The organism is Paenibacillus sp. FSL R7-0273 (assembly GCF_000758625.1).
Classification (GTDB): domain Bacteria; phylum Bacillota; class Bacilli; order Paenibacillales; family Paenibacillaceae; genus Paenibacillus_AQ.
Genome location: NZ_CP009283.1, coordinates 6,260,172 through 6,312,500, shown reverse-complemented (window position 1 = coordinate 6,312,500; position 52,329 = coordinate 6,260,172). Strand labels below are relative to the sequence as shown.

45 protein-coding genes, 16 tRNA genes, 1 rRNA gene and 1 riboswitch (2 of these 63 running past the window's edge) are annotated in these 52,329 nt (G+C 53.3%); of the genes, 42 read left to right on the top strand and 20 right to left on the bottom strand.

Annotated elements, in window-relative coordinates; all coding sequences use genetic code 11:
* The 17 genes from R70723_RS27230 to R70723_RS27150 all read left to right on the top strand — a co-directional run.
* A 23S ribosomal RNA gene (locus R70723_RS27230) occupies nt 1-178 on the top strand; it begins 2,749 nt to the left of the window's first position.
* A 61-nt stretch (nt 179-239) separates the two neighbouring features.
* Nucleotides 240-315 (top strand) — tRNA-Asn (locus tag R70723_RS27225).
* 3 nt (nt 316-318) lie between these two features.
* Nucleotides 319-408, top strand: a tRNA-Ser gene (locus R70723_RS27220).
* A gap of 25 nt (nt 409-433) precedes the next feature.
* A tRNA-Glu gene (locus R70723_RS27215) sits at nt 434-508 on the top strand.
* Nucleotides 509-575: 67 nt separating this feature from the next.
* A tRNA-Val gene (locus R70723_RS27210) sits at nt 576-651 on the top strand.
* A gap of 17 nt (nt 652-668) precedes the next feature.
* Nucleotides 669-742, top strand: a tRNA-Met gene (locus tag R70723_RS27205).
* 7 nt (nt 743-749) lie between these two features.
* A tRNA-Asp gene (locus tag R70723_RS27200) sits at nt 750-827 on the top strand.
* Between the two features lie 20 nt (nt 828-847).
* A tRNA-Phe gene (locus R70723_RS27195) sits at nt 848-923 on the top strand.
* A gap of 20 nt (nt 924-943) precedes the next feature.
* Nucleotides 944-1,019, top strand: a tRNA-Thr gene (locus R70723_RS27190).
* Between the two features lie 5 nt (nt 1,020-1,024).
* Nucleotides 1,025-1,110 (top strand) — tRNA-Tyr (locus tag R70723_RS27185).
* A 5-nt stretch (nt 1,111-1,115) separates the two neighbouring features.
* Nucleotides 1,116-1,189: transfer RNA gene (locus R70723_RS27180), tRNA-Trp, on the top strand.
* A gap of 25 nt (nt 1,190-1,214) precedes the next feature.
* Nucleotides 1,215-1,290 (top strand) — tRNA-His (locus tag R70723_RS27175).
* A 47-nt stretch (nt 1,291-1,337) separates the two neighbouring features.
* A tRNA-His gene (locus R70723_RS27170) sits at nt 1,338-1,410 on the top strand.
* Between the two features lie 34 nt (nt 1,411-1,444).
* Nucleotides 1,445-1,519, top strand: a tRNA-Gln gene (locus R70723_RS27165).
* Between the two features lie 5 nt (nt 1,520-1,524).
* A tRNA-Gly gene (locus R70723_RS27160) sits at nt 1,525-1,599 on the top strand.
* Nucleotides 1,600-1,605: 6 nt separating this feature from the next.
* Nucleotides 1,606-1,679: transfer RNA gene (locus R70723_RS27155), tRNA-Cys, on the top strand.
* A 27-nt stretch (nt 1,680-1,706) separates the two neighbouring features.
* A tRNA-Leu gene (locus R70723_RS27150) sits at nt 1,707-1,785 on the top strand.
* 62 nt (nt 1,786-1,847) lie between these two features.
* On the opposite strand, the gene R70723_RS27145 is transcribed toward R70723_RS27150, so the two are convergent.
* Nucleotides 1,848-2,477 carry a TetR/AcrR family transcriptional regulator gene (locus R70723_RS27145; RefSeq protein ID WP_081957505.1) on the bottom strand — a complete coding sequence of 210 codons (630 nt, stop codon included), beginning with the start codon at nt 2,475-2,477 and terminating at the stop codon, nt 1,848-1,850.
* Between the two features lie 62 nt (nt 2,478-2,539).
* Here R70723_RS27145 and R70723_RS27140 point away from each other — a divergent pair, with 62 nt between their 5' ends.
* On the top strand, nt 2,540-3,169 hold the full coding sequence (locus R70723_RS27140; protein ID WP_039877175.1) for a GNAT family N-acetyltransferase: 630 nt from the start codon (nt 2,540-2,542) through the stop codon (nt 3,167-3,169).
* 19 nt (nt 3,170-3,188) lie between these two features.
* Here the strand turns inward: R70723_RS27140 and R70723_RS27135 are convergent, their stop codons facing one another.
* Nucleotides 3,189-3,647 carry a hypothetical protein gene (locus R70723_RS27135; RefSeq protein WP_039877172.1) on the bottom strand — a complete coding sequence of 153 codons (459 nt, stop codon included), beginning with the start codon at nt 3,645-3,647 and terminating at the stop codon, nt 3,189-3,191.
* Nucleotides 3,648-3,828: 181 nt separating this feature from the next.
* Nucleotides 3,829-4,767, bottom strand: a complete 939-nt coding sequence (locus R70723_RS27130; protein WP_039877170.1) for an aldo/keto reductase — start codon at nt 4,765-4,767, stop codon at nt 3,829-3,831.
* Between the two features lie 135 nt (nt 4,768-4,902).
* Here R70723_RS27130 and R70723_RS27125 point away from each other — a divergent pair, with 135 nt between their 5' ends.
* From R70723_RS27125 to R70723_RS27115, 3 genes are all read left to right on the top strand, one after another.
* A complete protein-coding gene (locus tag R70723_RS27125) occupies nt 4,903-5,283 on the top strand; it encodes a MerR family transcriptional regulator (RefSeq protein WP_039877168.1) in 381 nt (126 codons plus the stop codon).
* A 216-nt stretch (nt 5,284-5,499) separates the two neighbouring features.
* Nucleotides 5,500-5,603, top strand: a riboswitch (purine riboswitch).
* Between the two features lie 125 nt (nt 5,604-5,728).
* Nucleotides 5,729-7,144 (top strand): allantoinase AllB, encoded by a 1,416-nt coding sequence (allB, locus tag R70723_RS27120; protein WP_039877164.1) that lies wholly within the window; start codon nt 5,729-5,731, stop codon nt 7,142-7,144.
* A 21-nt stretch (nt 7,145-7,165) separates the two neighbouring features.
* Nucleotides 7,166-7,726, top strand: coding sequence for a cysteine hydrolase family protein (locus R70723_RS27115; RefSeq protein ID WP_039877161.1), 561 nt, complete (start codon nt 7,166-7,168; stop codon nt 7,724-7,726).
* Nucleotides 7,727-8,086: 360 nt separating this feature from the next.
* Here the strand turns inward: R70723_RS27115 and R70723_RS27110 are convergent, their stop codons facing one another.
* Entirely contained in the window at nt 8,087-8,968 is an 882-nt protein-coding gene (locus R70723_RS27110) for an AraC family transcriptional regulator (RefSeq protein WP_039877158.1), read from the bottom strand.
* Nucleotides 8,969-9,131: 163 nt separating this feature from the next.
* Here R70723_RS27110 and R70723_RS27105 point away from each other — a divergent pair, with 163 nt between their 5' ends.
* The 4 genes from R70723_RS27105 (at nt 9,132) to R70723_RS27090 (ending at nt 14,401) form a co-directional block, all read left to right on the top strand.
* A complete protein-coding gene (locus tag R70723_RS27105) occupies nt 9,132-10,529 on the top strand; it encodes an MATE family efflux transporter (RefSeq protein ID WP_231574787.1) in 1,398 nt (465 codons plus the stop codon).
* Between the two features lie 224 nt (nt 10,530-10,753).
* Nucleotides 10,754-11,776: an ABC transporter permease gene (locus R70723_RS27100; protein WP_039877157.1), complete on the top strand. Its 1,023-nt coding sequence runs from the start codon at nt 10,754-10,756 to the stop codon at nt 11,774-11,776.
* A 15-nt stretch (nt 11,777-11,791) separates the two neighbouring features.
* Nucleotides 11,792-12,685 carry a carbohydrate ABC transporter permease gene (locus R70723_RS27095; protein ID WP_039877154.1) on the top strand — a complete coding sequence of 298 codons (894 nt, stop codon included), beginning with the start codon at nt 11,792-11,794 and terminating at the stop codon, nt 12,683-12,685.
* A gap of 102 nt (nt 12,686-12,787) precedes the next feature.
* A complete protein-coding gene (locus tag R70723_RS27090; RefSeq protein ID WP_039877152.1) occupies nt 12,788-14,401 on the top strand; it encodes an extracellular solute-binding protein in 1,614 nt (537 codons plus the stop codon).
* Nucleotides 14,402-14,888: 487 nt separating this feature from the next.
* Here R70723_RS27090 and R70723_RS27080 read toward each other — a convergent pair whose 3' ends face one another.
* The 15 genes from R70723_RS27080 to R70723_RS27010 form a co-directional block, all read right to left on the bottom strand.
* Nucleotides 14,889-15,494, bottom strand: a complete 606-nt coding sequence (locus tag R70723_RS27080; protein WP_039877147.1) for a class I SAM-dependent methyltransferase — start codon at nt 15,492-15,494, stop codon at nt 14,889-14,891.
* Between the two features lie 185 nt (nt 15,495-15,679).
* On the bottom strand, nt 15,680-17,911 hold the full coding sequence (locus R70723_RS27075; RefSeq protein ID WP_039877145.1) for an AraC family transcriptional regulator: 2,232 nt from the start codon (nt 17,909-17,911) through the stop codon (nt 15,680-15,682).
* A gap of 173 nt (nt 17,912-18,084) precedes the next feature.
* Nucleotides 18,085-18,690, bottom strand: a complete 606-nt coding sequence (locus R70723_RS27070; RefSeq protein WP_231574786.1) for a DUF1989 domain-containing protein — start codon at nt 18,688-18,690, stop codon at nt 18,085-18,087.
* Nucleotides 18,691-18,711: 21 nt separating this feature from the next.
* Nucleotides 18,712-19,395, bottom strand: coding sequence for a cyclase family protein (locus tag R70723_RS27065; protein WP_039877142.1), 684 nt, complete (start codon nt 19,393-19,395; stop codon nt 18,712-18,714).
* 127 nt (nt 19,396-19,522) lie between these two features.
* Complete coding sequence (locus R70723_RS27060; protein WP_039877140.1) at nt 19,523-21,337, bottom strand: adenine deaminase; 1,815 nt, start codon at nt 21,335-21,337, stop codon at nt 19,523-19,525.
* A 3-nt stretch (nt 21,338-21,340) separates the two neighbouring features.
* Nucleotides 21,341-21,622: a EutN/CcmL family microcompartment protein gene (locus tag R70723_RS27055; protein WP_039877138.1), complete on the bottom strand. Its 282-nt coding sequence runs from the start codon at nt 21,620-21,622 to the stop codon at nt 21,341-21,343.
* Nucleotides 21,623-21,655: 33 nt separating this feature from the next.
* Nucleotides 21,656-22,396 carry a hypothetical protein gene (locus R70723_RS27050; RefSeq protein ID WP_039877137.1) on the bottom strand — a complete coding sequence of 247 codons (741 nt, stop codon included), beginning with the start codon at nt 22,394-22,396 and terminating at the stop codon, nt 21,656-21,658.
* A gap of 8 nt (nt 22,397-22,404) precedes the next feature.
* Entirely contained in the window at nt 22,405-22,686 is a 282-nt protein-coding gene (locus tag R70723_RS27045; RefSeq protein ID WP_019908484.1) for a BMC domain-containing protein, read from the bottom strand.
* 88 nt (nt 22,687-22,774) lie between these two features.
* On the bottom strand, nt 22,775-23,263 hold the full coding sequence (locus R70723_RS34335; protein ID WP_063837775.1) for a BMC domain-containing protein: 489 nt from the start codon (nt 23,261-23,263) through the stop codon (nt 22,775-22,777).
* A 48-nt stretch (nt 23,264-23,311) separates the two neighbouring features.
* A complete protein-coding gene (locus R70723_RS27035) occupies nt 23,312-24,397 on the bottom strand; it encodes a hypothetical protein (protein ID WP_039877131.1) in 1,086 nt (361 codons plus the stop codon).
* A 40-nt stretch (nt 24,398-24,437) separates the two neighbouring features.
* Entirely contained in the window at nt 24,438-24,707 is a 270-nt protein-coding gene (locus R70723_RS27030) for a BMC domain-containing protein (RefSeq protein WP_197071816.1), read from the bottom strand.
* A 1,098-nt stretch (nt 24,708-25,805) separates the two neighbouring features.
* Nucleotides 25,806-27,149, bottom strand: coding sequence for a UbiD family decarboxylase (locus tag R70723_RS27025; protein WP_039877125.1), 1,344 nt, complete (start codon nt 27,147-27,149; stop codon nt 25,806-25,808).
* A complete protein-coding gene (locus R70723_RS27020; RefSeq protein ID WP_039877123.1) occupies nt 27,149-27,703 on the bottom strand; it encodes a UbiX family flavin prenyltransferase in 555 nt (184 codons plus the stop codon). The genes R70723_RS27025 and R70723_RS27020 overlap by 1 nt, the downstream gene beginning before the upstream one ends.
* Nucleotides 27,704-27,961: 258 nt before the next feature.
* Nucleotides 27,962-28,327 (bottom strand): Na-translocating system protein MpsC family protein, encoded by a 366-nt coding sequence (locus R70723_RS27015; RefSeq protein WP_052421491.1) that lies wholly within the window; start codon nt 28,325-28,327, stop codon nt 27,962-27,964.
* 126 nt (nt 28,328-28,453) lie between these two features.
* Nucleotides 28,454-29,209, bottom strand: a complete 756-nt coding sequence (locus R70723_RS27010) for an AraC family transcriptional regulator (RefSeq protein ID WP_039877120.1) — start codon at nt 29,207-29,209, stop codon at nt 28,454-28,456.
* 327 nt (nt 29,210-29,536) lie between these two features.
* Between R70723_RS27010 and R70723_RS27005 the strand changes: the two genes are divergently transcribed.
* The 17 genes from R70723_RS27005 to R70723_RS26925 all read left to right on the top strand — a co-directional run bounded on the left by R70723_RS27005 (nt 29,537) and on the right by R70723_RS26925 (nt 52,019).
* Nucleotides 29,537-30,676, top strand: coding sequence for a BMP family ABC transporter substrate-binding protein (locus tag R70723_RS27005; RefSeq protein WP_039877119.1), 1,140 nt, complete (start codon nt 29,537-29,539; stop codon nt 30,674-30,676).
* Nucleotides 30,677-30,795: 119 nt separating this feature from the next.
* Entirely contained in the window at nt 30,796-32,358 is a 1,563-nt protein-coding gene (locus tag R70723_RS27000) for an ABC transporter ATP-binding protein (RefSeq protein WP_144027159.1), read from the top strand.
* The gene (locus tag R70723_RS26995; protein ID WP_039877117.1) at nt 32,351-33,400 is read left to right on the top strand and encodes an ABC transporter permease; all 1,050 of its coding nucleotides are present in this window, start codon (nt 32,351-32,353) and stop codon (nt 33,398-33,400) included. The genes R70723_RS27000 and R70723_RS26995 overlap by 8 nt, the downstream gene beginning before the upstream one ends.
* Nucleotides 33,397-34,335: an ABC transporter permease gene (locus R70723_RS26990; protein ID WP_039877116.1), complete on the top strand. Its 939-nt coding sequence runs from the start codon at nt 33,397-33,399 to the stop codon at nt 34,333-34,335. The genes R70723_RS26995 and R70723_RS26990 overlap by 4 nt, the downstream gene beginning before the upstream one ends.
* Nucleotides 34,336-34,394: 59 nt before the next feature.
* Entirely contained in the window at nt 34,395-35,354 is a 960-nt protein-coding gene (locus tag R70723_RS26985) for a nucleoside hydrolase (RefSeq protein ID WP_039877114.1), read from the top strand.
* A complete protein-coding gene (locus R70723_RS26980; protein WP_039877112.1) occupies nt 35,354-36,748 on the top strand; it encodes an ADP-ribosylglycohydrolase family protein in 1,395 nt (464 codons plus the stop codon). Before R70723_RS26985 ends, R70723_RS26980 begins: the two co-directional genes overlap by 1 nt.
* Nucleotides 36,749-36,981: 233 nt before the next feature.
* The gene (locus R70723_RS26975) at nt 36,982-38,523 is read left to right on the top strand and encodes a response regulator transcription factor (RefSeq protein ID WP_039877110.1); all 1,542 of its coding nucleotides are present in this window, start codon (nt 36,982-36,984) and stop codon (nt 38,521-38,523) included.
* Between the two features lie 20 nt (nt 38,524-38,543).
* On the top strand, nt 38,544-40,349 hold the full coding sequence (locus R70723_RS26970) for a sensor histidine kinase (protein WP_039877108.1): 1,806 nt from the start codon (nt 38,544-38,546) through the stop codon (nt 40,347-40,349).
* Nucleotides 40,350-40,360: 11 nt separating this feature from the next.
* Complete coding sequence (locus R70723_RS26965; protein ID WP_039879346.1) at nt 40,361-41,896, top strand: response regulator transcription factor; 1,536 nt, start codon at nt 40,361-40,363, stop codon at nt 41,894-41,896.
* 114 nt (nt 41,897-42,010) lie between these two features.
* Nucleotides 42,011-43,714, top strand: coding sequence for a type 2 periplasmic-binding domain-containing protein (locus tag R70723_RS26960; protein ID WP_039877105.1), 1,704 nt, complete (start codon nt 42,011-42,013; stop codon nt 43,712-43,714).
* Nucleotides 43,715-43,798: 84 nt separating this feature from the next.
* On the top strand, nt 43,799-44,773 hold the full coding sequence (locus R70723_RS26955) for an ABC transporter permease (protein ID WP_039877104.1): 975 nt from the start codon (nt 43,799-43,801) through the stop codon (nt 44,771-44,773).
* Nucleotides 44,774-45,733, top strand: coding sequence for a carbohydrate ABC transporter permease (locus tag R70723_RS26950; RefSeq protein WP_047171246.1), 960 nt, complete (start codon nt 44,774-44,776; stop codon nt 45,731-45,733).
* Nucleotides 45,734-45,896: 163 nt separating this feature from the next.
* Complete coding sequence (locus R70723_RS26945; RefSeq protein ID WP_039877101.1) at nt 45,897-47,459, top strand: glycoside hydrolase family 43 protein; 1,563 nt, start codon at nt 45,897-45,899, stop codon at nt 47,457-47,459.
* A 43-nt stretch (nt 47,460-47,502) separates the two neighbouring features.
* A complete protein-coding gene (locus R70723_RS26940) occupies nt 47,503-48,513 on the top strand; it encodes an endo-1,4-beta-xylanase (protein WP_039877099.1) in 1,011 nt (336 codons plus the stop codon).
* A gap of 1,151 nt (nt 48,514-49,664) precedes the next feature.
* Complete coding sequence (locus tag R70723_RS26935) at nt 49,665-50,420, top strand: methionine ABC transporter ATP-binding protein (protein WP_076418500.1); 756 nt, start codon at nt 49,665-49,667, stop codon at nt 50,418-50,420.
* The gene (locus tag R70723_RS26930) at nt 50,420-51,082 is read left to right on the top strand and encodes a methionine ABC transporter permease (protein WP_039877096.1); all 663 of its coding nucleotides are present in this window, start codon (nt 50,420-50,422) and stop codon (nt 51,080-51,082) included. Before R70723_RS26935 ends, R70723_RS26930 begins: the two co-directional genes overlap by 1 nt.
* An 82-nt stretch (nt 51,083-51,164) precedes the next feature.
* Nucleotides 51,165-52,019: a MetQ/NlpA family ABC transporter substrate-binding protein gene (locus tag R70723_RS26925; protein WP_039877094.1), complete on the top strand. Its 855-nt coding sequence runs from the start codon at nt 51,165-51,167 to the stop codon at nt 52,017-52,019.
* 51 nt (nt 52,020-52,070) lie between these two features.
* Here R70723_RS26925 and R70723_RS26920 read toward each other — a convergent pair whose 3' ends face one another.
* Nucleotides 52,071-52,329 carry the end of a TetR/AcrR family transcriptional regulator gene (locus R70723_RS26920; protein WP_047171245.1) on the bottom strand. 335 nt of this gene lie beyond the right edge of the window, so 259 of the gene's 594 nt are visible here — the last part of the coding sequence; its start codon lies beyond the right edge, outside the window — the gene reads right to left on this strand; the stop codon is at nt 52,071-52,073.

Sequence of the window (52,329 nt, the reverse complement as noted above, 5' to 3'; positions counted from 1 at the left end):
GCTGGGTAGCTACGTACGGACGGGATAAGCGCTGAAAGCATCTAAGCGTGAAGCCCCCCTCAAGATGAGATTTCCCAATTAGTAAGACCCCTTGAAGACGACGAGGTAGATAGGTTGGAGGTGGAAGTGCAGCAATGCATGGAGCTGACCAATACTAATCGGTCGAGGGCTTATCCAATATTTAAGACGCAGATTCGTTTCGGATTCAGTTTTCAGGCGATCAAGCCTGGTATGTATATTCCCTGATAGCTCAGTTGGTAGAGCACTCGACTGTTAATCGAGTTGTCACAGGTTCGAGTCCTGTTCGGGGAGCCATCTGGAGAGGTGTCCGAGTTTGGCCGAAGGAGCACGATTGGAAATCGTGTAGGCGCCACAAGCGTCTCGAGGGTTCGAATCCCTCTCTCTCCGTTCCTTATGGATTTATCAATAGCATGGCCCGTTGGTCAAGGGGTTAAGACACCTCCCTTTCACGGAGGTAACAGGGGTTCGAATCCCCTACGGGTCACCATTATCCTTTAAATAAAGCTTGACTTTATTGAGAGGAAATGATAAGATATAAAAGTTCTGGTTTTGATGGAGGCTTAGCTCAGCTGGGAGAGCATCTGCCTTACAAGCAGAGGGTCGGGGGTTCGATCCCCTCAGCCTCCACCATATAGATTTTTTACTGACGCGGGGTGGAGCAGCCCGGTAGCTCGTCGGGCTCATAACCCGAAGGCCGCAGGTTCAAATCCTGCCCCCGCAATTTATTTGGAACCGTGGTGTAGTTGGCCTAACATGCCTGCCTGTCACGCAGGAGATCGCGGGTTCGAATCCCGTCGGTTCCGCCATTAGTATCACAAATTTTCTTGGCTCGGTAGCTCAGTCGGTAGAGCAAAGGACTGAAAATCCTTGTGTCGGGGGTTCGATTCCCTCCCGCGCCACCATGATTATTACAATAGAATATGCCGGTGTAGCTCAATTGGTAGAGCAACTGACTTGTAATCAGTAGGTTGGGGGTTCAAGTCCTCTCGCCGGCACCATCTGTGGAGGCTTAGCGAAGTGGCCAAACGCATCAGACTGTAAATCTGCTCACGTACGTGTTCGGTGGTTCGAATCCATCAGCCTCCACCATCTTTAGGGGCATAGTTTAAAGGTAGAACAACGGTCTCCAAAACCGTTGGTGTGGGTTCAATTCCTGCTGCCCCTGCCAATGAAATACTTTAAAGCTTAATATGGCGGCCGTGGCGAAGGGGTTAACGCACCGGATTGTGGTTCCGGCATTCGTGGGTTCGAGACCCATCGGCCGCCCCATTTCTTTAAAAGTATGGATTGTAAGAATCTAATAATAGTTTAATATGGCGACTGTGGCGAAGGGGTTAACGCACCGGATTGTGGTTCCGGCATTCGTGGGTTCGAGACCCATCAGTCGCCCTTTATTATTAAATTGATGAAATGAAATGAATATTGGGGATTAGCCAAGCGGTAAGGCAACGGACTTTGACTCCGTCATGCATAGGTTCAAATCCTATATCCCCAGCCATTTATGCGGACGTGGCTCAGCGGTAGAGCATCGCCTTGCCAAGGCGAGGGTCGCGGGTTCGATTCCCGTCGTCCGCTCCATTTTATGGCGCCATAGCCAAGTGGTAAGGCAAAGCTCTGCAAAAGCTTTATCCCCAGTTCAAATCTGGGTGGCGCCTCCATTGATTTTGGAGTTATCAGTTCAATACGCCGGCGTGGCGGAATGGCAGACGCGCTCGACTCAAAATCGAGTGGGAAACCGTGGAGGTTCGAGTCCTCTCGCCGGTATAGCTAAAGAGTGCATTAGAGAATATCTCTAATGCACTCTTTTATTTTTATTGACTAAGTGCCTAGCCCTCTAACTTCAGCAGCAGCTGTTGTATACGTAGGGACATGCCCGTGGGCTCTTCTTCCATGCCGCGTACGACCCAGTCTTCGATCACCCCGACCACCCCAGAGGCAATAAACAGACTTTCTGTTTCTACATTCACCGTTGATGTATCCCTATTTTTGTTGTCCATAAGCATTTCCTGCAAAATCTTCATTTTGAAAAACTGCTTAAATTTATCGGAGGTTAATAATTTGTCTTCCGGATTGGTAAGCATGTTAAACAACGTTTTGTTTTGATAAATATAATTCGTAAGTTTATTTATAAAATGCATAATATCATGATGTTCCTTGATGGGAAAGGAATCATCATAAAACTGATTTAACTGATCAAACATCTCTGCTTCAATTTCATTATATAAATCGTAGATATCCTTATAATGTAAATAAAAAGTGCCTCTGCCGATATCGGCAAGCTCCGAGATTTCCAGAATGGTTATTTTAGAAATGACCTTAGTATTCAATAATGACAAAAAGGCCTGTTTAATGGATGCTTTAGTTCTAATCGATCGTCTGTCGCCCACAATTAACCCCATTTCTGTACAATTAGGTTCTACCTGTTCATTAATAAACAAATCAAATGAATTGACCATACTTTTTTATGCCTCTGCTTATTACAATAAGGAAATCAAAGAAAGTAAAAAGGAGGGCTCACATGAAGTCTTTTCGGCTGGCTGAGAAAGAGGAGTTGCACGAAGTCGCTACCTTATTTACCGAGTCATTTTCAGAATATCCGTTGTTTCCGCTTATCTTACCTGAGGGCAGGGACTATAAGGAGCACTTGTTTAGACTTAATTATACTAATACAAAATCTTATTATCAGCAAAAGGCGTGCTTTGTAGGAATTATGGATGGAAAAATTGTTTCTGCTGTTTTGTTGAAAAAAAGCGGGGCAAAGGGCCCGGGCTTCTTACAATATCTGTTTAATGGCGGCTTAGCACTGGCTGCTCAGATTGGCATGAAACGAATTTTTCATATTCTGAAGACACTGGATACAATGAAAGAGGCTTGTGACCGATACGGGCAGGAGAGCTGGTATATCGATTCCCTTGCGGTTGCGAGGGGCTTTCAAGGGAAAAACCTGGGGAGTACATTGTTTAATGCCTTTTTATTCCCTTATGTTAGTAAGCACGGTGGCGGCCGGATCACATTAGTTACCCATACGGAACTAAACAAAAAGTTCTATTGTAAAAATGGCTTTAAGGTTTTTAACGAATTTGGCATTGGGCCAAAGGGGAAATCCATACCTAATTATAGCTTCGAGCTGAATATAAACCCTGTGTAACGCTTATGAAGTCATTATTTTATCTGATTTGTTTATAGGTGTTCCAGCTTACAGTGAGATGCCCGATGGCGAAGACTGCGGCAGCGGCAGCAAAGAGAAGAGAGTCTATTCCTAGTGCAAGCAGGCTGAAATAAAGAACCGGGAATATGGCCATAGGTAAAGGAAGCGGGCCTAGCGGTTTAAATAACATGCTGAACGCTCTGCCGGACCGGTAGTAGCGCAGCCAGCACATATAGTAAAAGATTAAACAGATTAACATTAACCAGCTTAAGGAGGTTACGGGCTGAACAGCAATTTTGTGTCCATACAGGATGGGTAAAGTGAAGCATGTAATCTGACCGGCCCTCTCCAATATAGTGAAGATCACAGGCGGAGCAGTGATTGATGAGGGGACATAACGCGGAGCAAAAAAGATGAACAGCAGATTCGGCAGCAAAACTAAAAGTGGCAGGATAAACCCTATATAGTGTAATCCCATTATCAGGCTCCGTTCTCCTATTGAATAATGAGTTAAAAATAGCGCAAGGAGCCGCAGGCTGTCAAAGCATTCTGTCACTGCTGTTCAAAGGCGCAAAGCAAAGAGTACTCCACCTGCCATGTGGCTGGGAAGAGTACTCTTATTTTTATTTATGGTGGTGCTAAAGAGGCTTGTCCGCTGCTTAAGGCAGCTTGTTGCCGGCGGCACGGTAAATTTCATACCATTCCTGACGGGTCAGGGTAATATCAGAGGCTTTAGCAATATCCAGCAGGCGCTGTGTGTTCGTTGTTCCGACAATCGGCTGCATGCCTGCAGGGTGTCTGAGCAGCCAGGCGATCGCGATAGCAGTGTCAGCGACCTCTTTTTCAGCTGCAAGGCGGTTAATCACTTCATTCAGCACAGGGAACTTGTCGTTGCCCAGGAATACCCCTTCAAAGAAACCGTACTGGAACGGGGACCAAGGCTGGATGGTCATATCATGCAGGCGGCTGTACTCCAAAATTCCTCCGTCATGCACTACGGATGCAGAGTTAGTCATATTGACATTGAAGCCGGCATCAATCATTCCGGAGACCATGATGCTAAGCTGCAGCTGGTTGAAGAGCAGGGGCTGCTGTACATTCTTTTTGAGCAGCTCAATCTGCAGCGGGTTCAGGTTGCTGACGCCGAAGTGTTTGACCATACCCTTTTGCTCAAGATAATCAAAGGCTTCAGCGACCTCCTCAGGCTCCATCAGAGTGTCCGGGCGGTGCAGCAGCAGTACATCAACATAATCCGTCTTCAGGCGCTTCAGGCTGTTCTCAACCGACGTTACAATATGATCCCTGGAAAAGTCGAAGAACCCGTCACGGATTCCGCATTTGGTCTGAATCAGCATTTTATCGCGCATGCCCGGAGTAGCTGCTACTACATCTCCGAATACTTCCTCCGCCTTACCGCCTGCGTATATATCTGCATGGTCAAAAAAGTCGATTCCCGCCTCTAATGCACTGTGAATATGTACATCGGCCTCTTTCGGGGAAAGCTCGGCAATCCGCATACATCCTAAAGAGATCTCTGCTACCTCAAGCTGGCTGCTGCCTGCTTTAATTTTTTTTACCACTTTGTGTTCACTCCTCATTTGTAAGGTTTCTGGTTTAGTGTAGACCTTAGAGTTAAGTGTAAGTCAACAGGTTTTTGAAGCGCTTTTAATTGCATGGAAATGGTGTTACTTTAGAGATGGGCCGTAGCTTTACGGCAGAAGGGAGCTGCAATCATGGGATACAGCATCAAAACCATATCACAAAAAAGCGGACTGAGCCAATATACACTGCGTTATTACGAAAGAGAGGGTGTTCTGCCTGAGGTAGCCAGGGATGAGCACGGAAACCGTTGCTTCCATGATGAGGATCTGGAGCTGATTTCGTTAATCTGCTGCCTGAAGGATACCGGTATGCCGATTGCCGACATTAAACAGTTTATCTCGCTCTCCAAGGAAGGGCATAGCTCACTCCCTGAGCAGCGCAAACTGCTGCAGGAGCATAAGGTGCATATTGATGAGAAGATCAAATTTTTTCAGGCGTTTGCGGAGAAGGTTGAGCATAAGATTGCTTATTTTGCTTCGCTGGAGGAACGGGCAGAGGCTGAAAATAATTGAGCCGGAAAAGTGATGAATGTCGCTGATAGGCTTACAATTATACCGGAAAAAGCCTTGGTTGTTAGGTAATATAACATATAAATTGGCTTTTTGTTGACGAACTGCTTAAGTATCTTGACGATAATTCCTCTGGTGATATGATTAGGGTAATTAAGAAAGCAAATTCAATACTATCACGTTACTAAACATTACATTATATCGAATGACTTTCTTGGATGGACTAACAGAATAAGCTCTTGTATAAGCTCATTAATCCGGTTTGAGCGTTTCGACCAGGCGACCGTAAATTGCCCCAGGCTACAAGAGGTGCAGAAAAGAATTACTGTTCTATGTGCGGCTATTTATGGCTGTGTGAGAATGGTGTCTGCCCTGTACCTTTTGTAACCTGGGGTTTATTTGTCGTGCGCGGAAATGAATCTAAATTCAAAAGAAGAGGTGTGTATTCATGAGCTATGATCTGATTATTAAAAATGCCAGCATTCCGCAGGGTGACCGACAGGTGCTGACAGACATTCTGGTGAACAAAGGAGTAATCGTCGGCTTTGCCAAGGACATTGAGGCTGATGCAGCAGAGATTATTGATGCTGGCGGAAAGCTGGTGCTGCCGGGCGTTATTGATTCGCATACGCATTTTAATGATCCGGGGTTTACGCATCGTGAGGACTTCGTGACTGGAACAAGCAGCGCTGCAGCCGGCGGCGTAACGATGATTGTAGATATGCCTTGCTGCAGCGTGCCGTCAGTCCGTTCTGCCGATAACCTGTTCAATAAGCTGAATGCATTGGAAGGCAAAGGGATTGTTGACTATGCGATGTGGGGCGGTATTACCGGCGAGGATGTACGCAATAATGTGCTGCCGGAGATTATCAGTGAGCAGATTGCCAATGGGGTAGTTGCTTTTAAAGTATATATGACGCCGTCGGTGCCGAGCTACCCGCGTGTAACCGATCCGGAGATGCTGGAGGCTTTTGCCGCTGTATCACCTACGGGGCTGCCGATTGGTATTCACGCCGAGAACTTTGCCATCTGCGATTACTTCACTAACAAGCTGAAGGGTGAGGGCCGCCTTGATTACCCTGCATGGGCTGAAGCGCGTATGGCGCTTGCTGAAAAAGCTGCAATCCAGCTGGGCATCAGCTTTGCTGAGGAGACAGGTGCCAGGCTGCATATCGTGCATATGAGCACCGGGGCAGGCAACGAGCTGATCCGTGAAGCCAAGCTGAAGGGAACCAAGGTGACTGCGGAATCCTGTCCGCACTACCTGACGCTTAATGCGGTAGATGCGATGACCGAGTTCGGTACGTTCGCCAAGATCGCGCCGCCGCTGCGCACAGCAAAGGATAATGAAGTACTGTGGCAGGGACTGGCGGACGGAACGATCGATTTTATGGCCACCGACCATGCCCCTTATGAAATTGCCACTGAGAAGGATGCGCCGGGGATGGATGTCTGGACTTCTTTTCCGGGAATCCCGGGGGTAGAGACACTGGTGCCGATTATGATCAGCGAAGGCTACAACAAAGGCAGACTGAGTCTCTCCCGGCTGGTAGAGCTGCTCTGCACAAATCCGGCAATCCACTACGGCCTGTATCCGAAAAAAGGGGCGCTGGAGATCGGTACTGACGCGGACTTCACCATTGTGGATCTGGAGAAGGAGTGGACGCTGGATAAGGATCAGATGCACTGTAAGCCTAAATATACGCCGTTCCATGGTATGAAGCTAAAAGGCAAGGTGGATAAAACGATCGTCCGCGGTACGCTGGTCTACGATGATGCACTGGGTGTGGTCGGCAAGCCGGGACATGGTGAATATGTAAAGCGCCAGACGATCAGCGAGCTTCCGCGCCTGCTGAAATACTAAACCGAAGGGAACGTGAGTAATATGGGAAAACACGCAATAGTAGTCATAGATATGCTAAATGATTTTATTCATCCGGACGGGGCACTGACTTGTCCAAACGGAGCGGGAATCGTACCGGCGCTCCAGGACCTGATTGCGTTCAGCCACGAAAATGAGATCCAGGTGATCTTCGTACAGGAAGCGCACCGCAAAAACGATGCCGACTTCCGGGTCCGGCCGGTTCATGCTATCAAGGGCAGCTGGGGATCGGATTTCATTGCCGAGCTTACACCGGATGAGTCAAAGGGAGACTATGTGGTGCAAAAGAGACGCCACAGCGCGTTCAGCTATACGGATATGGACCTGTTCCTGCGGGAAGAGGGGATCGACACGGTAGCGGTTACCGGTGTATGGACCAATGTCTGTGTCCGCTCAACGGCATCGGATGCGATGTACCATACGTACAAGGTTGTCTGCATCAGCGACTGCTGCGCTTCCAAGGATGAGGAGATGCACCGGTCGGGGCTGCGCGATATCGGGATCTTTGGCGAGGTGGTAACGCTGGAGCAGTATAAAGAGAAGTACGCGGTGGTGAAAGGCTAAGAAGGTTAGCTGGTAAGCTGGGTAGCGGCTAGCTGATGTTCTGTGCGATTGGTAATACGTAAGGGATTTGATCGGGTCTGAGCCAACTGGATGTACTGCAAAGAATTGCCCTTTATATTACACAAAAAATAAACAGCCCCTGTATTGCCGGGAATGCTACCGGTTATACAGGGGCTGTTGTCTGCGCTATTGTCAGGATCGGAGCAGAACGAACTGTGAGCTGCTTTTAGTAAATTAGGTGGACTTTCGCTACTTAATTCTTCGTGAAACAACGGTTTTAGAATAATAGTGGGAAAAAGTTCACTTAAATGTCCCTGATTTGGCCCAAAGGGACCTATGCACCGAATTAGGTAATGTTGCTCAAGAGAACCGCTGCCGGTACTGGCGCGGCGAAATCCCCTCCAGCTTCATGAAGCTGGAGCTGAAGTAGGGCGCCTGGTTGAAGCCGACCTCCTCGGCAATACGGGCAATCGGGAAGCTGGTCTGCATCAGCAGCAGCTTGCTCTGCTCGATCCGGTAGCGGAGCAGGTATTCCATCGGAGGACAGCCGTACTCCTGATTCATGCAGCGGGCGATATAGACCGGATGAAAGTTGAGGCAGTCGCCCAGCATGCCGGTCGTAATCTCCTCGCGGTAATGGGCGCGGAGGAAGGAGGCCGCCTGCTCGGCGCAGGCGGTCGATTGAGACGCGGACCGTTCGCGGTGCACGGAGGCGGAGAGCTGCTGCAGCAGCTCCTGGAACAGCATCTGCTGCTTGAAGCGGACGGCATCCAGGTGGGCGTTGACCTTAAGGAGCTCGAGCTGGGCGAGCAGCTCCTCCATTCTGGCCGGCTGCAGCAGCGTCATATACTGCGACAGCCGGAGGCTGAAGGTACGTGCGTTATACAAGTTGAAATGATCAGACTCCTCCGTGGTATCCCGTTCACGGGGAGCTTCAGCATGACAGCTTATGGAACACCACGGACCCGGGGTCTGAAAATGGAGCCAGTAGTAGGAGCCGTCCTCACGGCAAGCTTCGGTCCCGTAATGATGGCAGTCCGGACGGAGAATCAGTGCTTCTCCTGCCCGGACTTCATAGGTTCTGTCCTCTTCGCCAAGATAGAGGCAGCCCTCCCGGACGACCAGCAGGTCGAACACTTTGATGTTATGGCGGTTCACATGGCGGAAGCCCTGCGGATAATTCGTAAGTCCGCTGATAATGTAATGCGGCAGCGGCGGGCTGGAGAATTGGAGCAGACTCATATCGTCCTCCTGCAGATCAGGTTTAGAAATTGAAAGTTTAGGTTGGGAATTTGCTACATTTCCCGTAGTATATCACCTATAATTTACTCCTAGCAAGGTAATTTGCAGGCAGGTTACAAGGATACTATCTAAGAGTGCAGCAGGATGAGGGGGAGTTCATTTAGTGAAACCCAACGTGAAACTGAAGACAGGAAACGTCGGACTTTGGGTGCTGGCCTGGCCGATTTTTATTGAGATTTTTCTGCAGACGCTGCTGGGAACCGTGGATACCATTATGGTCAGCCGTATTTCGGACGATGCGGTGGCGGTCGTCGGCATATCGAACCAGCTGTTTGGGGCGCTGACAACATTGTTCACCACCTTTGCCGGCGGCGCAGGCATTCTGATTGCCCAGCGGCTCGGTTCGGGACGGCAGGAGGATGCACGTGTAATTGCGATAATGGGGGTTACAGCAAGTACGGTGCTGGGGCTTATCGTCAGCGTGGTTATGTTTTTGTTCGCCGATCCGATCGGGGGAGCGCTGAATATATCCGGAGAGCTGATTCCGCTGGCTCATGTCTATCTGACTTATGTGGGCGGCGGATTATTCCTGGTAGGACTGACCGCTTCCCTGGGCTCGGCTATCCGCAATACAGGCAATACCCGGGGGCCGATGTATACGGGGGTTGCAGTTAATGTAATCCATATTATTCTGAATTATATTTTTATCTTCGGCATGTTCGGACTGCCGCAAATGGGACTTGGCGGAATCGCCATCTCTAATGTGATCAGCAGAGGGCTCGGCACAATTGTTCTGCTGGTGATGTTCTGCGGCGCCTTTGAACGCAGAATCCGGCTGCGGGATTTCGCTGTCTTCAAGCGGAAGCTGTTCGGGGAGATTGTGAAGATCAGCTGGCCGCTGGGGCTGAATTCCTCAGCCTGGGTAGTCTCACAGCTGGCGATTTACTCTTTTCTGGCTATGCTCGGGGCCAAAGAGCTGGCGGCACGCACCTATCTGAATACACTGGAGTCGTTCTGCTTTACCCTGGGCTACGCGGTAGCGATGGCAGGCCAGATCCGGATTGCTACTTTATTCGGCGCACGTCAGCTGTCTGAGGTCTACCGCAGCGCATTCCGGACGCTGTATATCGGGCTGGCAATTGTCAGTGCGAATGTCGTGCTGCTGTTCGCTTTTGGAAAGTCACTGCTTGGTATGTTCACGGTAGACGGGGAGATTATCTCAATTGGTGTGACGCTGCTGGTGCTGAACCTGCTGCTGCAGCCGTGCAAAATGCTCAACATGGCCATGGGCAATGCGCTTAACGCCATCGGGGATACCCGCTATACGATGACGATTTCCCTGATCTGCATGACCACTATTGGAATCGGAGGTTCCTATCTCCTCGGCATCAGCTGGGGCTGGGGTCTGGTCGGTATTTACTGCTGCATGATCGCCGATGAAGCGGCGAGAGGGCTCTTGGTGCTGCGGCGCTGGCGCGGGCGGAAGGTGCTGTATGCATCAGAATCGCAGAATGGAGGTCAGCGGACTGTCCAGGGCAAAGCGGCAGAGGCTTCTTTTTAAAATGTAAATTCGGATATTTCACCCCGGTGCTTTCTTCTGCGGAAGAAGCGCAGGGGCTTTTTGGCGTGCGTATATAGGCCGTTATCCTGTGATCCTGCACAAAAGTTGCAAAAGTTCACCCGCATAACCGCAACATAATACAGGAATACCCTGAACGGCTACTGTCCTGGCGGACGGGGCTTTTCTATACTTGGGGCATATACAGGCATAGGAGAGTGAGGGCTTTGAGACAGCGCACACGCAAATCCGGAACACCGCTGGCGATAGAGCTTCCTTTAAAGGGAGGCACTCCGGCAGCTTCACCACTGGGGGCTGGCACCATAAAGAAGAAAAAGAAGGGCTTTCTGCACGAGCTGATCCATAACCGGGTTCTGTTTCTGATGCTGCTCCCGGCACTGCTGTTTTTCCTGATCAATTCGTATTTTCCGATGGTAGGCGTCTATTACGCGTTCACCCAGTTTGACTTCAATTCAGGTCTGTTCGATGCACCGTTCGTCGGGTTCAAGAACTTTGAATTCCTATGGAAGTCCGGCACGCTGGTAAAGCTTACCCTGAATACGATCGGCTACAATCTGGCTTTTATCCTGCTTGGCAACGTTCTGGCAATTGTCTGTGCAATCCTGCTCAGCGAGCTGCGCGTCAAATGGTTCAAAAAGCTGACCCAGTCGATTATGTTCCTGCCGTACTTTGTATCCTTCGTTATCCTGAGTGTTATCGTCTACAACGTATTCAATTATGATAGCGGTTTCCTGAATACGCTGCTGGCCAGATTCGGTGCGGGTCCGGTCGATGTGTACAATAAGCCGCTGGTGTGGATCTTCCTGATCATTCTTTTTTACCTGTGGAAAAATCTCGGCTACAGCATGGTGATCTACCTCGCGGCCATTACCGGAATCAGTGACGAATATTATGAGGCGGCCAAAATCGACGGTGCACATATTTTCCAGCGGATCTGGTATATCACAGTACCGATGCTGAAGTCGACCTTCGTTGTGCTGCTGCTGTTCTCGCTCGGCAGTATTATGAAGGGACAGTTTGACCTCTTTTACCAGCTAATAGGTAATAACGGGGTGCTCTACAATACAACGGATATTCTGGACACGTATGTATTCCGTTCACTAAAGGTGACGTTTGACATCGGGATGGCGACGGCGGCGGGGCTCTACCAATCCCTGTTCGGCTTCATTCTCATCATGACCGTCAACTACATTATCCGCAAAATAAACGATGACTACGCGCTGTTCTAGGAGGGGAGAAGGAGTATGCATATTAAAGACGATCCTTATACAAGGCTGCTGCAGGGATTGGCGTACGCGGTCATTATTCTCGGCTCGCTGGCCTGCCTGATACCGTTTCTGCTGATTATATCCGCCTCCCTGACAGCCAATGAGTCGATCATCAAGGATGGCTATCATCTGATCCCGGCGGAGTTTTCGCTGGAGGGCTACAAAACGGTGTTCACCTTCCCGGATGAGGTGCTGCGGGCCTACGGGGTTACGCTGTTTACGACGGTGACGGGTACGCTGACAGGGCTGTTTTTTATGACAATGGCCGGGTATGTGCTGGCCCGCAAGGATTTTAAATACCGTAATACGTTCTCCTTCTATATCTACTTTACGACGCTGTTCGGCGGGGGGCTGGTGCCCTGGTACATCATGATTACTAAATATCTGCATCTGACGGATTCGTATGGTGCGCTGATTTTTCCGGGGCTGATGACTCCGTTCCTGATTATCCTGATGAAAAACTTTATCCGTTCGGCGGTTCCCGAGGAGCTGTTCGAATCGGCCAAAATCGACGGGGCCGGCGATTTCCGGATCTACTGGCGCATTGTGCTCCAGCTGTCGATGCCCGGCATTGCCACGGTGGGCCTGTTCCTCGCACTGGCCTACTGGAATGACTGGTTCTCCTCCTCACTGTTCATCAATGATCCGCATAAATATCAGCTGCAGTTCCATCTGTACAATGTCATCAACTCGGCGGCGTTTATCGCCAACATGGGCGCGGGCACCGGGGTCAGCCTGGGCAGTGACCTGCCGACGGAATCCACCAAGATGGCCATGGCCATTGTGGTTACCGGACCGATTCTGTTCCTGTACCCGTTCATCCAGCGCTATTTCGTAAAAGGCTTGACGATCGGGGCTGTAAAAGGTTAGAACCGAATAGTGGAGCACGCTCTTCAAGGGTGTGCCTGTTGTCCGGCTGACATAAAGGGAAGTTTGTAAATCAGGAGAACAAAACTTTTAGGAGGGTTCATGATGACAAAGAAAGCAGGCCGAAGATCTCTGGTTACGCTTACAACGGCGGCGCTGGCCTTATCGCTCCTTGCAGGCTGCGGAGGCAACAGCAATGGCGGCAACAGTGCAAACGGGGCAAACAGCAGCGGAGAGGGCGGCAATGCGGGTACCCCTGCGGCAACAGAAAGCGCCAGTACAGCAGCCCCGGCAGAGACCGGTATCGACACGTCCAAGAAGGTGGAGCTTCAGTTCTATATGCTCGGGGATGCGCCGAAGGATCTGCCGGTCATCCAGGACGAAATCAACAAAATGGCGCAGGAAGAGCTGAACGCCACCGTCAAGTTCAACTATACCAGCTGGACGGACTGGGATCAGAAATACAAGCTGCTGCTGTCCTCCGGGCAGGCGATTGATCTGATTTTTACGGCGGACTGGACCCAATATCAATCGTATGCAAAACGCGGTGCCTTCCTGGCGATAGACGACCTGCTGCCTAAGGCTGCTCCTGAGCTGCAAAAGTTTGTCCCGGAATCGATGTGGGAGGATGTAAAGGTAGACGGCAAAATCTACACGGTACCTGCCACATACAAGGAGTATGTGACCAACGGCTTCGTATACCGCGAGGATCTGCGCAAGAAATATGATCTGCCGGTGCCAAAGGATCTGGCCAGCTATGAGGCTTACATGGACGGCATTGCCGCGAACGAGCCGGATCTGATGCCAATGTCCCTGAACAGTGATATCGGCAATAATCTCCACTACATTTATACCGAGCTTAACAAAATGGTCGGTGCGCTCCCTTACGGCATGGGCGTGAAATATGAATCCCCGACTACCGTCTACTCCTACTGGGGCTCCGATGAGCAAAAAGAAGAGCTGAAAACGATGAAGCGCTGGGCGGACAAAGGCTTTATCCCGAAAAACGTGCTGAACATCAAGGACACGATGCAGGACCCGATTACTTCCGGCAAAGCAGCCAGCATGTTCGGGGATAACCCGACCCGCTACAATGACATGAAGATGAAGATCAGCACGACTCATCCCGAGTGGGAGCTGGCCTATTCCCCGTTCGGTCTGACTACCGGTTATGCTACGCCTGTGCATCCGATTCATAACGGTTTTGCGATTCCGAAGAGCAGCAAGAATCCGGAACGCGCACTGGCCTTCTATGAGAAGCTGGTACTCGACAAACGCTACAATCTGCTGACCCAGTACGGGATCGAGGGCAAGAACTACACCGTTGAGAACGGCTATTACAAGCTGGTCGGCACCAGCACCAGCAACGGCTTCTCCCGCGAAGGAATGAACGGCTGGGCCTGGCGGAATCCGGAGTACATGCTGTTTGACCAGGGCTTCGACGGGGTGAAGGCGATCTTTGATGAGCTGGACAAAATCCAGAAGCCGGACTTGTTCCTTGGCTTTGCGGAAGACTACTCCTCCTACCAGGCGGAAAAAGCGGCGCTGGAGCAGGTGGAGAAGCAATACCTCTTCCCGCTGCAGGCCGGGCTTGTCGAGGACATCGACAAGGGTCTGGATACCTTCCTGCAGAAGGCCAAACAGGCTGGTCTGGAGAAGATCCAGGCGGAGTGGACGAAGCAGTGGAATGCGTACGTGGCTGAAAAAGGTATTAAATAGTGGAGGATGCCCCGGAGGCCAATGGCTTTTGGGGCTTTTTTGTTGCCGGGGGGAGGGAGAGAGCTTGTAGAGGGGCATTTGGGTGGTTACGCAACTCCAGGGAATGTTTGGACTTCCGGCCGCTGTTATATTTGGATTTCCTGATTGAAACCGCTGGACGCGGTAGAAATCCAAATATAAAGGCGGACGCTCCCGCTCCTCCAGTTCCAAACTTCCCTTCCGCTGCTCCTCACCTTAATGGTGGATACAAGCTCTTTAGGACCGCAAGGCAGCAAAGCCCGCCAGCCAACAGCCTCCGGGGCAGGGAGAGGGGGAGCAGCAGGAAAAGCCAGCCTCCGGTAGATATGGAGGCTGGCTTTGGGAAAGTTGGTGTGGCTGGGGATGGGGGAGCCTGGTTGGAGGTGGTATGAGATGCGTCAGAAAGTGAGCAGAGGATAATGTTTGTAAGGGAATGCGGGCAGCTCAGAGACAAACAGCCAATCTACGATTACTTCTGAGGACTGGCCCAAATCAGGTGCACCATCCCCTGCCAGTGGCTCTCCACCTTGTTGATGGTCAGGCCGGACTCACGGACCAGCCCAAGTATGTCGCGGGTATGGTGGCAGCCGTAAATCCGGTAGAGCAGGGGGTTAAGTGCTCTGAGGGCCAGGGAAAGGGCCGGGCTCGTGCTGATACCATGCTCCATGAGCAGGATTTGCCCGCCGGGTCTGCACCAGCGGCCGAGGCGCTGCAGTACCGGCAGCGGGCGGGCGTAGCTGCAGAAGGATAAGGTCGATACGATGGTATCGAACGAATGATCAGGGAAGCTCAGCTCTTCTATGTCTGAGCAGATGAAGCTGCTGTTCATCCGGTAATGGGCTGCCGCCTGTCTGGCCTTCTCCAGCATTCCCGTGCTGAAATCTGCTGCGGTAAGCCGGATGCCCGGAGGATAATACGGAAAATTGGCGCCTGCCCCTACGGCCAGCTCAAGAACCTCGCCCTCGGCACAGCCTATGAGCTGGCGGCGCCAGCGTGTCTGCCGGGCATCTTCCCGTTGGTTGCCGTACCGGGCAGCCTGCTTGTCGAAGATCCGGATCAGCTTCTGCTTTTCCACTTGCCAGTCACCCCGTTCCAATATTAGTTGCATTTATTGTGCGGCAGAAAGAGCTGGACGGCTATAACGTTGGTTACACTCCAGACCTGGCCCAGTAAGTAATAGGGTCAGCAGTTGGCTGTGTCCATTATCGCCGGTGTAAAGGAATGGGTTATAGTTAACAGCTTTGCAAGCTGCCAGCCTCATTATGCATGTTTAGAGCGCCGGTAATCGCTCGGGGTCGTGCCGAAGCTGCGCTTGAACATCCGGTGCAGATAGGAGCTGCTGGTGAAGCCGCAGCGCTCGGCGATGACGGTTACCGGCAGGTCGGTATTTTCCAGCAGGCTGCATACCTCGCGCATCCGCACCTCCAGGATCACATCGACGATGCTGTTCAGGGTCTGCTGCTTGTAGAGGCGGCTGATATAGATCGGCGACATATCCAGCTCATCGGCAATCTGGTTGAGGCTGAGATTCGGCTCCCGGTAGTTGTCCGCGATCTTTTGGTTGATCAGGCGGATCAGATCATGCTGCTTGGTATTTTTTTTCTCGGACAGCTGCTCACGCATTTCACGGAATACGGCGGAGAAGGCCTCTTCCAGCTCGGTGACCGTTTCTACGGAATCCAGGGCAGGCAGAGCGGATGTATTGCCGCTTTGCAGGCGGTTGCGTTTCTGGACGGTGCTGATAATTTCTTTTATCGTCACACTGAGTCTCGACACGGCAAGCTGTACGGTATGGAAGGGATAGTCTTGTGTCTCACGGATAATGGAGCTGAAATGCTCCATTGCTTCATCGGCCTTGCCGCACATGAGCGCGTCGGCGAGACGTTTTTCTTTTTCCGTCGGATAATGGTACGTTTGAGCCTGAAGTGCACTTATAGACTGCGCTGCTATGATACATCCATGTCCATAAAACAGCCGGTGGTTCGACGCATCCTTAACCTGCTTATAAAGCTGGTGCAGCTGCTGGGCGTTCCGGTCGATATGGCTGTAGGTGGGTGTGAGGCTGATCTTCAGATAATCGGAGCAGGCCTGCTGAAGCTGGCGCAGGAGCGTCTCGATCAGTCCGGTGTCGGTGTATTCGCTAGGATCAACGATGTTCAGGAGCACCAGGATGCCGTCATCATTCATATCCACAGTCTCGACGCGGTAGGTCGTGCCGCAGATTTCCGAGGCGATATTCATAATTGCGAATTTGTAAGCCAGCAGGTAGGAGGAGCGCTCATCCCGCAGCTCTTTGTAATTATCGATACGCAGCAGGATCATCCGGTAGTCATCATTAAAAGTAAAATGGATGCCAAGCTGTCTCAGCTTCTCCATCTGCTGAATCGACTGCAGCGGCTTCAGGCCGAGAACGAGATCGCGCATTGTATTTTGCCTGATCATGAACATGCTGTCCCGTTTCTCGGACTCCAGAATATTCATCTCCTTAACAATCCGGCTGATCGGCAGATACAGTGTCCTTGAGGTGAGCCAGGATAATCCGATCCCCCCGATGAGAATGAGGGCGGCGATCAGCAGAGTGGCATTACGGATGCTGTCCGTCTGTCTGGTGATGATGTCATACGGCGTGATCCGCACATACTGCCAGCTTAGGGCATCCGGTGCGGTATAGGAGATCAGCGAATTAACACCTGCAAAGGTTCCGATAAAATAGCCCTCAGCATCACCCTTGATCTTTTGCCTCACCCACACTGCTTCTTCAGGACCCAGCTCCTGCTGCTCCAGACTGTTGCCGGACAGAAAGGTCCCGTTGTCAGACAGAATAAAGGTAGCGCTTTCAGAATCTGCCGGAGTGTTGATCTCCTTGTTGATCCAGGGCGCGGAGATGTTAACAATGACTGCTGAATTGATGGAACGGTCCCAGCCGATGGCGTCATAGCACAGAAAAGTATAGGCCCGGACCTGGTCACTCTCCTTGGCGCCGTTCGAGTAGACGCGGGGAATCGGTGTAAACGGCTTGTATTCCTCATAATGGTTCAAAATATCGAGAATGCCCTTATCCACCAGCTCACGCTCGGTAAAAACACCATTCTGGCCGTGGGAGGAGGCAATGTATAGCTTGGCGCTTTTCGGATTATAGACATAGATGGACTCAATGTACGGCATGGAGCTTAGATAATTCCCGAGCTCGGACATGGCGGCGGTGACGTCGTAGATGTCGGGCTTGTCGTAGAGGACGATTTTGGAGATAGTGCTGTTGCGGTAAATTTGAAAAGAAAGGGATTGTGCAGCCTCATTCATGTTCACAACCTCTTTGCTGGTCTGGGTGAGGTTGCTGAGGTCGGAGCGGAAGGCCTGGGTTTTCTCTACGCCGATGTAGTAGTTGTAATAAATGATGGTGGAGGCAAGGAAGGTTAAGGATACGCAAAGCGTCATGCTGACCAATATCCGGCTGTACAGCGCTCTCCGGCTGCTGAGCTTGTTCAGTCTCATTGTCATCCCCCTGAATTCATTCTGTGTTCTGGCAGCCAGGGCTGCATCTGTATTGTTCACAGTAATAAGTATAAGCTTCACAGGGTGAACAGAACAGTGCAGCAAGCTGACAACCGTGCACAAACCGGAATTCCGGGGGAGTGAACAAAAGTGATATTCCTGTACAAAAGCAACTACCCCGTAATCTGCATCAGCAGCGGCGTAACCTTGAACCCGTTGACCGGAGCCAGATCCTGCGAGCAGGAGGAGAGGGCGACTATCACATCCGTCAGAGCGAGGAGGGCAATATAATCACCGGGCCTCGAGAGCGGCTCTTCAATGATATAGTCGAGATTGTCGTCCAGCTTATTGTTCATGAACCAGTTAATCGGATCGGGCAGCTCCCTGTTCCCCAGGCCATATTTCTGCAGTGCCTGCTGCAGGTTATCATGGCAGTTCGGATGCTCCTCCAGCCCGAAATCAATCTTATAGCGGTAATAATCACACGCCGGAAAAAAGAAGTCATGCCGTCCCACCGTATCCTGAGTCAGCTGCATCAGCGGCTGCCGCCGGTTACTGTACAGGCCGTCGCCTGTTTTGAGCCGGATGCTGCTCAGTGAAGCCCGCATATGAACGGGAGAGACGTGCTCATCCGGGTCCATGGCATTGAAGCAGACAAAATCGCCGACCTGCTTACCCTCCACGTCGATAATATAGAGTGTCTGCCCCTTTCGTACCAGTGCGCTTCTGCCCTCGTAAGCCGGCACCCGTATTTCCTCGATTAACGTTCCGTTTCTCATCTGCTTCACCTGCTTCATTATTTATTCAATGAATACTGCGACAGCCCGGATGGGGGAGCCGGTGCCTTTGCGGATTTTGAGCGGGAGCCCGAAGTAGAGGAAGCGCTTCTGCGCGATTTGGTCGAGGTTGCACAGGTTCTCGGTGTTGGTCAGCCTGTATTCACGGCAGATCAGATGTCCGGCAAAGGTGGTGTCCAGCGGATTGTCAATCGACGGTGCATCAATGCCGATGTTGACAACGCCCTGCTTCGCCAGCCACTCGGCCGCACCGTAATCCAGCCCTGTATAGCGGGTAAGCCATTCGCCGGTACCATACGCACGGTTATAGTGGCCGGTGTAGAGCAGCACGATATCGCCTTTGTCGAGGTGAAGATAGCCTCTGCTTAGTGCCAGCTCCAAATCGCTGCGGGTAATATAGGCATCCGGTGAAATATGGGAGAGGTCAAGGCAGATAGCCGGGCCGTAAAAATACTCCAGCGGCATCTCATCGATCGTCGCCCCCTGCGGGTCATATTCATAGATGGCATCGCTGTGGGTCGGGCCATGCTCGTTGATGAGCAGATTGTTGGTGGCGAACTCGAAGCCGAGCTTCCGCCGGCTCTCTTCATGGCTCATATTTGGAAATATCATCGTCTTCTGATGCGGCGGAAATACCGGCATCCCCTGATAGATTTCCTGGGACAGATCGATTACCTGGATTCCCATGGAAGAGGCCTCCTTTTGTTTGTTGTGGCAATGCGATGAGTTTAGTAAGCCGGTTCCGGTTCCGTTACCGGCGGGGGAAGCGCTGCTTTTAGAGCAGAGATGGTAAGCAGTGAAAGCTCATTGCCGGTCAGGCCAGCGGCGGCAGTACCGTGAAGGCATCCGCATCGATCAGGCCGATGTCGGTGATTTTCCACGCCGGGCTGGTGACGAGCGAGAGGAAGGAGAGGTGCATGAACGGTACATGCAGCGTACAGCCCAGCTCCTCACGGGCCAGCCGATGCAGCCCGGTAATTCGCGCGCTCATCTCTTTGCCGGTCAGCTCGTCGGTCATTAGGCCGCCGATCCGCAGCGGCAGATCACCGACCACCTTGCCGCCCTCAATCATTGCGATCCCGCCGTCCATGGCAATAACCCGGTTGACCGCGGTTACCATATCGGCGTAATTGGTGCCGGTGACAATGATGTTGTGGGTGTCGTGGGCCACGCTTTCAGCGATGGCTCCGGCCTTCAGCTTCATGCCGCGGACAAAGGTTTTACCGATCTTGCCGCTGCGGCCATGCCGCTCGACGACGAGCAGGGGCAGGAGGTCATTTTCGACCGAGGGCTGTACGACACCGTCTTTGACTGAAGCGGTGTAGATGCCGGCTCCGGTCAGGTTCTGGTCCGGGATCACCTCGATGGCGCGGACCCGGACACTGCCGTGTGCTCCGCCGGAGGAGAGCTGCAAATCTTCCAGCCTGACCGGTTTCCGCTTGACCGACTTTTTGACGGATTCGGGATAAATGTAAGACGGGATGTCACGGGTGAGTTCACCGTTCTCGGCGAGTTTGACTCCGCCGATATATACCTGGGCAACGGTCATTTGCGCCAGATCGCTGATAACGGCGATGTCGGCTTTTTTGCCGGGAGCAAGCAGTCCGATATCCTGGAAGCCGAAATGAGTGGCCGGGTTAATCGTAACCATCTGGATGGCTTCAACCGGATCAATGCCTACGGCGATCGTCCGGCGGACAATGTCGTTCATATGCCCGTACTTTAGCAGGTCCTCAGGGACCATATCGTCGGAGACGAGGATGGCGCGCCGGGAGTCCATTCCTTCCTCGGTAATGGCGCGGATGCATTCAGCCATATTGCGCTGCGAGGAGCCCTCACGCATGAACACGCTGACCCCGTAACGCAGCTTCTCCATCATTTCTTCCTTGGTTGTTGTCTCGTGGCAGGAGACATGGCCTCCGCCGCAGATAATGTGGGCCGCCAGCTCCGGGCCGGACAGGCCGGGGGCGTTGCCTTCAATGGTTTTGCCGATGGATTTGGCATAAGAGACGGAAGCCAGCAGATCATCTATCAGATAAGGTGCGTTGTTGTACACCGGATGGACGTTGCTGAAGCCCTGCAGCTCACCGATGCCCTGCACATAATCATCGCTCAGCAGGTCCTGCATATCCTGGGAGGTGATATCTGCGCCTGCGGTTTCCAGGCCGGGCACATCGGGAGTGAGACAAGGGACGGTGAACAGAACGCGGTTAGGCAGGGTGCGCGCCTCATCAATCATAGCTTTCATGCCGGGCACACCCAGGACGTTGCCGATTTCATGCGGGTCGGCTACCAGGGTGGTTGTTCCTGTAGGAATGGACAGCTTCGAGAACTCCGTAACCGTCAGCATTGCACTTTCAAAATGCATGTGGGAATCGATGAAGCCGGGGCTTATAAACTTGCCGCTCACGTCTTCGACAACTGTAGCAGGCCCGATAAGCTTATCGGCCTGACCGACAAGCAGAATCCGGTCGCCTTTAACGGCAACATCGCCGGGATAAATCTCCCGGGTAATGACGTTGATAATGAAGCCGCCCTTCAGCACCAGGTCGGCATAAGCGCTGCCGGAGAGCAGCACATCAATCATCCCCCGGCGGTGAATGGCATCTTTTAACTCAGTAGTGATCATCTGTTATATCCCTCCTGCCTTGGCGCAATCTATACTGTCCACGATTCCGACAATCGCGGCATCAACCGGGGCATTCGGCTGCTGTGCTGCTCTTGAGGCCACGCTGCCCACCGCATAAAGGATCGTCTCGCCGATTCCCGCGCCTACGGTATCTACGGCGATGATGGGCTGACCGGCCGTTGTAAGGTCGGGCAGAATCGGCTGAACGATGAGCAGCTTGGCGCCGATGAGATTGTCATCTTTTCTCGTTGCCACGACATGCCCCGTAATGATTCCCAGCTTCATGTGATTGTCACCTCGTATACTTGATGGTTGAATCTAAAGGATAATCTCGATGCCATGCTGTCTGGCTAGATCTGCGGCAAGCGGAGTGATTACAGCCTGGACTGACGGTCTGATCGACGTTCGGCCAAGGCTTACTGCGTCCTGAATATCCTCTGCGGTGAGCACCTGCTTGTGTAGCCGTGACTGTGCGGAGGTAATCCAATGGTTCACCTGATCCGGCTCAAGCAGGGTTATACCGAAGTCTTCGATAGCGTCCAGCTTATGCTTCAGGGCTGCTTGTAGCCCGGGAGGGGCATGCAGCAGGCCTTGCTCCCCCCAGCGGTAATGTCCGGGGTTCGCTCCCAGGGTTAGTGTCCCGGCAGGCCTGCCTGCACAGATGAAGCGGATAATCAGCTCCACATAAGGATCACCGGCATCCAGCATACATAAGCGGGATAGCAGGGGGAGTGAGAGAACCGGAATGAACAGAAGATCAGCAGCCTCCGGTGCAAGTGAGCGGAGCGCAGCGGAGGTGGCGATATCGTCGATTCCTGTTTTTTCCGCCAGCTGCTGAGCTGTGTAATTCTGGAGAAGCTGCTCATCTGCTGCAAGCTTAAGCCTCATCCTGGAACGCTCCAGCTGGCGGATGGCGGTAAAGCCTTCCTCCATACCGATGAAATTGCCGGTTAGCAGAATTAGGACACGGGGGAAGTCCTTGTTCAGCTCCTGCTCCCTGGACCGGTAGGCCAGGCTGAGCAGGGTATTGGCTGCAACCGTACTATGCCGGCTGTCCATGGCCTTAATTATTCAATGCCCTTGGACAGTAGGGCGCGCTCAACTTCGCTGTGCGGACGCGGAATGACATGCACCGACACCAGCTCCCCGACACGCTTGGCAGCGGCGGCGCCTGCATCGGTTGCGGCCTTTACTGCACCGACATCGCCCCGGACCATTACGGTTACGAGACCGAAACCGATTTTTTCGTAGCCGCAAATCTCCACATTAGCTGCCTTCACCATTGCATCCGCCGCTTCAATTGCGCCTACCAGACCTTTTGTTTCGATCAAGCCGAGTGATTCTCCCATGTGAATAACCTCCGTTAAATTAAGATTTAAATTTCAGAAACGATTAAATTAATATTTAAATTGCAGAAACGAAACTGATTTAATTAGGTTAATCCGGTGAATCATCTGTATTCTTTGGTTTTGATGCTCCGTCTGCTTCAGCCAGGGCGGTAGAAGAGACAGGAGCAGAAGAAGCAGAAGCAGCAGCAGAATCGGCAGGAAGAATAGAAGCAATAGGAGCGGTTGTAGTAGTAGTGGTAGTCTTGATAACCGAAACACCATCAGCAGCCCGTGCAGTCCTATCCTCAGGCAGCAGGTAATTGCCAAGTATCTTGCCGGTCACATCACTGTGCGCCTTGGCAATGACATGGGCGGATACCACTGCACCAATCCGCTGGCCCTCTGCTTTGCCGGCTTCAACGGATGCTGTTACAGCAGCGACATCGCCGCTGAAATGCAGAGTGACACCCAGTGAGCCACCGACTCCGATTACCTTCTCAACGGCGACGAGCTGAACATCCGCTGCTTTGAGTGCAGCATCTGCCGCAGAGACGGCAGTGGTGAACCCCAGCGTCTCGATTAAACCAAGTGCTTGCATGAAAAGTGCCTCCTTGTACGTTGATCCGTTGTCTGGCAGTGGTTAAGCTCATCTGCTTGGAGCAGATAAGTTGGTAAGCCCCGGCGCGGACGCTGATATCTGCTCTGCTGTGCCGCTAAGAATGCAGTAGCCGCGCTCTAGACGTAAGCGCAGGCCGGAGCCGGGATTGCGCTGCAGCCACTGCTCGGCGCTGCCAATGCTGTTCCAGCGGGAGGAGCCTGCTACTACCGCAATGGCTTCCTGCGGACCGCCGCTGAAATAGCGGCGCAGCAGCCGGCCGGGCTCCCGGCTGATCCAGACCCGGACGGCTGAATTAGCACCGTCCTGCATCCGGGCGGTAAGCTGTTTAAGCTTATCCGCGACCAGCTGGTGATCCAGGCCGAACAGCTTAAGCTCAAAGCTGCCGCCGTCCGCGCTCCAGTTGATATCGGCCTCCAGGCCGGAGTCCTGCGGGAGCAGCTCTTCGGCGGCGAACAGCTGGCCGGGATGGCAGGAGGGAGCGCTGATGACCCCGGCTGCGCTGTAGTTCTGGCCCGGGCTGCCGAGCAGCGGGCGGAGATCATCGCGGATGAGGGGGAACAGCCAGACCTCCATGTCTGCAGCAGGGAGGCGGACAGGCTCCCGCGGGTCCTGCGCTTCTTCCGGGACGAAGGATCGCGCGGGCGCGCTGCCCGGAGAGCTGTTATTCTGCTGATCCGGCCGGGCTAACGTGCGCTGGAGCAGCGGAGACAGGTACTGCTCTGCGAACTGGCGTCCCTGCCCCTGCGGCTCATTGACAGGCGGGAAGGTCGAGTCTGCTGCCGGCAGCGAAGGTCCTGCTGTTCCAGCGGCACTAGCTAAGCTGGCGCCGCCTGGGGGGCGCTGCTGCACATTGCCGATAGCGGCAGCTGCTTCGGCGGCAATTGAGGCCAGCCGCCTGGCTGCCTGCTCCTTCTGGTAATTGATCCGTTTAAGCGGAAGGGCTAGCTCCGGCTTAGGGCAATTCCCTGGAGTGGAGCAGGTATGCGTGCAGTTTTTTTTGCTGTCAGCAGTGCAGCTGACGGCAGATGCTACAGGAGTTGCCGGACCTGCCGGAGCCGGAGTGCGGTTCCGCTGCAGCACTTCGGCCACAACATCTTTCATAAAGCTGGACAAGGGTAATCACCTCCCTGATGACTTCAATGCTGCTTGCGGGTTAAAGGAGCATTCTGGCGAGATCGGCATGCGGGCGCGGAATAACATTAGATGACATTAACTGTCCGCCGGTTTTTGAATAAGCAGCAAGGCCGGCATCCACAGCGGCAGTTACTGCTGCGACATCCCCTTCGACGATAACGGTAATCAGGCCGGAGCCGACCCGCTTGAAGCCGGCCATCCGCACATTGGCGGCTTTGCACATGGCATCCAGCGCTTCCAGAGCCGGGGTCAGGCCGCGTGTTTCAATCAAGCCGATTGCTTGCATGATCCACCTCCTATAAGTATTGAGGCGTAACTAACGCCTGATATATGAGCCTGTTAATTTAGCCTCTTGGATGAGAAGGGGCGACGGATTTGAGGAGAATATCTAAGACTTTACCGGAACGGGTAGTCCGCAGCATTTAGTTGGATTTTCGGCACTTAATTCTTCTGATTTTCAGAATTTCTTATCATTAGTTGGATAAAAGATATTTAATTTTGACTGCAAGCCCCTATTGGGGCTAAAACGGGATAATTAAGTGGCGTTTTTACCACTAATACTTCTTATCCCGGGGATTACCAGAAAATAGATGACAAAATTCCACTTAATTCAGCCGGTGATGGACCGCAGAATTAAATTTAGTAAGAAGAAACTCAACGCTCAGCGGTAAAACAACGTTACTAAACAGCCTCGCACGCCCAGCAGCAAAACAATGTTACTCAACAGGTCCTCAACGCGAACTCAGCAGTATCTCAGCTCCAGCTCAACAGACCCTCGCGCCCAGCAGCAAAACAACGTTACTCAACAGCACCTCAACGCGAACTCAGCAGTATCTCAGCTCCAGCTCAACAGACCCTCGCGCCCAGCAGCAAAACAACGTTACTCAACAGCACCTCAACGCGAACTCAGCAGTATCTCAGCTCCAGCTCAACAACCCCACACGCCCAGCAGCAAAACAACGTTACTTAACAGCACCTCAATGCGAACTCACAGTATCTCAGCTCCAGCTCAACAGCCACACACACTCAGCATCAAAACAACGCAACTCAACAGCAGTTCAGCGCTCAGCATCAACACTAACTCAGCATAATTGCACTCCATACAACTAAAAGGCCGTTTTTTTCGCCCCGCGCCGCTTTAAGTGTATTGCGTACAACTAAACTTCTGTGAAAGGCTCGTTTTGGCTAAATCGGGCACTTTTAGTTGTACGGATTACAGCTGTCAGGTGCAGAGAGGGATAGAAGCTGCTTTTAGTTGCATAAGCTGCATCTATTCCTGAGAAAAGGAGGCGGGTGCTGATGAGCTGCCGATGTTAACAAAGAGTCCATTCTAACAAGCGTCAAAGCTAGCAAGGTATCAAGGCTAACGGTGTTATCCGCCCCATACCTACAAATAATCCGCCAGCCGGATTTCATCCTGCCCCGGAATATGGGTTCTCCGGTATTGTTCCCGGTGGGCGAGGGGGCAGGTGGCGTCGATGCCCATTTTGGCGGATACGCCGCGCAGATTGTGCGAGGGCTCGAGCGGTGAGCCTTTGGCTCCCGGCACAATGAACAGGTCGAGGTCGGCCTGTACCCGGGTGGCGATGGCCCACTCGACATCGAGCGGTTCCAGCAGATTGACATCCTCATCGACCACCACGGCATGCTTGAGATCCTTATCCCCGGCAAAAGCGGCCAGCAGCGCTGTTTTCCCGTCGCCCTCCTGAACCTTGCGGATCTGGAGGACGGCATGATAGCGTCCGACTCCGCCCATGGTGATGTGCACGGCCTGCACCCCCGGCACGACCTGGCGGACCGAGCCGAGCAATGCGACCTCCCGGGCGATAGCCATCGGCAGCTTCTCCTCATAGCTGGCCGGCAGAATGGTCTGCCAGATAGGCCCGCTGCGGTGGGTGACGGCCGAGATTTCGACCACCGGCTGCTCTGTCCGCAGCCCGTAATAGCCGCCCAGCTCGCCGAACGGACCCTCCGGCTGACGCACCCCGGGCAAAATCCGGCCCTCGAACACAACCTCGGCCTCCGCCAGCACCTCCAGATCGACCGTCCGGCACCGGACGATCTCCAGCGGCTGGCCGAGCAGGGTGGAGGCCACCTCCAGCTTGTCGGTGTGGAAGAGATGGGTGCTGATCTGCGAAGCCAGCACCACTGCCGGGACCACCCCGAACATAAAGGCACACTCCAGCGGCTCGCCGCGCGCCTCGGAATCCCTATACTGCTGGAACAGCTCCGGCGATGAGATCAGGATGCCGGTCCGGTTCCCGTCCAGCAGCTGCATCCGCCGGATGGAGGTGTAAAGCTTGCGGCCGTCCTCGCCCTTGACGACCATTACGCCGGAGACGTAATAAGCGCCGCTGTCCTCCGCATGGTACGTACAGACCGGGAAAAGCTCCTTCAGACTGATCCGGCTGGTGATGACCTGCTCCTGCACCGGAGCCTGCTGCACCAGCCGGGTTGGTGTAGGCTGGACGATCGCAGCTATCAGCCTGGGCAGCAGCTCCTCCGGAGCCATATCCATGCTGTCAGCAATCAGCTCCTTGGAGCCGCCGAGGCCAACGGCCATCGGTCCGGTGTAGCCTTTGACCTTCTCGAACAGCAGCGGCTGCCTGCCGCGGACAGCCTTGGCCACAGCGCCAAGCTCGAAGCGTGGGTCAACCTCGCGGCGGATCCGCAGCAGCTCTCCGCCAGGCTCCCAGCGGTGAAGCAGTTGCCTGATATTGACGGCTGCCATTAGCTTTCCCCCCATCTTTTCATCAGCGGGTGCTCAATGCCGAACGCATCCAGCACCCTGGCATTCATAAAATTGACCAGCTCCCAGATTTCGGTCGGGTGATTATAGAAGCCGGGAGAGGCGGGCACAATGTCTGCACCCGCCCGGGCCAGCCGCAGCATATTCTCCAGATGGATCAGATGCAGCGGTGTCTCACGCGGGACGATGACCAGACGGCGCCGTTCCTTCAGTACGACGCTGGCAGCCCGGTTCAGCAGGGTGTCACCCATGCCGTTCGCGATCGCGCCAAGCGTATTCATCGAGCAGGGGATGATGACCATCCCGTCCGTTTTGAATGAACCGCTGGCTACGGGAGCGAACAGGTCTGTGTTAGACAGCACCGTTCCGTACTGCTCCAGCTCCTGCAGCTTGATACCGCATTCGTAACCGAGCACATTTTCCCCGGCACCGGTAGCGATGATATAGACCTCCACACCAAGCTGGTGCAGGCTGCGGATCAGGGAATATCCGTAGATGGAGCCGCTGGCTCCCGTGATAGCTACTACAATTCGCATAAGCGGCAATCTCCTTTAGCAGAGAGCTTGATTATCCATGTTTTCACTTGTGTATAACAAAAAGAAGCCGCTGAAATAGAGAGAGTCCTCTAATCAACGGCTTCCGGCAATCTGTAAACAGATATAGGGCGAGCCTTAGTATACGTGCGGCGCATCAGGATAAACCGAAATGCAGCCTGACATGAAGTCCATTCATTTATCTTACAATAGCTTCTTGAACGATAGCGGCAGCCGGAAATCCGCAAGATAAATCCTGCATCATTGTTCAGCCCCGGTATCACAGATTACAACAGTACAGGCCCAGGCAGTCTGGGGATCGTAATCCCTGAGTACGCCCGCAACCGGCAGCTCAAGCTCTTCAGTCAGCTTCTTCTGGATGCGCCGTTTGAATTCCTGGTGCAGCGCAGCATCCACGGACTGCTTAAGCTCGGGATAATGCTCCTCCAGGGCGCGCAAGGCGGCAACCCGCTGATGCTTCACGAGGAACATGATCATCGTATCGTTGGCAGCCTCCAGCCGGAGCTGGGTTACCCCGACGCCGTACAGCTCCTTATGGACCTCGTTATAGCAGCGGGACAGCTTCTTCTTATATTCATTGGAGGAGAGCAGCAGAGAGACGTTCAAGAAGATCACTTCCCTGTAATAATATCTTACGCGATATATCCCGTCTTAACGTCCAAGCTTCATTTTTTCGATAAGTTAAACTCCATTATAGAGAAAATTCTGCCGAAGTAAGTGACTAATGTTACATTATATAACTTTACTGCGAACGCGGAAGGTCCGGGGCGAGAGTCCAACCTCTCTTTTGAACATATTGCAGAACTGCGCGTCATTCACGAATCCGGCTGTGGCAGATACCTCGGAAATATGCATCTGGGTATGCAGCAGGAGGGATTTGGCATAATTGATGCGTTTTAGTAAAAGATAACGGTGGGGCGACTCGCCAAAGCGCTCCTTAAACAAATGCCGGAACCGGTCGTAGCTGTACCCGGACATCTCCGCCAGTGACTGGACTGACAGCTTATGACGGTAATGCTCCTCCATATAGTTGAGAACATACTGCATCTGGTCCTGTACCGGGGACTGGAAGCCGGAGCCGCCCAGCAGCCGCTGCAGGTGTACCGTAATTTCGCTCATCTGCAAATTTAAAAGCTCGGAGAAGCCCTCACGCTTGCGCTTGAATTCCCCGTTCATCCGCACCAGCGTCTGCAGCACGGTATGCTCCTTGTCATCTTCAAATACGCCGGACAATGTACTGATTGCCGGGTTCTCGCAATGGAAGCCGACGAACAGCACCTCGGAGCGGGGCTGGTGATTCTCATCATGCTTAAAATTAGGCGGGATCAGCGCAAAGGAGTGCGGCCGGAAGTGATAGCTGCGCTGCCCGATGCTGCAGGTGCCGAGCCCGTGAATGTAATAAACCAGCTCGAAGCATTCATGCTGATGGCGCGGGATATGGGTGTCCGCTTCATGCTCAGCATTTACAATATATAGGACTCGATCCATGTTGATCCTCCTAGTCTTTTTCTTTTAGCCGAATCGTGCAAAAAAATGACCGAATGTATATAAAAGTTTGTCTCTGTATTTGCTATGATCGTATCAATTAAACGAAAGATTCGCAACCTGACTGGCCATCTTGTTCGGGAATTGACTGTTTAATTGACGAAAAACCACCTTTTTTATCACTGAATGTAAGCTATTCATTAATTTTCAGTCGTTTTATGGATTTGCATAAAATCTTCTGCCGCATAACAACAGAACAAAACGTGTAATTGGGGAAGTCAGCCGTTTTACAAGCTACATCAATATCAAACAGGGGTGTGAACAGACAAAATGAAAAAGAATGTTCTTACATTATTGCTGCTTATGGTAATGGTACTCGTCACTGCTTGCGGAAACAACACAGCTAACAATGGAAACGCGGCGGATACCGGCAGCAATGCAGCAGACAGCACAAACGCCGGTGCAGGCGACAAGCTGAAGGTTGTACTGCTGATTCCGGGAACGCTTGGAGATAAATCCTTCTTCGATGCTGCCAACAACGGCCTGCAGAAAGTGAAGACAGAGCTGGGCGCGGAGACCAAAGTAATCGAGATGGGCACTGACAAAACCAAATGGGAGCCTAGCTTCAACGATATCGCTGCTGAAGACTGGGATGTTGTGATCTCCGGCGGATCGGAAATTACTGAAATGTTCAATATGACCGCAGAAGCGAATCCGGATAAAAAGTTCATCAACTACGATACAGACATCGAAGAAGCACCAGCTAATATGTATAACATGTCTTACTCCACTAATGAAGTCTCCTTCCTGGCCGGCGCAACTGCAGCACTGGCTACACAATCGGATATGCCGAATGCGAATCCGGATAATGTGATCGGCTTTGTCGGCGGTATGGATATCCCTGGTATCAACGCGTTCCTGGTCGGCTACATTCAGGGTGCGCAATATGTTGATCCTGATGTAAAAGTGGCCGTGTCCTACGCGGGCGATTTCGTTAACCCTGCCAAAGGCAAGGAATTGTCGCTGATTCAGTACAACTCCGGAGTGGACATTATTTTTAACGTAGCCGGCGGTACAGGCCTTGGTATCTTCGATGCTGCAAAAGAAAAGACAAAGTATGCCATCGGCGTCGATTCCGACCAGGCACTGCTGCTTAAAGATACAGACAGTGAAAAAGCAAACCTGATCATCACCTCTGCAATCAAAAAAATCGACAGTGCCATTCTGGGCGCTGTGACTAAGCTCCAGGACGGTACACTTGAAATGGGCAAACGCGATGTCCTCGGCTTTGTTGAAGACGGCGTAGGCATTGCCGAAAATGACATCTACACCAGCGTATTCCCTGCAGATCTGCAGGCCAAGGTTGAAGAAGTGAAGCAGAAGCTGATCAACAAGGAAATCACAGTAGACAACGCAATGGGCATGGAAACTTCAGAGGTTGAAGCGATCCGTAATGCTGTTAAGCCTTAATTAAATTAAACACTAACCGGTACGCCGTATCTCCTGCAGTTGGGATTCCTTCAGCCAAGAAGAATTCCAGCTGCCTATTTTTGCAGAAAACCAGTCTAGTTGAAAGGCGTTGATAACCCGTGGAACAAGCGCTGCTGGAAATGCGGGGCATAACCAAGGTATATCCCAATGGTGTCGTTGCCAACAAGGATGTCCACTTTAGCCTGCGTGAAGGAGAAATTCATGCCATCGCGGGAGAGAACGGGGCGGGCAAATCGACCCTGATGAAGATCATGTTCGGGATGGAGGAGCCGAGTGAAGGCGACATCAGCATCCGCGGGGAAAAGGTAAAGCTGCAGTCCCCGCAGGATGCAATTGACCGGGGCATCGGCATGGTCCATCAGCATTTCATGCTGGTGCCTTCCTTTACGGTGGCTGAGAACATGGTGCTTGGCATGGAGCCGCGCAAGGGAGTGGGCTTCAATTACAATGAAGCAGTCCGCCTGACAGAAGAAACGGCGCGTAAGTATAATCTCACTGTAAATCCCAAGGCAAAGGTCGAGGACCTTACCGTCGGGATGAAGCAGAAGGTGGAAATCCTGAAGGCGCTGGTACGCGGTGCCAAAATCCTGATCCTGGACGAGCCGACCGCCGTGCTGACTCCGCAGGAGACAGAGGAGCTGTTCGTTGAGCTCCAGCATCTGAAGGAGCAGGGGCACACGATTGTGTTCATCTCCCACAAGCTGAAGGAAGTCAAAGCCATCTGCGACCGGATTACGATTATGCGCGGCGGCCGCAGCGAAGGGGTGTTCCAGACCAAGGATGTAAGTGAGCAGGAGATTTCACGGCTGATGGTCGGCCGGGACGTTGTGCTGAAATACGATAAAGATAATGTACCTTTCGGCAAGCCGGTATTGTCCGTAAGCAATCTGGCCGTCCACGACAGCCAGGGCAAGGCACTGCTGGAGCAGGTCAGCTTCGCAGTCCGTGAAGGCCAGATCGTCGGAATTGCCGGTGTTGAGGGCAACGGCCAGAATCAGCTGGTCGAGGCGCTTACCGGCGGCTTGCATGCCGTATCCAGCAGTGGAGCGGTAAAGGTTAACGATACGGATATTCTGGCAGCTGATATTCTCCGCATCCGCAGCCTGGGTGTATCTTATATCCCGGAGGACCGGATGCGTCAGGGCGCAGCCGGCGATGCCAGCATTTCCGATAATCTAATCTCCACCCGTTACCGTTCCAGGGATATGAACAAGGGACCGCTGCTTAACGGTAAGCGGATTGCTGCCCTTGCCGCATCGCTGGTAGAGGAATTCAAAGTGCGGTGCTCAGGCCCGCAGCAGCCGATCGGCATGCTCTCCGGAGGTAACATGCAGAAGGTGGTCGTGGCCCGGGAATGCTCCACCAGCCCGCAGCTGCTGATTGCCGAGCAGCCGACCCGGGGCGTGGATATCGGTGCAGCCCAGTTCATTCACCAGAAGCTGCTGGAGCTGCGCTCCGCCGGCAGCGGTATCGTACTCCTGTCCGCAGATCTGAACGAAATTCTGGAGCTGAGCGACAGCCTCCTTGTTATGTATGAAGGACAGATCGTAGCCTACTTTGAGAATCCGTCCAAGGTAAGTGAAGAAGAGCTCGGTTTATATATGCTGGGTATTAACAGGCAGGACAAGCAGCAGATCGGGAGGGCCGTAAGCCATGTTTAAAGTCAAATATTTTGAGGTGATCCGGACGGCGGCGGTCATACTGATTGCGCTGGCCATCGCCTTTATCATTATTTCGCTCGTCAGCGACCAGCCGCTTAAGACCATAGGTATTTTTCTGTGGGAGCCTATTTCCACCAAGGGGCATATCGGCAACGTGATCGAAATGGCCATTCCGCTGATGTTCACCGGTCTTGCCGTGTCCCTGCTGTTCCGGGCGAATATGTTCAACCTCGGGGCAGAAGGTATCTTCTATTTCTCCGGCGTAGTGGCTTCTGTACTGGCCATCCACCTGAGCCTGAACAGCTGGTTTCATCCAATCGTAGCGATTGCGGCAGGTTCAATTGTCGGAGCGCTGCTGTCGGCGATCCCGGGTATTCTCAAAGCCAAGTGGAACGCCAACGAGCTGGTCACTTCACTGATGTTCAACAATATTTTGTTCGGAATCGGACTCTATCTGCTTAACTATCATCTGCGCGATGCAAAGGCTTTTGCCAATGTATCCTACAAGTTTCAAGAGACAGCCCAGCTGAGCAAAATCTTCACCGGCACACGCATCCACACCGGTCTGATTATTGTACTGGTAATGATCGTTCTGGCCCACCTGTTCCTGTACCGGACCAAATGGGGCTATGAGCTGCGGATGACCGGTGTGAACCGTGATTTTGCCCGCTACTCGGGTATGAAGACTGCAAAAGTAATCATTCTGGTCCATCTGATTGCCGGCTTTATCGCCGGAATGGGCGGATCAGTCGAAGTATTGGGAATGTACAACCGGTTCCAGTGGGCATCTCTGCCCGGGTACGGTCTTGACGGTGCACTGGTGGCGATGCTGGCCAAAAACAATCCGATATCCGTTATCGGCTCAGCCCTGTTCCTGGCTTACATCCGCATCGGCGCCGATATGATGGCCCGTCTGTCGGATGTGCCCTCCGAGATGATCTCGATCATCCAGGCGGTTATTATCCTGCTGATCTCCGCTGAGCAATTCCTGAAATTCTGGAAAAACCGGATGCTGCTGAAGGAGGCGAAAGCAAACGCATGAACAGTCTGCTGGATGTTATTTTTACGACGGACTTTGCCTTCTCGCTGCTGCGTGTAACCACACCTATTCTGTTCGCTGCACTGGGGGCGCTGATTTCCAACCGGGCCGGCATTATTAATATCGGGATGGAAGGGATCATGCTGGTGTCGGCCCTGGCCGGGGTCATTGTCAGCGCGTATACCCAGAGTGCCTGGGTTGGACTGCTTGGCGCGGTGATGTCGGGAACACTGATTGCCGGCGTGCTGGCCTTTTTTACCCTGAAATTTAAGACGCATATTATTCTCGGCGGGGTTGCAATCAACATGTTCGCCTCAGGCGGTACAGTGTTCATCCTGTATCTGCTTAGCGGAGACAAGGGGTCCTCGACCTCTCTGGCCAGTAAAGTGCTGCCAAATGTGCAGATTCCGCTGCTGAAGGATATTCCGGTGCTTGGGCCTATTCTGTCAGGGCACCACATTCTGACCTACGTCTCCATTCTGGCTGTACTGGTCGTGTATTATCTGCTGAACCGCACACCGCTTGGACTGCGTATCCGTTCAGTCGGCGAGAACCCGCATGCCGCCCAGTCGGTCGGGGTCAGTGTAGTCCGGATTCAGTATACTGCGCTGCTGCTCAGCGGATTTTTTGCCAGCCTGGGCGGAGCTTACATGTCTATGGGCTATCTGTCACTGTTCACGCGTGATATGATCGCCGGCCGGGGCTGGATCGCGATTGCCGCAGAATCCATGGGCCGCAGCACAACGATCGGGACGGCGCTGACCTCGCTGCTGTTCGGAGCAGCCGATGCATTGTCCAATGCGCTTCAGGTGCTGAAAATTCCGGCTGAGCTGATCGCTACGCTGCCTTATGTGGCAACTGTGATCGGTCTGGTCATCTATGCGGTCTCAGAGACCCGGAAGAAGAACAAGAAGGTTAAAGCTCCTGTGGTGAAGTAGCGGAGAGCTGCTTCAGGCAAGGATTGGCTGCTGAGAAAGACATAAGGGGGAGAACAACGATGCCAAGACCCATAATTATTGACTGTGACCCGGGGCATGATGACGCGATTGCGATTCTGCTGGCGCTGGCGCATCCGGAGGAGCTGGAAATCCGGGGCATTACAACGGTAGGCGGTAACCAGATTCTTGATAAAATAACGGATAACGCCCTGAAGGTGCTCAGCTTCGTTAATGCGGATATCCCTGTTGCCAAAGGGGCAGCCGGACCGCTGTTCGGCAAGCTGGTGACGGGAGAGGAAGCGCACGGAGAATCCGGGATGGACGGCCCGGTGCTGCCGGCCAGCAGGTTCAAGCCGGTGGAGCAGGGTGCGGTTGAATTCATGCTCGGGCTTATCCGCGCATCGGAGAAGCCGGTTACACTGGTGCCGCTGGCACCGTTAACCAATATTGCACTGCTAATCACCGCTTACCCGGAAGTAAAGAGCAAGATTAAGGAAATCTCGCTGATGGGCGGGGGCCTGGCTTACGGGAATGTGACCAGCACGGCTGAATTCAATATCTTTGTAGACCCGGAAGCTGCACGGATCGTCTATGAATCGGGTATTCCTATTGTGATGAGCGGTCTGGATGTGACGGATAAGGCGGCGATTTTCGAGGAGGAAATCCTTGAGCTGAAGCAGAAGGGCCCGGTGTCTGTAATGGTCGGGGAGCTGCTGGATTTCTACTCAATCTATGGCAAAAAAATGGGCTACGTCGGCAACGCGCTGCATGATCCATGCGCCGTAGCCTGGCTGGTGCACCCGGAGCTGTTCCAGTCAGAGCAGCTCTATGTGACGGTGGAAACCGAGGGTAAGCTGACCCGCGGCATGACCGTGGCTGACCGCAGAAAGAAGCCGGACCGCCAGCCGAATGTGCAGGTGCTGACCGGTGTTGACCGCGAAGCGTTCATGAAGCTGCTGTTCGATTCACTGGAACGGCTGGACCAGGGGCTGCTTGCGGCGGCCGGGGGAAATAGCTGATGGCCGGCTGGGAGAATCTGCAGGAGACGGCAAAGTTCGAGCTGCAGCAGCGAAACGAGGAAGGCTGCCGGACGGATGGAATAGCTGAGAAGCTGGCCGCTGCAGGTACTGATGAAAGCAGGCTGATGGAAGTCTACCGCGAGCTGATGGAGCTTGAGGTGGCTGAGGATTTCCCGTATCAGGAGCCCTCGGGGCTTGATGAAATCCGCGCCCTGCGGCCGGACGGGCCGCGCAGGCTTGACCCTTCGTGGACGCCTGAGCAGTGGCGGGATAAATTCCACGGGGCCTGGCTGGGCAGAAGCGTCGGCTGCGCGCTCGGCAAGCCGCTGGAGCATTGGGATTATCTGTACGGCAAGGACGGCCGTCCGGGCTGGGAGAACATCGAGCTCTGGTTCCAGGGTGCGGATGCCTGGCCGATTAAGGGCTATACGCCGGATAACTCCAGAGCGGAAGCGGAGTACGGGCTTGGCCTTAGCGCCTGGTCCTTCACCAGCACGCGGGAGAAGATCAGGTTCATGGAGAGTGACGACGACCTCCGTTATACCGTCCTGGGGCTGCTGCTGCTGGAGCAGAAGGGGCTTACCTGGGATGCCTGGGATATCGGCAAGCTGTGGCACGGCAACCTGACCTATGCGCAGGTATGTACCGCCGAAACGCAGACCTATATGAACTTCGCCGCTGAAACCTCCCATATGCATAAGGAGAAGCCGGCTGACTGGGCGCAGCGGCTGGAACGGGTGCGGATGCATCTTAATCCGTACCGTGAATGGATCGGCGCTGCCATCCGGGCAGACGGGCTGGCTTACGGCGCAGCCGGGCATCCGGAGCTGGCCGCCGAGCTGGGCTGGCGTGATGCGTCCTTCTCCCATGTGAAGAACGGGATCTACGGCGAGATGTTCAACGCGGCCATGATCTCGGCCGCCTTCGCGGAGCAGGACAACGAGCGGATTCTGGAGATTGGACTCAGCGAGGTTCCGGCTAAGAGCCGGCTCGCCGAGGCGGTGCTCCAGGGGATTGATATTGCCCAATCAGCCAAAAGTGAACGCGAGCTGGTCAGCCGTATCTGGGATAAGTTCAGCCATTATGATCCGGTGCATACAGTCAATAATGCTGCGCTTGTTGCTGCATCGCTGGTCTATGGCGGCAATGACTTTGAGAAGGCGGTAGTTACCTCTGTATATGGCGGAATGGACACGGACTGCAACGGGGCTACGGTAGGCTCGATCATGGGTGCGAAGCTGGGTGCAAGCCAGCTGCCGGCAAGCTGGACAGCACCGCTGAACGATACGCTGTATGCTGACCTTCCGGGCTTCCATCCGATTGCCATTTCGGCCTGCGCGGAGCGGAGCTATCAGGTGTTTCTGAAGCTGCGTGCGGAGCTTGGACAGGGTTAGGTTGCTTATAAAATGTATAATAACGCTCTTTGCAAGAAGCGGACACTGCGGTGTCTCTTCCGGCAAAGAGCGTTTTTTTATGGCCGGGCCGGCAAGCCGCTGCCCATCCACGAATAAAATAACAACGGAAATATGTCACAGAAATAGTGAACTATGTTAGCATAATCTATAGTTATTTGGTTGGCAGTTAACTAACAATTGCATACAGAATCAATGGGGGAGGAGTGCGGTTCATGCTAAAGGCGCTGATTGTGGATGATGAGCCCTGGGTACTGGAGGGGCTGCGGATTATGGTGGACTGGGAGAAATCCGGCTTTGAGCTGTGCGGTGAGGCGTTGAACGGGCCGGAGGCGCTGCGGCTGATTGAGCTGCACCAGCCGGACCTTGTACTGACGGATATCAATATACCGGTATTTAACGGACTGGAGCTGATCACCAGGCTGAATCAATCGATGGCCCGGCCGCCCCGGTTTGTCATTCTGAGCGGGTATGATGATTTCCAGTATGCCCGGACAGCCCTGCGCCAGCGGGTGGAGCAGTATCTGCTGAAGCCGGTTGACGAGGAGGAGCTGGAGGACCTGCTGGGCAGGCTCAGTACCATAATCACTAGTGAAATCGCTTCCATCGATGAGCAGCAGCAGAAGCAGGCGGGAATCATCGGCAGCCTGCTAAACCGTCTGATTCAGGGCGAGGATGAGGGTGATTTCCGGCTGGTGGCCTCCAGCCTGATTAAGCTCCCCGCGGATAGCGAGCTGCTCGGCATTCTGGCCGATCCGCCGTCAGCTGCAGGGCATCTGCGGCAGCTGGCGCACAGCTGCTTTCCCGCCGAGCTGACCTGCAGCTTTCAGGACAGTGCTGAACGGGCAGGGCTGCTGCTGCAATCGGAAGGGATCTCCCGGGAGAGCCTGAAGGCCGGCATCACTGGCCTGCAGCAGGAGCTGGAGAAGCTGCTGCTGGAGCCGGTGGCGGTGATGGTCAGTGACAGAATGGCAGGCATCGAATCCGTTAAGGAGATTTATCTGCAGCTGCTGGAAATGCAGAAGCTGAGGTACTCTGCCGAGCAGGGAGGCGTGTTTTTTCACAGTGAGTTCAAGCGGAGCGGCCGAGCTGGAGGCAGGGAGCAGGTCACCTTTACAGACCTGCTGGATAAAGTCAAAGCAGGTGAACTGCAGGAGATTGAACCGTGTGTGCGGGAGCTCTTCCGGCTGTATTCGCAGCAGCAGTATTCCGTGGAAGCTGTGCAGGCCGGCATTGCCCATCTGGAAATGAACCTGTGCAGGCTGGCGGCTGAGCATAGCGGAGACCCGGCAGCGATGATGAAGGGGCATCAGGAGGCCTGGGGCAGTCTGGGCGAGCTCAGTGATTATTCGCGGCTCGGAGCCTATGCCAGCGGTCTCTGCAATACGGCGGCGGCTTATCTGGCACAGCTCCAGGAGGCGAATGAGGGGAACACCATCTATAACGTCATCCGCTATGTGGACCAGGAATTCCGCAATAAGCTGCAGCTGCAGGAGCTGGCCCGGCAGTTTCATATGAACCCGGCCTATCTTGGACAGCTGTTCCGCAAGGAGACGGGACGCAGCTTCAGCGAATATCTGAACGTCAAGCGGATTGAAGCAGCCAAGGCGCTGCTCAAGCGGACAGAGCTGAAAATTTCCGATGTGGCGGCCCAGGTCGGGTTCAGCAACACGGATTATTTTATCGACAAATTCAAGGGAATCGCAGGCGTTCTGCCTTCTGTATACAAGAACTCTGATCACAGCAAGCAGCTCTAGGAAAGCCGGGTGCACAAGCCATGCTCAAAAAAAGGTTCCGCTTCAACAATATCGTCAACGACATTCCGCTGAATTATAAGTTTATTCTGATCTACATCGTGGGTGTACTGCTGCCCATTATGGTCATCAACCTGGTGTTTCTCGGACGGATTACGGACCTCATCAAGTCGAGGGAGGAGCAGAACCTGGAAATTTCCCTGGAGCGGGCAAGAAAGGATATTCATGATTTTATTGAGGGCGGGGTCGCCGTCAGCTATACCCTGTCCACAGACAAGAACCTGTATGAAATGCTGGACCGTCCCTATAAGGATTCCATTGATTTTTATGACGCCTATGATGAGGAGCTGCGCGACCGGCTGTACAGTTTCATGCCTGTTAACAACCAGATTGAGCGGATTACGGTATATACTGCCAACCAGTCTATTGTATCCGGCGGCAATTATCAGGCTATTAACGCGAAAATCCGCACAAGCGGCTGGTACAGGCAAGCGGAGTCTTCCGGCAACCAGGTGGTTGTAGCCGCCTACCGGATAAGCGAGAACAGTAACTCTTCCACACCAATGCTCAGCATCATTGACTGGATGGATCACTACAGCTCGTTCGGCACCTATGAGAAGCTGTCGCGGATTGATCTCGACCTCAGTGAGGTGTATGACATCATTGTCCGCGAAAAGGATTATTTGAGCCTTTACCTGGTCAATGAGCAGAATCAGATCGTCATGTCAGAGGCAAGCGGCTATCAGCATATAACAGATGAGCCTTATCCGCTGTTTACGCAGCCTGAGGACGGGGAACAGGAGGTGCACATCCTGCCTATCGGTACAGCCAATTATCTCAAAGGCTGGCGGCTAATCGGCATTACTCAGGGGGAGCGGATTGCCCAGGCTGTTCTGGATATCCGGCTGTATGCGGCGGTGCTGGCGACCACGGTCACCCTGCTGACCTCGGCTTTTATCTATGTGATGCTGCGCTCCTATAATTACCGGGTGAAGCGGCTGGCCCGGCATATGCAGAAGGTGAGCAACGAGAAGTTTGAGCTGATCAGAATTGATGAGGGCCGGGATGAAATCGGCGGGCTGATTCATAATTTCAACCGGATGACCTCACGGATCAATTCGCTGATTAACGACGTGTATAAGCTGGAGATCCAGAGTAAGAACCTGGAGATGGAGCGGGTGAGGGCTGAGCTGAATTTTCTGCAGAGCCAGATGAATCCGCATTTTCTGTTCAACACGCTGAATGCCATTCTCGTAGTCTGCACCAAGAACAAATATGACGATGTGACGGATATTATCAAAAGCCTCTCCAAGCTGCTGCGCAGGCTGCTCAGATGGAAGGAGGACCTCGTGTCACTGCAGGAGGAAATGCAGTTTATCGAAATGTATCTGAAGATCGAGAAATTCAGGTTCCGCGACAAGTTCGATTACCAGTTCGAAATTGAAGAGCAGGCGCTTACCTACAAAATACCTAAGCTGAGCATGCAGCCGCTTGTCGAGAACTCCTGCAAGCACGGCCTGCAGACCATAGAGGGGCTCGGGGTGATCAGGATCAGGGCGGCTGCCCTGGAGGACCGTCTGCAGATTACCGTTTCAGACAACGGAAAAGGGATGGATGCTGCCAAGCTGAAGGAGCTGCTGCATAATATCCGCACCGAGGATTCCTCCGGGCTGAATATCGGGATGCGTAATGTATACCGCAGGCTGGAGCTGTATTATGCGGATCAGGTTACTTTTGAAATCATCAGCGCACCGGATGAAGGGACGTCCGTGTCGTTCGGTATCCCGCTGAAGCTGCTGGAGCGGATTCATCCGCCGGGAGGGGAGTGAAGGCTGTGACAATGTATAAAGTGCTGCTGATTGATGATGAGCCTAGCGCTCTGGAGGCAATGGAGCTGTGGATCGACTGGCAGGTGCTGGGCTTTGAAATTGTCGGAACCTGTGCGAACGGCCAGGCGGGACTGCAGATGATCCGGGAGCTTGCACCGGATCTCGTCATTACAGATGTGAACATGCCGCTGCTCAGCGGCCTGGAGATGGTTGCCGCCTGGCAGCAGGCAGGGGGCAGGGAGACCAAGTTCGCTATTCTCAGCGGCTACAGTGAGTTTGAATATGCGCAGACGGCGATCCGGTACGGCATTCATCACTATCTGCTGAAGCCGGTATTTCCGGAGGAGGCCGGGGAAGAGCTGCGTCAAATCCGCCTGGAGCTGGACCAGGAGGCACACAGCCGCAAATGCCGTCAGCTTGCCGTGTCGGAAGAGGCCGCGGCGTTCATTAAAGGGCTGCTCCTCGGGCAGACCTCTGTACAGGCTGCCCCGGAGCTGCTTGCCGGGCTGCCGGAAGACGCGGACAGCTGGAGTGTATGCCTAATCCTGACTGAGCCGCAGCGTTATGCCGAAGTCAGAGGCCGGGCCGCTGCGCTGCTCACGGGCATGGCGGATGCGGTTCTTGCAGATATGGAAGCGGGCGGCTGCGCAATGGTGCTTGGCAGTGCTTCGGCTGAGGAAGGCCGCCGGACACTAGTGCGGATAACCGATGCACTGCGGCAGGAGTGCCCGGATATTCCGTTATTTATGGCGTCCGGTGACAATACAGCTGTACTTAACGGCATTAATCACAGCTACCAGACAGCTAAAGAAACGCTGCAGCATTTCTTTTATAGAGCTCCTGCGGCAGGGCTGCTGATGTATGAGGAGATCCGTAATACCCCCTTCAGCAGCGATTATGACCATATCCGGCTGGCCGATGAACTGACCGGCTTCGTAAATACGCTGGACCTGCCCGGCTTCCGGGAGGCGACGGCCAGTGCGGCCCGCAGCTTCCGTGCAAAGCATGTGTCCCCGGGTACCGTGAGGAAATTCATCATTCATCTGATCTACCGGATCCGGGAGCTGGCTCCGCTGCCGGAGGAGGAAGCGGCCAGCGAGAATTCCGGGGAGCGCCGTTTATCCGAGCTTACCAGCCAGTTGCTAACGCTGGACAGACTGATGAAGCATCTGGATGCTGCTGCCGAGGCAGGAATCGGACTGCTGCTGCAGGAGCGGGACAGGCGCTCGCACGATGTTGTAAGAGATATCAACCTCTACATCCGGGAGCACTACCGTGAGAGCCTGACGATTCAGAGGCTGGCGGAAATCTTTTATCTGCACCCCGTCTATCTGGGCCAGCTCCTGATCAAAAAGAACGGAATGGGCTTCAATGAGCTTCTGCACAGCCTGCGGATTGAAGAGGCGGTGAAGCTGCTGGAGGAGCGCAGGCTTAAGCTGTCGGAGATTGCCGAGAAGGTAGGCTATGCCAATTACGGGCAGTTCCTGAAGCAGTTTGAGAAGAAGATGCATCTGTCCCCGAACGAATACCGGCAGGCAAAGTCCTAAAGTTTTTTGGGTTATACCTTTAATTCGGTTGTATTTTGCGCCTGGAATCACCTCTATAATTTATAAATGTAAGTGCTTACAAAAAAGGCGTAACCAAAAATATGGAGGTGCTTTATGGGGGGCAAGTCAAAACGGACGTTCAAGTTATCGCTGATCACGCTGTTATCCCTGAGCTTTGCACTCGCCGGCTGCGGCGGCAATAACAACGGCAATACCAAGGATAATGCCAAGGCTGAAGAGACCGGTGCGGCACAAACTGCAGGAGCTGCGGACACGGGCGACAAAATTGAGCCGTTCAACATCAGTGTGTTTCTGGGCGAAGCCGGCCAGCAGCCGACGCCGGACAATAAAATTTACAAGAAAATCAAAGATGAAACGGGTGCCAGCTTCAATTTTGAATTTTTGGCAGGCGACATTAACCAGAAGCTGGGCGTTATGATTGCCGGCCAGGATTATCCCGATATGATGACAGGGAATACGAAGCTGACTGCAGCGGGTGCATATATTCCGCTCGAAGATCTGATTGAAGAGCATGCTCCGAATTTGAAAGCGCATTATGCAGAGTACTGGAACATGATGAAGGACCCTAATGACGGACATATCTATATCCTGCCTAACTACGGGGTATACAACGGCAAGGTAAACAGCGCCTGGTATTCAGGCCCGGCCTTCTGGATCCAGAAGGCAGTGCTCAAGGAATTCGGCTATCCGCAGGTCAAGACACTGGATGAGTACTTTGACCTGATTGAGAAATACAAAGAGAAATATCCGAAAATTGACGGCAGTCCGACCATCGGCTTCGAAATTCTGAATTATGACTGGAAAAACTGGGGACTGTTCAATGCGCCTCAGCATCTGATCGGGCATCCGAACGATGGCGGTGTTGTGGTCAAAGACGGCGTGGCTGAGATTTTTGCAGACAAGGATTATGCCAAGCAGTATTACCAGAAGCTCAATGAACTCAATCAAAAGGGTCTGATCGATAAAGAGACCTTTGTGCAGAACTATGACCAGTATATGGCGAAGCTGTCCAGCGGAACCGTTCTGGGGATGTTCGACCAGCACTGGAACTTCAACGCTGCCGAGGATTCACTGACCACCCAGGGCAAAATTGAACGTACCTACGTCGGGCTCCCGCTCGTATACGACAAGGCTACCAAGGACTATTACCGTGATCTTGCGGTTCTGAACCTTAACAACGGCTTCGGTATCAGTATCAACGCCAAGGATCCGGTAAAAATTATCAAGCTGCTCGACACCCTGATTCAGGAAGAATGGCAGAAGACCTTCTCCTGGGGTATTGAAGGCGAAGATTATATCGTAGAGAACGGCAGATTCATGAGAACACAGGAGCAGCGCGACAATGCAGCTGATGCTACCTGGCAGCTGGCCAATAAAGCCAAGTCGCTCTTCAGCTACCTTCCTAAGATGGAGGGAAGCTTCAGTGATGGCAACTCGACGGACGCAGCAGCACAGCCGGAAGAGTATAAGGCAGGACTCAAGCCTTTTGATAAGGAAGTGCTTGATGCTTATGGCTACGATACTTATGTGGATTTCTTCAGTGAGCCGCCTGCCAACCCGGTCTATTACCCGGCCTGGTCCATTGACCTGATTGAAGGCTCCGATGCCAAAATAGCCAACACCAAATTAAATGAATTACAGACCAAATTCCTTCCTAAGGCAATTCTTGCGAGTCCGGATGAATTCGATGCCGTGTGGACCGATTATGTCGGGCAGATCCAGAAGGCCAATGTGAAGGCTTACGAAGACAAGATCAACGAGCAGATCAAATGGAGAATTGATAACTGGAGCAAGTAAGGAAGGCGCAATGAAACAGCAGGCGGAGGGCCGTTCCGGCCTTCCGCCTGCTCCAATAAACGATGGAGCGGGGAGACAATTACTATGGCTGAGACCTTAGAAACAGAAATAGCCGTCCGGCATCCCAACCGCCGCAAAAAGAAAAAGCGGCCGGTTACCTGGTCGCTGATTAAAAGCCAGAATCAGCTGATTTGGATGTCAGTGCCTTTAATGCTCTACATTATTCTTTTTGCCTACGTGCCCGTCTGGGGCTGGACAATGGCCTTCCAAAATTACCGCCCTGCAAAGTCCTTTAGTGAACAGGAATGGGTGGGCTTCAAGCAGTTCAACTTTCTGTTTACCGACGATAATTTTCTGCGTGTCCTGCGCAATACCTTGTCCATGGGGATCATTAACCTGGTGCTGGGATTTGTAACGGCCATTGTGCTGGCGCTGCTGCTGAATGAAATCAAAAATGTGCTTTGGAAAAGAACGGTACAAACCATCTCTTATCTGCCGCATTTCCTGTCGTGGATTATCGTTACCGGCATTGTGGCGACCTCGCTGTCGATCAATGACGGGATTATCAATATTGTATTGATGAAGCTGCACCTGATTAAAGAGCCAATTCTGTGGCTCAGTGAGGGCAAGTACTTCTGGGGCATTGTCGGCGCCTCGCATGTGTGGAAGGAAGTCGGCTGGAATACGATTATTTATCTGGCAGCTATTGCATCAATCGACCCGGCGCTGTATGAGGCTGCGGAAATCGACGGTGCGAGCCGCTACAAAAAAATGCAGTTTGTCACGCTGCCCGGCATTAAAGCGACCATCGTCATCCTGATGATCATGTCCATCGGGCATGTGCTGGAGGCAGGCTTTGAGGTACAGTACCTGCTTGGTAACGGGCTTGTCGTCGATTGGGCGGAAACGATAGATATTTTTGTACTAAAATACGGGCTGGCGCAAGGCAACTATTCACTCGCAACCGCAGGCGGTATCTTCAAAACAGTGGTCAGCGTAACCTTGCTGCTTATGGCTAACGGTATTTCCAAGCGGCTTGGGGAAGAGAGGTTGTTATAAATGGATAACAAGCAGATTAGCCCCGGGCACAACACAGGCATGACAGTGAGAAAAAGCATTGGCAAAGGGAAGCTGGAGCCTGTGCTGTTCACCACCTTTAATACAGTATTTATGATTTGTCTCGTGATTGTTACCTTGTATCCGTTCCTGAATACCATTGCCGTTTCGTTTAACGCGGGGAATGACACAATCCGCGGCGGCATTTACTTATGGCCGAGAGCCTGGACTGTCCAGAATTACAAGGCGATCTTTGCCTCCGGCACGATTTATGATGCTTTTCTGGTTTCTGTAGCGCGGACGGTGCTGTCGACAGTACTGAATATCTTTCTGACGACCATGCTGGCCTATACGCTGAGCCGGCGGGAATATGTCTTCCGCCAGCCGATCACGGTGATCTTCGTGCTGACGATGTATTTCAGCGCCGGTCTGATCCCGAGCTATTTCCTGATCAAGGATCTGAACCTGATTAACAGCTTCTGGGTTTATATTCTCCCGTCGATGATCAGTGCCTTCAATATGATCGTTATCCGGACTTATATCGGTACCATTCCTGAAAGCCTGATGGAATCAGCGAAAATTGACGGAGCCGGAGATTTCAAAATCTTCATGAGGGTGGTCTTCCCGCTGTGTAAGCCGGTGCTTGCAACGATAGCGCTGTTTGTGGCGGTAGGCGCCTGGAACTCCTGGTTCGATGCCTTTATCTACACCTCCTCCCGGCAGCACCTGAGTACACTGCAGTACGAGCTGATGAAGCTGCTGTCCTCGACGATGAACTCCAACAGCAACCCGAACGTTGCCGCCGGGGTAGGGATGGACCAAGATTCAGCACGGGCGCTGGTGACACCGCTGTCGATCCGGGCCGCGATTACAGTAGTCGCTTCGGTTCCGATCCTGCTCGTGTATCCGTTCATGCAGAAGTATTTTGTGGTCGGGCTGAATGTGGGGAGTGTTAAGGAGTAGGAGCTGAGTTCTCAAATTAAGTGGAAATTGGCCACCTATTTTGCGGCTAAAGGCTGGAAATTGAGTATTAGCGGGAAAATGGTCATCTAAATCTGCTGTTTTCGCCACTATTGGGGCTTACGGGATATAGGTACCTTTATCGACTAAAAGGAAGGTTATTTGCATGGAGATGAAGCAGTCATTCATAAAGTATACGAACCCGGTGCTGCCGGGTTTTTATCCTGATCCGAGCATTACCCGGGCGGGAGAGGACTATTATTTGGTCTGCAGCACCTTTGAGTATTTCCCCGGTGTTCCGCTGTTTCACAGCCGTGATCTGATTCACTGGGAGCAAATCGGCCATGTGCTGGACCGGATCAGCCAGCTCGATATCCGCAATTGCGGCAGCTCTGACGGGATTTATGCGCCGACCATCCGTTATCACGACGGGGTGTTTTATATGATTACAACAGATGTGCGGGGCCGGGGCAATTTCTATGTGACTGCCGCCGACCCCGCAGGCCCCTGGTCTGACCCGGTCTCAGTACCGTTCGGCGGTATTGATCCATCGCTCATGTTTGATGAGGATGGCAGAGTCTATGTAACCGCCCAGCAGGGTGCAGGCTATGACTCGCATATCATCCAGTATGAGATTGATATTGCTACCGGAGCAGCGCTGACTGAGCCTGTGGTGATCTGGACCGGGGACGGAGGACCGTGGCTGGAGGGGCCGCATCTGTATAAGATTAACGGGACGTACTATATCATGGCGGCCTCCGGCGGCACGGCAAAGGAGCACCGTGAAATTATCGGCCGCAGCAGCTCGCCGTACGGTCCGTTCGAGGAGCTGGCCGAGCCGATTCTGACCCACAGGGAGCTTGAGCATCCGATCCAGTACCTGGGTCATGCCGATCTGATCGAAGGGCCGGATGGCGGCTGGTGGTCGGTCTTTCTTGGTGTACGTCTTGGAGAAGAGGGCTACGGGGTGCTTGGCCGGGAGACGTATCTTGCTCCGGTGAGCTGGAGCGAAGACGGCTGGCCGATGATTGATAATAACGAGGGTACCGTAGGACTGGAGATGTGTGTTGAGCGGCCTGGTTACAGTGACGGGAATGAGGAAGTTGAGAGTGACGGTGGTTATAGCGGTCGGCACGATTTTGACCAAAGTATGCTTCCGTATGATCTGGTCTTCCTGCGGAATCCAGCTGAACACAGCTGGTCGCTGGAGGAACGTACCGGCTGGCTGGCGCTGAAGGGCCAGCCGGCCGGACTTAGCGATGCCGGGCAGACAGCCTTCATCGGCCGCAGACAGCAGCATTTTACCGCTGAGTGGAGCACGCTGGTCGAGCTGGATGTTCATTCAGATGATGCGGAAGCCGGATTGTGCGTCAGAATGAATGAGCGTGCCCATTATGAGGCGGGGATGGTCCGCAGGAACGGACAGCTGCTGGTGTTTGCACGGCTGACGGTGAGAGGGCAGACTGAGCTGGCGGCGGAGGTTCCGGTAAAGTGGTCTGAAGGCAGCGTTTTTCTGAAAATTGCCGCAGATTACCACGAGTACCGTCTGCTGTATTCCATGGACGGTGAGGAGTGGATCCAGCTTGCAGCAGGCGCAGCATATGAGCTGTCACCGCAGGCGGCTGAAGGAAATGCTTTTACCGGAGTAGTGGTCGGCATGTACGCTGCGGGCAACGGGCGGGAACTGCCGGGGGCTGCTTATTTTGACTGGTTTGAGTGGAGGGCTTGAGCGGCAGTCAACACAATTCAGCTTAATTCGGGAGGCTAGTACGATGGAGAATAACAGTTTTAGCGGGCCCTCGTTAAAAGAGATATTTACTGATGATTTCAAAATCGGTGCAACGGTAAACCCGCTGACGATCCGTTCCCAGGAGCAGCTGCTGGCGTATCATTTTAACAGTATTACTGCCGAGAATGAAATGAAGTTTGAGAGTATGCATCCGCAGGAGGAGGTATACACCTTTGATCATGCGGACGAGCTGGCGGCTTTTGCCCGGAAGCACGGGCTCGCGATGCGCGGTCATACCCTGGTGTGGCATAACCAGACGAGCGATTGGCTGTTTAGGGACGGAGCAGGCGCAGCGGTAAGTAAAGAGCTTCTGCTGTCACGCCTGAAGTCACATATTGATACAGTAGTCGGACGTTACCGGGGGCAGATTTATGCCTGGGATGTCGTCAACGAGGTAATCGCTGATGAAGGCCCGGAGCTGCTGCGGCCATCCAAATGGCTGGAGATAGCCGGACCTGAGTTCATTGCGCGGGCGTTCGAATATGCCCACGCGGCTGATCCGCAGGCCCTGCTATTCTACAATGACTACAATGAAAGTCATCCGCAGAAGCGCGACAAAATCTATACTCTAATGAAGTCGCTGCTGGAGCAGGGGGTGCCGGTCCACGGTGTCGGACTGCAGGCCCACTGGAATCTGTACGACCCCGCGCTGGATGAGATCCGGGCAGCGATCGAGAAGTACGCCTCGCTCGGGCTGCAGCTGCAGCTTACCGAGCTGGATATGTCCCTGTTCCGCTTCGACGATAAGCGGACGGACCTGACAAGCCCGCCGCCGGAGCTGCTTGAGCTCCAGGCGGAGCGCTATGACGCGGTATTCCGGCTGCTCCAGGAATACCGGCAGGTCATCTCGTCCGTCACCTTCTGGGGGGCGGCGGACGACTACACCTGGCTGGACAACTTCCCTGTCCGCGGACGCAAAAACTGGCCGTTCCTGTTCGACGAACAGCACCGGCCGAAGCCCGCATTCGAGCGGCTTGCTGTGCGCAGCCGCTGAGCTGTAATAGAACAAGAGAGCGGAGCTAGCTTAGCTCCGCTTTTCTCTGGTTGAATAAGAGCTGGTTTGTTAAGGTCACCGGTTAGAGTTTATCGACTTACTGACTAGAGGCGATCCGGACTTGTTAACAAACGTATAGGTTCAATCTAAGTTCCGCTTATCCTCTCAGTGAGGCTCATTGGATGCAGTTAAAGTAACTATACAAGTTAGGGCAGCGGTCTCCCGTTTATGGGGGCCGCTATTTTGTTTATGTAGTTAAGTAACCTAAACTGGCCCGTGGGACTAAATGAGAGGCAAAATGCGTTTGACTGAAGTCAAACTCCAGATTAAGGCCGCCGGCCGGAAGCCGGGTCCCAAGCCCACCCTTAAAGGGAAAAATCCCTTTAATGAGCTGAAAGCCGGCCGCGAGCCCGCCCTTAAAGGGAAAAATCCCTTTAATGAGCCGAAGGCCGGGCCTCGAGCCCATCACTAAAGGGAAAAATCCCTTTAATGCGCCGAAAGCCGGGCCCCAAGCCCGCCCTTAAAGGGAAAAATCCCTTTAATGCGCCGAAAGCCGGGCCCCAAGCCCATCATGAAAGGGAAAAATCCCTTTAATGAACTGAAAGCCGGGTCCCAAGCCCGCCCTTAAAGGGAAAAATCCCTTTAATGAGCTGAAAGCCGGTCCGCGAGCCCATCATTAAAGGGAAAAATCCCTTTAATGAGCCGAAAGCCGGACCTCGAGCCCATCATTAAAGGGAAAAATCCCTTTAATGCGCCGAAAGCCGGGTCCCAAGCCCATCATTAAAGGGAAAAATCCCTTTAATGAGCCGAAAGCCGGGCGGCACACTGAGGTTTGCCCCGCCGCCTGGGGCTTCCCGACCGCGCACGGGAAGGCGCGGGCGGCGCGGAAACCCCGAGCCGCGCTGTATTTCTTACATAACAGCCCCTTCTTCCGGAGGAGCAGGATAATTTTAACTCCGGCCGCACATCCTTAGAGGAAGGGAATCCTCTCACAGGTCTGATATATATTTTTAAAAATAAATGATGACACAGTGAAGGTTATGCCTTATTATTTAAAGAGATTTTTAATAAAACAGTTTTAAAATAGTTGTAGTACACTTCACGGGGGAACAAGCTTTATTATCAGCAGGTCCGGAGAGGGGCGGAATACGATTTTATCGCTGAGCGGAGTAAGTAAAAGCTTCGAACTAAGGGGAGGCAGTCATCACGCGGTCCGGGACGTATCGCTTACAGTAAAACCTGCTTCAATCCACGGCATCATCGGGGCAAGCGGGGCCGGTAAATCGACGCTGCTGCGTCTGATGAATCTGCTGGAGCGGCCGGACAACGGCACGGTGACTGTGGCCGGCAAAGAGCTGACGGCATTAACAGAGAAAGAGCTGCGCCGGGAGCGGCAGAAGATCGGGATGATCTTTCAGCATTTTAATCTGGTCGCCAATGCCACCGTCAGCCGTAATGTGTCCATTCCGCTGGAGCTGGCGCGTGTGCCGAAGGGAGAGCGCCAGAAGCGGGTGGCTGAGGTGCTTGAGTTCGTCGGCCTGACCGACAAAGCGGAGCAGTATCCCGCCCGGCTCAGCGGCGGCCAGCGGCAAAGGGTAGCGATTGCCCGCGCCCTTGCCAACAGCCCGCAGCTGCTGCTGTGCGATGAGCCGACCTCCGCGCTGGACCCGGTGACTACGGCGGACATCCTTAGCGTGCTGAAGCATATCAACGCTGCGCTCGGCGTAACGATTGTGATCGTAACCCATGAGCTGGATGTGGTGCGCAGCATCTGCACTGAGGTCTCCGTCATGGAGGACGGGAGAATCGTGGATTCCTTTTCACGGGAAGAGCACGGTTTCCTTCCGCCTTCGGGGCATTCCGGCTCCTACCGCGAGCAGATTACCGGCAAGGCAGGTGGGCGATAATGTGGGAAAGCATGCTGAAATACCAGGATCTGATGTGGCAGTCGATCGGCGAAACCTTTGTCATGGTCGGGATATCCATTCTGGCGGCGCTGCTGGTCGGACTTCCGCTGGGCACGGTGCTGTATTTTTGCCGCAAGGGACAGCTTTATGAGAACCGGAGCCTGTCGCTGACGCTGAACAGCATCGTTAATGTGGTCCGCTCCTTTCCGTTCCTGCTGCTGGTGGTGGCGCTCATTCCGGTGACCCGCTTCCTGGTTGGAACGTCTATCGGAACCTTGGCCTCGACGGTGCCTCTGTCCGTAGTCGCTATAGCTTACTATGCGCGTCTGGTAGAGCAGTCCCTGCTGGAGGTATCCAAGGGTACGATTGAGGCGGCCCTGTCCATGGGGGCATCGAAGGTGGAGCTGATTTTCAAGTTCCTGTATGTGGAGGCGCGGTCGGGGCTGGTGCTCGGACTCACGGCTTCCACGATCAGCTTTATTTCTTTTTCAACGGTGATGGGTGTTGTTGGAGGCGGGGGTGTCGGCGATTTTGCCATCCGTTACGGGTATCAGCGGTTTGAGACGGAAGTGATGGCCTACGCCATCGTCGTCATGATTGCGCTCGTGCAGCTGATCCAGTTCACCGGAAGCACTGTGGCAAGACTGCTGGATAAGCGCTGATTAAAGGGAAGACTGAGCAATGAATGTGCAGGCTGTACTATTTTGAAATCCGAATATAAATACTGGGGGTTAATGAAAAACAATGAAAAAGTCCATGATTGCAATGCTGATGCTGTTCGTCCTGGTCGCTGCTGGCTGCGGTAACAACACTAACAATGCTCAAAATGCCGCAGAAGCTACGGAAGCACCGGCTGCTACAGCAGCAAGTACCGAACCCGTGAAAATCAAGGTAGCCACGCTGATTCCCCCGATGACCGATATTCTTGATATTGTAAAACCGCTGCTGCTGGAGGACGGGGTGGATATGGAGATCGTTGTGTTGTCCGACAATGTGCAGCCGAACGAGGCGCTGGCGAACAAGGAAGTGGACGCGAACTTCTTCCAGCATGTGCCTTACATGAAGCAGTTCAATGAGAGCAAGGGCTCGAATCTCGTTCCGGTACAGCCTGTATATGATGCGATTTACGGCGGATACTCCAAAAAGGTCAAATCCATCGAAGAGCTGCCGGAAGGTGCGACGCTGGTAATGGCCAATGACCCGTCGAATATCGGACGTTCGCTGCAGATGTTTGCCGATGCCGGTCTGATTAAGCTGAAGGATGGAGTAGGCATCACAGCAACCCAGGCGGATATTACGGAAAATCCGAAGAACTTCAAGATCGAGGAAGTTGACCTGCTGATGCTTGCCCGGATGCTGGATGACGGTGACCTGGTGGCGATGACTCCGGCTTATGCCAGCCCGCTTGGCCTGACTCCGAAGAAGGATGCGCTGATTACCGAGCGCGAGGATTCCGAGTTTACCATTACAATGGTTGCCCGTGAAGACAATCAGGATTCCGATGCGATCCAGAAGCTGGCGAAGCGCATCAGCGGTCCTGAGGTGAAGAAGTTCCTGGAAGATAATTATGCAGACATCGCTCTGCCGGCTTTTGAATAACCATTGATCAAAGAGGTCGTCCTGGTGAATCATCACCGTGGCGCCTCTTTTTTATGTGATACTGTGCAAATGGGAGATTCCCCCGATAATAAACGGGCTAACGCGCTTGGCCAGCTCGGCAGGCGTTTCTGTCCGGCCATCCTGATTCCAGCGGTAGGTTACGCCATAGATGGACCAGCTTAGCAGCGTTGCGGCGGAGCCTAACGCTTTTGAATGACCGGGTGTGCCCGCCGTTTTGCCAAGCAGCCTGAGAATGAGCTGTTCGAGCTGCAGCTTAATATTTTCTTCGATCATCAGGGCCACGGAATCA

Bases quoted from the DNA above. Each gene is read 5' to 3' on its own strand.
- R70723_RS27075 (WP_039877145.1), bottom strand. From the start codon at position 17,911: ATGAGACTGAACAAGCTCAGCAGCCGGAGAGCGCTGTACAGCCGGATA.
- R70723_RS27115 (WP_039877161.1), top strand. From the start codon at position 7,166: ATGGGAAAACACGCAATAGTAGTCATAGATATGCTAAATGATTTTATT.
- R70723_RS27055 (WP_039877138.1), bottom strand. From the start codon at position 21,622: ATGAAGCTGGGAATCATTACGGGGCATGTCGTGGCAACGAGAAAAGAT.
- R70723_RS26970 (WP_039877108.1), top strand. From the start codon at position 38,544: ATGCTCAAAAAAAGGTTCCGCTTCAACAATATCGTCAACGACATTCCG.
- R70723_RS27060 (WP_039877140.1), bottom strand. From the start codon at position 21,337: ATGATCACTACTGAGTTAAAAGATGCCATTCACCGCCGGGGGATGATT.
- R70723_RS26945 (WP_039877101.1), top strand. From the start codon at position 45,897: ATGGAGATGAAGCAGTCATTCATAAAGTATACGAACCCGGTGCTGCCG.
- R70723_RS26940 (WP_039877099.1), top strand. From the start codon at position 47,503: ATGGAGAATAACAGTTTTAGCGGGCCCTCGTTAAAAGAGATATTTACT.
- R70723_RS26975 (WP_039877110.1), top strand. From the start codon at position 36,982: ATGCTAAAGGCGCTGATTGTGGATGATGAGCCCTGGGTACTGGAGGGG.
- R70723_RS26985 (WP_039877114.1), top strand. From the start codon at position 34,395: ATGCCAAGACCCATAATTATTGACTGTGACCCGGGGCATGATGACGCG.
- R70723_RS27140 (WP_039877175.1), top strand. From the start codon at position 2,540: ATGAAGTCTTTTCGGCTGGCTGAGAAAGAGGAGTTGCACGAAGTCGCT.
- R70723_RS26950 (WP_047171246.1), top strand. From the start codon at position 44,774: ATGGATAACAAGCAGATTAGCCCCGGGCACAACACAGGCATGACAGTG.
- R70723_RS26990 (WP_039877116.1), top strand. From the start codon at position 33,397: ATGAACAGTCTGCTGGATGTTATTTTTACGACGGACTTTGCCTTCTCG.
- R70723_RS27095 (WP_039877154.1), top strand. From the start codon at position 11,792: ATGCATATTAAAGACGATCCTTATACAAGGCTGCTGCAGGGATTGGCG.
- R70723_RS26965 (WP_039879346.1), top strand. From the start codon at position 40,361: ATGTATAAAGTGCTGCTGATTGATGATGAGCCTAGCGCTCTGGAGGCA.
- R70723_RS27010 (WP_039877120.1), bottom strand. From the start codon at position 29,209: ATGGATCGAGTCCTATATATTGTAAATGCTGAGCATGAAGCGGACACC.
- R70723_RS27065 (WP_039877142.1), bottom strand. From the start codon at position 19,395: ATGGGAATCCAGGTAATCGATCTGTCCCAGGAAATCTATCAGGGGATG.
- allB (WP_039877164.1), top strand. From the start codon at position 5,729: ATGAGCTATGATCTGATTATTAAAAATGCCAGCATTCCGCAGGGTGAC.
- R70723_RS27135 (WP_039877172.1), bottom strand. From the start codon at position 3,647: ATGGGATTACACTATATAGGGTTTATCCTGCCACTTTTAGTTTTGCTG.
- R70723_RS27070 (WP_231574786.1), bottom strand. From the start codon at position 18,690: ATGAGAAACGGAACGTTAATCGAGGAAATACGGGTGCCGGCTTACGAG.
- R70723_RS27110 (WP_039877158.1), bottom strand. From the start codon at position 8,968: ATGAGTCTGCTCCAATTCTCCAGCCCGCCGCTGCCGCATTACATTATC.
- R70723_RS26980 (WP_039877112.1), top strand. From the start codon at position 35,354: ATGGCCGGCTGGGAGAATCTGCAGGAGACGGCAAAGTTCGAGCTGCAG.
- R70723_RS27130 (WP_039877170.1), bottom strand. From the start codon at position 4,767: ATGAGGAGTGAACACAAAGTGGTAAAAAAAATTAAAGCAGGCAGCAGC.
- R70723_RS27145 (WP_081957505.1), bottom strand. From the start codon at position 2,477: ATGGTCAATTCATTTGATTTGTTTATTAATGAACAGGTAGAACCTAAT.
- R70723_RS26955 (WP_039877104.1), top strand. From the start codon at position 43,799: ATGGCTGAGACCTTAGAAACAGAAATAGCCGTCCGGCATCCCAACCGC.
- R70723_RS26925 (WP_039877094.1), top strand. From the start codon at position 51,165: ATGAAAAAGTCCATGATTGCAATGCTGATGCTGTTCGTCCTGGTCGCT.
- R70723_RS26960 (WP_039877105.1), top strand. From the start codon at position 42,011: ATGGGGGGCAAGTCAAAACGGACGTTCAAGTTATCGCTGATCACGCTG.
- R70723_RS27090 (WP_039877152.1), top strand. From the start codon at position 12,788: ATGACAAAGAAAGCAGGCCGAAGATCTCTGGTTACGCTTACAACGGCG.
- R70723_RS27020 (WP_039877123.1), bottom strand. From the start codon at position 27,703: ATGCGAATTGTAGTAGCTATCACGGGAGCCAGCGGCTCCATCTACGGA.
- R70723_RS27005 (WP_039877119.1), top strand. From the start codon at position 29,537: ATGAAAAAGAATGTTCTTACATTATTGCTGCTTATGGTAATGGTACTC.
- R70723_RS27125 (WP_039877168.1), top strand. From the start codon at position 4,903: ATGGGATACAGCATCAAAACCATATCACAAAAAAGCGGACTGAGCCAA.
- R70723_RS27045 (WP_019908484.1), bottom strand. From the start codon at position 22,686: ATGGGAGAATCACTCGGCTTGATCGAAACAAAAGGTCTGGTAGGCGCA.
- R70723_RS34335 (WP_063837775.1), bottom strand. From the start codon at position 23,263: ATGCAAGCACTTGGTTTAATCGAGACGCTGGGGTTCACCACTGCCGTC.
- R70723_RS26930 (WP_039877096.1), top strand. From the start codon at position 50,420: ATGTGGGAAAGCATGCTGAAATACCAGGATCTGATGTGGCAGTCGATC.
- R70723_RS27050 (WP_039877137.1), bottom strand. From the start codon at position 22,396: ATGGACAGCCGGCATAGTACGGTTGCAGCCAATACCCTGCTCAGCCTG.
- R70723_RS27025 (WP_039877125.1), bottom strand. From the start codon at position 27,149: ATGGCAGCCGTCAATATCAGGCAACTGCTTCACCGCTGGGAGCCTGGC.
- R70723_RS26995 (WP_039877117.1), top strand. From the start codon at position 32,351: ATGTTTAAAGTCAAATATTTTGAGGTGATCCGGACGGCGGCGGTCATA.